This is a genomic window from Methylogaea oryzae (assembly GCF_019669985.1).
GTDB lineage: Bacteria > Pseudomonadota > Gammaproteobacteria > Methylococcales > Methylococcaceae > Methylogaea > Methylogaea oryzae.
In genome coordinates this window covers 3,389,597-3,446,249 of the sequence record NZ_AP019782.1, presented here as the reverse complement: position 1 = coordinate 3,446,249, position 56,653 = coordinate 3,389,597, and the positions used below count along the sequence as shown (strand labels likewise).

The 56,653-nt window shown below is 61.5% G+C and carries 51 protein-coding genes, 1 tRNA gene and 1 riboswitch (2 of these 53 cut by a window edge); of the genes, 27 read left to right on the top strand and 25 right to left on the bottom strand.

What is annotated here, in order from left to right; translation table 11 throughout:
• On the bottom strand, positions 1–652 hold the 5' portion of the coding sequence (locus K5607_RS15200; RefSeq protein ID WP_054775023.1) for an HDOD domain-containing protein. 233 nt of this gene lie to the left of the window's left edge; the window shows 652 of its 885 coding nt (coding positions 1–652); it begins with the start codon at positions 650–652; its stop codon lies beyond the left edge, outside the window.
• 47 nt (positions 653–699) lie between these two features.
• The gene (locus tag K5607_RS15195) at positions 700–1,431 is read right to left on the bottom strand and encodes a 16S rRNA (uracil(1498)-N(3))-methyltransferase (protein WP_221047516.1); all 732 of its coding nucleotides are present in this window, start codon (positions 1,429–1,431) and stop codon (positions 700–702) included.
• A 159-nt stretch (positions 1,432–1,590) separates the two neighbouring features.
• Here K5607_RS15195 and hemC point away from each other — a divergent pair, with 159 nt between their 5' ends.
• From hemC to K5607_RS15180, 3 genes are read left to right on the top strand one after another with little or no spacing between them, the layout of a single operon-like run.
• The gene (hemC, locus tag K5607_RS15190; RefSeq protein WP_221047515.1) at positions 1,591–2,523 is read left to right on the top strand and encodes a hydroxymethylbilane synthase; all 933 of its coding nucleotides are present in this window, start codon (positions 1,591–1,593) and stop codon (positions 2,521–2,523) included.
• Positions 2,520–4,652, top strand: coding sequence for a fused uroporphyrinogen-III synthase HemD/membrane protein HemX (gene hemDX, locus K5607_RS15185; RefSeq protein WP_221047514.1), 2,133 nt, complete (start codon positions 2,520–2,522; stop codon positions 4,650–4,652). Before hemC ends, hemDX begins: the two co-directional genes overlap by 4 nt.
• Before the next feature lie 2 nt (positions 4,653–4,654).
• On the top strand, positions 4,655–5,983 hold the full coding sequence (locus K5607_RS15180) for a heme biosynthesis protein HemY (RefSeq protein ID WP_082411630.1): 1,329 nt from the start codon (positions 4,655–4,657) through the stop codon (positions 5,981–5,983).
• A gap of 53 nt (positions 5,984–6,036) precedes the next feature.
• Here the strand turns inward: K5607_RS15180 and K5607_RS15175 are convergent, their stop codons facing one another.
• The 3 genes from K5607_RS15175 to slyD all read right to left on the bottom strand — a co-directional run bounded on the left by K5607_RS15175 (position 6,037) and on the right by slyD (position 8,167).
• Complete coding sequence (locus tag K5607_RS15175) at positions 6,037–6,891, bottom strand: SPFH domain-containing protein (protein WP_054774109.1); 855 nt, start codon at positions 6,889–6,891, stop codon at positions 6,037–6,039.
• 9 nt (positions 6,892–6,900) lie between these two features.
• A complete protein-coding gene (locus K5607_RS15170) occupies positions 6,901–7,350 on the bottom strand; it encodes an NfeD family protein (protein WP_221047513.1) in 450 nt (149 codons plus the stop codon).
• Positions 7,351–7,684: 334 nt separating this feature from the next.
• A complete protein-coding gene (slyD, locus tag K5607_RS15165; RefSeq protein WP_054774108.1) occupies positions 7,685–8,167 on the bottom strand; it encodes a peptidylprolyl isomerase in 483 nt (160 codons plus the stop codon).
• 424 nt (positions 8,168–8,591) lie between these two features.
• On the opposite strand from slyD, the gene K5607_RS15160 reads away from it, so the two are divergent.
• Entirely contained in the window at positions 8,592–10,430 is a 1,839-nt protein-coding gene (locus tag K5607_RS15160; RefSeq protein WP_221047512.1) for an ATP-binding response regulator, read from the top strand.
• 213 nt (positions 10,431–10,643) lie between these two features.
• On the opposite strand, the gene K5607_RS15155 is transcribed toward K5607_RS15160, so the two are convergent.
• Positions 10,644–11,306, bottom strand: coding sequence for a LuxR C-terminal-related transcriptional regulator (locus K5607_RS15155; RefSeq protein ID WP_221047511.1), 663 nt, complete (start codon positions 11,304–11,306; stop codon positions 10,644–10,646).
• 551 nt (positions 11,307–11,857) lie between these two features.
• On the opposite strand from K5607_RS15155, the gene K5607_RS15150 reads away from it, so the two are divergent.
• The 3 genes from K5607_RS15150 (at position 11,858) to K5607_RS15140 (ending at position 15,136) form a co-directional block, all read left to right on the top strand.
• Entirely contained in the window at positions 11,858–12,763 is a 906-nt protein-coding gene (locus K5607_RS15150; RefSeq protein WP_156302625.1) for an HlyD family secretion protein, read from the top strand.
• Positions 12,764–13,216: 453 nt separating this feature from the next.
• Complete coding sequence (locus K5607_RS15145; RefSeq protein ID WP_156302628.1) at positions 13,217–14,347, top strand: hypothetical protein; 1,131 nt, start codon at positions 13,217–13,219, stop codon at positions 14,345–14,347.
• 156 nt (positions 14,348–14,503) lie between these two features.
• Positions 14,504–15,136, top strand: a complete 633-nt coding sequence (locus tag K5607_RS15140) for an SH3 domain-containing C40 family peptidase (RefSeq protein WP_082411595.1) — start codon at positions 14,504–14,506, stop codon at positions 15,134–15,136.
• Positions 15,137–15,271: 135 nt separating this feature from the next.
• Here the strand turns inward: K5607_RS15140 and thiC are convergent, their stop codons facing one another.
• Complete coding sequence (gene thiC / locus K5607_RS15135) at positions 15,272–17,146, bottom strand: phosphomethylpyrimidine synthase ThiC (protein ID WP_221047510.1); 1,875 nt, start codon at positions 17,144–17,146, stop codon at positions 15,272–15,274.
• An 88-nt stretch (positions 17,147–17,234) separates the two neighbouring features.
• A riboswitch (TPP riboswitch) is annotated at positions 17,235–17,338 on the bottom strand.
• Positions 17,339–17,445: 107 nt separating this feature from the next.
• Positions 17,446–18,690, bottom strand: a complete 1,245-nt coding sequence (gene nhaD / locus K5607_RS15130; protein ID WP_221047509.1) for a sodium:proton antiporter NhaD — start codon at positions 18,688–18,690, stop codon at positions 17,446–17,448.
• A gap of 324 nt (positions 18,691–19,014) precedes the next feature.
• On the opposite strand from nhaD (K5607_RS15130), the gene nhaD (K5607_RS15125) reads away from it, so the two are divergent.
• From nhaD (K5607_RS15125) to minE, 10 genes are all read left to right on the top strand, one after another.
• Positions 19,015–20,364, top strand: a complete 1,350-nt coding sequence (gene nhaD / locus K5607_RS15125; protein WP_054774063.1) for a sodium:proton antiporter NhaD — start codon at positions 19,015–19,017, stop codon at positions 20,362–20,364.
• 158 nt (positions 20,365–20,522) lie between these two features.
• The gene (gene nhaD / locus K5607_RS15120) at positions 20,523–22,103 is read left to right on the top strand and encodes a sodium:proton antiporter NhaD (protein ID WP_221047508.1); all 1,581 of its coding nucleotides are present in this window, start codon (positions 20,523–20,525) and stop codon (positions 22,101–22,103) included.
• Between the two features lie 18 nt (positions 22,104–22,121).
• Positions 22,122–24,005: a potassium transporter Kup gene (locus K5607_RS15115; protein WP_054774732.1), complete on the top strand. Its 1,884-nt coding sequence runs from the start codon at positions 22,122–22,124 to the stop codon at positions 24,003–24,005.
• Positions 24,006–24,130: 125 nt separating this feature from the next.
• Positions 24,131–24,784: an energy transducer TonB gene (locus K5607_RS15110; protein ID WP_246598883.1), complete on the top strand. Its 654-nt coding sequence runs from the start codon at positions 24,131–24,133 to the stop codon at positions 24,782–24,784.
• A 10-nt stretch (positions 24,785–24,794) separates the two neighbouring features.
• Positions 24,795–25,457, top strand: coding sequence for a MotA/TolQ/ExbB proton channel family protein (locus tag K5607_RS15105; protein ID WP_221047507.1), 663 nt, complete (start codon positions 24,795–24,797; stop codon positions 25,455–25,457).
• Positions 25,458–25,459: 2 nt separating this feature from the next.
• On the top strand, positions 25,460–25,864 hold the full coding sequence (locus K5607_RS15100) for an ExbD/TolR family protein (RefSeq protein WP_054773981.1): 405 nt from the start codon (positions 25,460–25,462) through the stop codon (positions 25,862–25,864).
• Positions 25,865–26,047: 183 nt separating this feature from the next.
• Positions 26,048–26,668 (top strand): class I SAM-dependent methyltransferase, encoded by a 621-nt coding sequence (locus K5607_RS15095; protein WP_054773982.1) that lies wholly within the window; start codon positions 26,048–26,050, stop codon positions 26,666–26,668.
• 168 nt (positions 26,669–26,836) lie between these two features.
• On the top strand, positions 26,837–27,592 hold the full coding sequence (gene minC / locus K5607_RS15090; protein WP_221047506.1) for a septum site-determining protein MinC: 756 nt from the start codon (positions 26,837–26,839) through the stop codon (positions 27,590–27,592).
• A 36-nt stretch (positions 27,593–27,628) separates the two neighbouring features.
• A complete protein-coding gene (gene minD / locus K5607_RS15085) occupies positions 27,629–28,441 on the top strand; it encodes a septum site-determining protein MinD (RefSeq protein WP_221047505.1) in 813 nt (270 codons plus the stop codon).
• A 3-nt stretch (positions 28,442–28,444) separates the two neighbouring features.
• Positions 28,445–28,711 (top strand): cell division topological specificity factor MinE, encoded by a 267-nt coding sequence (minE, locus tag K5607_RS15080; protein ID WP_221047504.1) that lies wholly within the window; start codon positions 28,445–28,447, stop codon positions 28,709–28,711.
• Between the two features lie 42 nt (positions 28,712–28,753).
• Here minE and K5607_RS15075 read toward each other — a convergent pair whose 3' ends face one another.
• From K5607_RS15075 to K5607_RS15060, 4 genes are all read right to left on the bottom strand, one after another.
• A complete protein-coding gene (locus K5607_RS15075) occupies positions 28,754–29,269 on the bottom strand; it encodes a SixA phosphatase family protein (RefSeq protein WP_054773985.1) in 516 nt (171 codons plus the stop codon).
• Positions 29,270–29,275: 6 nt separating this feature from the next.
• Positions 29,276–29,719 (bottom strand): universal stress protein, encoded by a 444-nt coding sequence (locus K5607_RS15070; protein WP_054773986.1) that lies wholly within the window; start codon positions 29,717–29,719, stop codon positions 29,276–29,278.
• A gap of 47 nt (positions 29,720–29,766) precedes the next feature.
• Positions 29,767–30,264: a hypothetical protein gene (locus tag K5607_RS15065; protein ID WP_221047503.1), complete on the bottom strand. Its 498-nt coding sequence runs from the start codon at positions 30,262–30,264 to the stop codon at positions 29,767–29,769.
• 95 nt (positions 30,265–30,359) lie between these two features.
• Positions 30,360–31,592: a multifunctional CCA addition/repair protein gene (locus tag K5607_RS15060; RefSeq protein ID WP_221047502.1), complete on the bottom strand. Its 1,233-nt coding sequence runs from the start codon at positions 31,590–31,592 to the stop codon at positions 30,360–30,362.
• 74 nt (positions 31,593–31,666) lie between these two features.
• Here K5607_RS15060 and K5607_RS15055 point away from each other — a divergent pair, with 74 nt between their 5' ends.
• Complete coding sequence (locus tag K5607_RS15055; RefSeq protein WP_221047501.1) at positions 31,667–32,473, top strand: sulfite exporter TauE/SafE family protein; 807 nt, start codon at positions 31,667–31,669, stop codon at positions 32,471–32,473.
• 9 nt (positions 32,474–32,482) lie between these two features.
• A complete protein-coding gene (locus tag K5607_RS15050; protein WP_221047500.1) occupies positions 32,483–32,767 on the top strand; it encodes an Rdx family protein in 285 nt (94 codons plus the stop codon).
• Between the two features lie 70 nt (positions 32,768–32,837).
• On the opposite strand, the gene K5607_RS15045 is transcribed toward K5607_RS15050, so the two are convergent.
• Together K5607_RS15045 and K5607_RS15040 are read right to left on the bottom strand one after the other, a co-directional pair.
• Complete coding sequence (locus K5607_RS15045; protein WP_221047499.1) at positions 32,838–35,771, bottom strand: bifunctional diguanylate cyclase/phosphodiesterase; 2,934 nt, start codon at positions 35,769–35,771, stop codon at positions 32,838–32,840.
• Between the two features lie 295 nt (positions 35,772–36,066).
• Entirely contained in the window at positions 36,067–36,336 is a 270-nt protein-coding gene (locus K5607_RS15040; RefSeq protein ID WP_156302666.1) for a hypothetical protein, read from the bottom strand.
• 417 nt (positions 36,337–36,753) lie between these two features.
• Here K5607_RS15040 and K5607_RS15035 point away from each other — a divergent pair, with 417 nt between their 5' ends.
• Both K5607_RS15035 and K5607_RS15030 read left to right on the top strand, forming a co-directional pair.
• Positions 36,754–36,948: a hypothetical protein gene (locus K5607_RS15035; protein ID WP_156302668.1), complete on the top strand. Its 195-nt coding sequence runs from the start codon at positions 36,754–36,756 to the stop codon at positions 36,946–36,948.
• Positions 36,949–37,093: 145 nt separating this feature from the next.
• A tRNA-Arg gene (locus K5607_RS15030) sits at positions 37,094–37,170 on the top strand.
• Positions 37,171–37,270: 100 nt separating this feature from the next.
• On the opposite strand, the gene K5607_RS15025 is transcribed toward K5607_RS15030, so the two are convergent.
• On the bottom strand, positions 37,271–37,759 hold the full coding sequence (locus K5607_RS15025) for a cytidylyltransferase family protein (protein ID WP_221047498.1): 489 nt from the start codon (positions 37,757–37,759) through the stop codon (positions 37,271–37,273).
• A 15-nt stretch (positions 37,760–37,774) separates the two neighbouring features.
• A complete protein-coding gene (locus K5607_RS15020) occupies positions 37,775–38,842 on the bottom strand; it encodes an AI-2E family transporter (protein WP_221047497.1) in 1,068 nt (355 codons plus the stop codon).
• 213 nt (positions 38,843–39,055) lie between these two features.
• Here K5607_RS15020 and K5607_RS15015 point away from each other — a divergent pair, with 213 nt between their 5' ends.
• The 6 genes from K5607_RS15015 (at position 39,056) to K5607_RS14990 (ending at position 47,520) form a co-directional block, all read left to right on the top strand.
• Positions 39,056–41,932, top strand: coding sequence for a ribonucleoside-diphosphate reductase subunit alpha (locus tag K5607_RS15015; protein ID WP_221047496.1), 2,877 nt, complete (start codon positions 39,056–39,058; stop codon positions 41,930–41,932).
• Positions 41,933–42,525: 593 nt separating this feature from the next.
• Positions 42,526–44,316 carry a cytidine/deoxycytidylate deaminase family protein gene (locus K5607_RS15010; RefSeq protein ID WP_221047495.1) on the top strand — a complete coding sequence of 597 codons (1,791 nt, stop codon included), beginning with the start codon at positions 42,526–42,528 and terminating at the stop codon, positions 44,314–44,316.
• A gap of 512 nt (positions 44,317–44,828) precedes the next feature.
• Complete coding sequence (locus K5607_RS15005) at positions 44,829–45,002, top strand: rubredoxin (protein WP_054773687.1); 174 nt, start codon at positions 44,829–44,831, stop codon at positions 45,000–45,002.
• Between the two features lie 104 nt (positions 45,003–45,106).
• Positions 45,107–45,397, top strand: coding sequence for an HNH endonuclease signature motif containing protein (locus K5607_RS15000; RefSeq protein ID WP_054773686.1), 291 nt, complete (start codon positions 45,107–45,109; stop codon positions 45,395–45,397).
• A 69-nt stretch (positions 45,398–45,466) separates the two neighbouring features.
• Positions 45,467–46,699 carry a ribonucleotide-diphosphate reductase subunit beta gene (locus K5607_RS14995; RefSeq protein ID WP_221047494.1) on the top strand — a complete coding sequence of 411 codons (1,233 nt, stop codon included), beginning with the start codon at positions 45,467–45,469 and terminating at the stop codon, positions 46,697–46,699.
• A gap of 14 nt (positions 46,700–46,713) precedes the next feature.
• The gene (locus K5607_RS14990; protein WP_221047493.1) at positions 46,714–47,520 is read left to right on the top strand and encodes a tetratricopeptide repeat protein; all 807 of its coding nucleotides are present in this window, start codon (positions 46,714–46,716) and stop codon (positions 47,518–47,520) included.
• A gap of 27 nt (positions 47,521–47,547) precedes the next feature.
• On the opposite strand, the gene K5607_RS14985 is transcribed toward K5607_RS14990, so the two are convergent.
• The 9 genes from K5607_RS14985 to K5607_RS14945 form a co-directional block, all read right to left on the bottom strand.
• Positions 47,548–49,353: an adenosylcobalamin-dependent ribonucleoside-diphosphate reductase gene (locus tag K5607_RS14985; RefSeq protein ID WP_221047492.1), complete on the bottom strand. Its 1,806-nt coding sequence runs from the start codon at positions 49,351–49,353 to the stop codon at positions 47,548–47,550.
• Positions 49,354–49,469: 116 nt separating this feature from the next.
• Positions 49,470–50,495, bottom strand: coding sequence for a DUF2333 family protein (locus K5607_RS14980; protein WP_221047491.1), 1,026 nt, complete (start codon positions 50,493–50,495; stop codon positions 49,470–49,472).
• 71 nt (positions 50,496–50,566) lie between these two features.
• Positions 50,567–51,472, bottom strand: coding sequence for a tyrosine recombinase XerC (xerC, locus tag K5607_RS14975; protein WP_221047490.1), 906 nt, complete (start codon positions 51,470–51,472; stop codon positions 50,567–50,569).
• Between the two features lie 5 nt (positions 51,473–51,477).
• Entirely contained in the window at positions 51,478–52,170 is a 693-nt protein-coding gene (locus tag K5607_RS14970; protein WP_221047489.1) for a DUF484 family protein, read from the bottom strand.
• Positions 52,167–52,994 carry a diaminopimelate epimerase gene (gene dapF / locus K5607_RS14965; RefSeq protein ID WP_221047488.1) on the bottom strand — a complete coding sequence of 276 codons (828 nt, stop codon included), beginning with the start codon at positions 52,992–52,994 and terminating at the stop codon, positions 52,167–52,169. The genes K5607_RS14970 and dapF overlap by 4 nt, the downstream gene beginning before the upstream one ends.
• A 3-nt stretch (positions 52,995–52,997) precedes the next feature.
• Positions 52,998–54,248: a diaminopimelate decarboxylase gene (gene lysA / locus K5607_RS14960; RefSeq protein ID WP_221047487.1), complete on the bottom strand. Its 1,251-nt coding sequence runs from the start codon at positions 54,246–54,248 to the stop codon at positions 52,998–53,000.
• Positions 54,249–54,425: an LPS translocon maturation chaperone LptM gene (gene lptM, locus K5607_RS14955; RefSeq protein ID WP_221047486.1), complete on the bottom strand. Its 177-nt coding sequence runs from the start codon at positions 54,423–54,425 to the stop codon at positions 54,249–54,251. It abuts the gene before it with no gap.
• Between the two features lie 79 nt (positions 54,426–54,504).
• Complete coding sequence (locus K5607_RS14950) at positions 54,505–55,302, bottom strand: hypothetical protein (RefSeq protein WP_156302638.1); 798 nt, start codon at positions 55,300–55,302, stop codon at positions 54,505–54,507.
• A 46-nt stretch (positions 55,303–55,348) separates the two neighbouring features.
• On the bottom strand, positions 55,349–56,653 hold the 3' portion of the coding sequence (locus tag K5607_RS14945; RefSeq protein WP_221047485.1) for a methyl-accepting chemotaxis protein. Its footprint extends 270 nt past the window's final position; the window shows 1,305 of its 1,575 coding nt (coding positions 271–1,575); its start codon lies beyond the right edge, outside the window; its stop codon occupies positions 55,349–55,351.

Below are 56,653 nucleotides of genomic sequence, written 5' to 3'. Positions count from 1 at the left end.
CGGCGAACGGCCGGTGATGGCTCGCCACCACGTGGCAGAGGGTCGGCGGCAAATACCAGGACACGCTGATGAGAAAACCCAGATCGGTGTGGTTGAGCCCGTAGCGTTCGTCCTCCCAGGCGGTGACCGGCCGGTCGGGAGTGTTATTGGCTTGGGAAAGCAGGGTTTTGTAGTCGGGAAAATGCTGCATCATCAGCAGCATGCCGCAGTCGTGGAACAGGCCGATGGTGTAGAGCTCTTCCTTTTCCACCAGTTTGAGCCGTTCCGCCAGCATCAAGCTGATTTGGGCCATGATGTTGGCGCTGTCCCAGAAGCGGTTGCATTCGGCGCTGCGGCCGAAGCCGCTGCGCAGGGCCACGGCGCGCACCACCAGCAGCACCTTGCGCAGCCCCAGCAGGCCGATGGCCTGGGGGATGGCTGTTACCGTGTGGCGCAAGCCGAACAGGGGCGAATTGACCGCTTGCAGCACGGAACCGCTCAGGGCCACGTCGCTGCCGATCAAGGTGGCGATGCGTTGCAGGTCCGGCGTGGGGTTTCGGTACTCGTCCAACACCTTGCGCAGCACTTCCGGTTGCGGCGGCAGGGGGATACTGCGGAGTAGCGGCTTGGCCCGCAATAGCGGGTGGTGTTCGTCGAGGACGATGGGTTGCATGGGCGGCTACCCGAAAAAGTGTGACACGATTCTCAATTTTATCTTATTTATCCCAAGTCGCCCCACAATAGTTGCGCCGCCGCCAGGATCGACAGGGCCGCCGTTTCGGTGCGCAGCACTCGTGGCCCCAGCCGCACCGGCAGGAAGCCGGCGTCGCGGGCGAGTTGCCGTTCCTCTGCCGAAAAGCCGCCTTCCGGGCCGGCCAACAGGCAGACGCGGCCATCGTCCGGCGGGGCGAGTTGCGGCAGGCCTTGCTCGGCGCGGGGGTCGCAAAACAACCGCAGGCCGCTTTGGGCTTTCAGCCAGGTTTCCAACTCGGCCGGCTCGGCCACTTCCGGTACGCGGCAGCGGCCGCTTTGTTCGCAGGCGCTGACGGCGATTTTTTGCCAGTGGGCGCGCCGTTGCTCGCTCCGTTCGCCGGACAGTTTCACCACGGTGTGCTCGGTCAACAGGGGCGTGATGCGCGACACGCCCAGTTCCACCGCTTTTTGCACGGCGTAATCCATGCGTTCGCCGCGGGAGACGCCCAGTCCCAGCTCGGTGTGCAGCGGCGATTCGCTGTCGCGTTCGCGCCAGGCGCCCACGGCCAGCGTCAGGCCGTGGCGGTGGGCTTCCTGCACGGTGGCGTCGTATTCGCCGCCGCTGCCGTCGAACAGCACGACGGCATGGCCTTTGCGCAACCGCAGCACGTCGCGCGCATAGTGGGCCACGGCGTCGTCGGCGGTGATTTCGCTGTGGGCGGAGATCGGTTGCGAAAGAAAAAGTCGGGACAAGCGCATGGCGGTGGATCGGTCGGCGCCACCTTTTATATGCCGCGTCTGCCGGCAGGGGGAGGCGGTTGAACGTTAGGGCTGGTAGGATAGCACGAGCCAGGCCCGCGCTAGGCACCCGCGCCGGCTCTGGTAAAATCCGCCGATCATTTTATTTGGAATCGTCCCGTGCCCCCCGAAATCGTCCGTATCGCCACCCGCAAAAGCCCCTTGGCCCTGTGGCAGGCCCGTCACGTGGCGGAACGCTTGGAACAAGCTTTTCCCGGATTGCGCACCGAGCTGGTGACCATGACCACCCGCGGCGACAAACTGCTGGACTCGCCCTTGTCCAAAGTGGGCGGCAAGGGGTTGTTCGTCAAGGAGTTGGAACAGGGGTTGCTGGACGGGGAAGCCGATATCGCCGTGCATTCCATGAAAGACGTGCCGGTGGAGTTTCCCGAGGGACTGCATTTAAGCGCCATCCTGGAGCGGGAGAATCCGCTGGACGCTTTCGTTTCCAACCGCTACGCCAGCTGGCGCGACCTGCCCCAGGGGGCGCGCATCGGCACGTCCAGCTTGCGCCGCCAGAGCCAGATCAGCGCCCAGCGGCCCGATTGCCAAATCCTCATGCTGCGCGGCAACGTCAACACCCGTCTGGCCAAGCTGGACGCGGGCGAGTTCGACGCCATCCTGCTGGCGGTGGCCGGCCTCAAGCGGCTGGGGTTCGACGAACGCATCGCCGAAGCCTTGCCGGCGGAAGTCAGCCTGCCGGCGATGGGCCAGGGCGCCATCGGCATCGAATGCCGCGCCGACGATGCCGAGATCAACCGATTGCTGGCGGAGTTGCATCACGCCGACACCGCCGTATGCGTTTCCGCCGAACGGGCGCTGAACGCTCGGTTGCAAGGCGGCTGCCAGGTGCCCATCGCCGGTTATGCGGAGCTGGACGGCGATCGCTTGCGCATGCGCGCCTTGGTGGGCGCGCCCGACGGCAGCGCCATCGTGCGCGGCGAAACGGCCGGTCCGCGGGCATCGGCGGAAGCCTTGGGGCGGGCTTTGGCGGAGGATCTGCTCAGCCGGGGCGCGGACGGAATCCTGCGAGCGGTGTACGGAACGCCATGAGTCGAACCCCTGCTTTAGCGGGCTGCACCATCCTGGTGACCCGCCCCCAGGAACAGGCGAGCGGCCTTTGCGAGGCCATCGCCGCCGCTGGCGGCCAGCCGCTGCTGTTTCCCGCCTTGGCCATAGAAGCCGCCGCCGGACAGGCCGCCGTCGAGCGGCTGACCCACATCGACGATTACGACTGGGCCATCTTCGTCAGCGCCAACGCCGTGCGTTATGCGCAAAAGGCCTTCGACAATGGCATAATTCCGCCGACATCGACCGTCCGCGTCGCCGCAGTCGGCGCGGCCACGGCGCAAGCGCTGCGCGAGGCCGGCGTGGGAGCGGTGTTGACGCCGCCGGAGCCGGGCGACAGCGAGGCCTTGGCGGCCTTGGCCGAATTGCAGGAGGTCGCCGGCCGCCGCTGCTTGATCGTGCGCGGCGCCGGCGGGCGCGAATTGTTGGCCGACACCCTGCGCCAGCGCGGCGCCCTGGTGGAGTACGCGGAGGTATACCGTCGCGTCCGTCCCAAAACCGATGCGGGGCCGTTGCTGGACCGTTGGCGGCAGGGCGAGGTCCACGGCGTGGTTGTCACCAGCGGCGAAGCGCTGAGCAATTTGACGGCGATGGTCGGTTTCGAGGGCGTGGCGCTGCTGCGCAAGACGCCCTTGGTCACGGTCAGCGAGCGGGTGCGCCAGCAGGCGCTGGTATTGGGCGTGCGCCAGGTGGCAAGCGCCGAGGGAGCCGCCGACGCGGCTTTGGTGCAAGCCTTGGCGGAGCTGTTATCCGACAGGGTCAACGAACAATTACAAGCACGGGGACCAGGCACTGTGACAGACCAGGACAAGCAACCCAAGCCGGCGGAACTTTCCGCGGGCGTCAGCCTTGGCTCGGCCGCGCCGGTCGCCGAAAACTCCCCCCCCGCCGCAAAAATCAAACCGGTCAAAACCAAGCCCGCGCGCCGCGCTTGGATCGGTTACGTGATTCTGCTGCTGGTCGTCGGCATCGTCGTCGGCGGTTATTTCCTCATGCAACAAATCCGCAGCACCCAGGAGGGCCTGGGCGGCGAGTTGAGCAAGGAGGACCGCGAAATCGCCGAATTGAACACCCAGGTCGCCGATTTGCAGGCGGTCTTTAAAACCTTGCACGGCCAAATGGCAACGTTGGAGACGCGTTTGTCCACCGAGGACAACAAGGTCGAACGGGTGCTGGGAGAGCAAAGCGCGCAATTCAGCGAGAAGCTGGAACAGTTCCGCGGCGAAGTCCGCGACGATTTGCAAGTCCTGCATCGCATGCTGGGAAAGACCCGCAGCGATTGGCTGGTGGCCGACGCCGAATACCTGTTGGGCGCGGCGCTGCAGCGCCTGCACCTGGTGGGCGACGTGAAAACCGCCATTGCGGCCTTGGAAGGGGCCGACGAAAGGCTGCGCGAATCCGGTGAACCGGCCGTGTTCAAAGTGCGCGAGCAGTTGGCCAACGAAATCCGCATCCTCAAAAGCTTCACCCCGCCGGACTTGATCGGGGCTTCGTCCCGTTTGCTGGCGCTGGAAGCCAAGGTGAGGGAGCTGCCCCTGCTGTTGCCCCATGCCGGCAAGGGCGTGAGTTCCGCCGGTTCCCCGGATGGTGCCCACGGCGCGCCGAAAACTGCGGCGCCCGGCGAAGCCGATTCGATTACCGACAGCCTCATGGGCGAGCTGGGCAAATACGTTTCCATTCGCCGCTTGGATAAGCCGGTGGCTTCGGTGCTTACGCCGGAGGAAACCCTGGTGCTGCGCCAAATCCTGTTGCTCAAGCTGGAAACTGCGCGCATGGCGCTGGTGCGGGGCGACGACGCGCTCTATAAAGCCAGCCTGGAGACCGCCCGGCTTTGGCTGGCGGAGAACTTCGACGACGGCCAGGCGGCGGTGCGTTCCGTGGACGGCGATATTCGCGCTTTGATGGAGCAGCCCATCCAGGTGGCCTACCCGGAAATCGGCAAGGCCCTCGCCATGCTGCGCGATATCACCAAACTGCGGGTGGAGGCCGACGGCGTCGTGGCGGACAAGGAAAAAAGCCGCGACAAGGGCGAGAAAAAGGCCGCGCCGGCGTCGGCTTCGGGTGAGGCTCCGCCGCCCGCCGCAGCGCCCGCCGCCCCGCAGGGAGCGCAGTAATCGTGAGAACCTTCGTCGTTTACGTGCTGATTCTGTCGACGCTGCTGGCCGGCGCGGTGGCGCTGGTTTACGTCAACCTGGTGGAAAGCGGCGATCCCGGATATGCCATCATCGGCCACGGCCAGTGGGCGGTGGAAAGCACCCTGTTGACCTTGCTGGGCATCCTGCTGGGGCTGTTCCTGCTGCTGCATGTGACGTTGCGCCTGCTGGGCACCATGGTGAGCCTGCCCAAGTCCCTCAAGCGGCGCAGCGAGCAGAAAAGGAACCAGCGCTCCCAGGAGGCCTTGCTGGTGGGCTTGTACGAGTCTGCCCAGGGCAATTGGGAAAAAGCGGAAAAAACCCTGGTGCGCCACGCCGCCAACAGCGGCGCTCCGCTGATCCATTACCTGACCGCCGCCCGCGCCGCCCAGTCCCGCGGCGCGCGGGAGTTGCGCGACGAATATTTGCGGGTGGCGGCGGAAACCATGCCCGAAGCGGAACTGGCCATCGGCCTGACCCGCGCCGAACTGCAGCTGTCCGAGCGCCAGTTCGACCATGCTTTGGAAAACCTCAGCCAGCTCAACAAAATCGCGCCCACCCACGCGGCGGTGTTGAAAATGCTGCATCGCACCTACGCCCATTTGGAAGACTGGGAGGCGCTGCACGCCCTGTTGCCCAAGTTGAGCGCCAACAAAGTGATGATGGAGGCCGAAATCAAGCTGCTGGAAACGGAGACCTACAGCGCTTTGCTCAAACAGAAGGCCCAGCTGAAGGACGCCGCCGTTCTCAAGGAGCTATGGAAACACGTGCCCAAGCACATCCGCGCCGTGAGCGGAGTGCAGGCGCTGTATTTTGCGGCAATGATCGAGGCCGGCGCGGGCGCCGACATCGAGGGCGATGTGCGCGAAGCCTTGGGCAAGGCGTGGGACCAGACCTTGCTGGTGCTGTACGGTTGCATCGAACAGCGCGGCGACGCCGCCAGCGCCCAAGTGCGCTTCCTGGAGGGATTGCTGTCCAAGTATCCCGAGGACGCCGTGTTGCTGCGGGTGCTGGGGCGCATTTGCTACCGCAGCCGCTTGCTGGACTTGGCCGAGCAATACCTGGCCCGTAGCCTGGCGGTGGAAGCCAGCGTGGAGGCCTACCACTTGATGGGCGAGTTGTTGGCGCAGCGCGGGGACAAGGCCGCCGCCAGCGATTATTACCGCAAGGGTTTGCTGTTGGCGTCCAGCGAGGTGGTGCAGCAAGTGGAGGAGCACGCCGAAGAGGCGAGTCCGGTTGCGGAAGAGCCTTCCTCGGAAAGCGGCGCCGCGGCAAGCCCGGCGGATACCAGCGAGCCGCCGGCGGAGGGTTAAGCCGCCACCGTAAAAAAAGCCCCTCCTGCGAGGGGCTTTTTTGTGGGGAGCCGTCAGCTCCGCCTTTGGAACAGCGCTTTCAAGCTTTCGTGCAAATCGCCCGGCAGCACCACCAGTTTGGCGTTGTCCGACTGGCCCAGGCGATTGAGGGCGGCGATATATTTCTCGCCCAGCAGGTACATGACCGGCGTGTCTTTGTCCGGTATGGCTTCCGCCACCCGGCGGATGGCCTCGGCGGAGGCCTGGGCCAGCATGATCTGCGCTTGGGCGTCCTGCTTGGCGGATTCCTGGCGCGCCTCGGCCGCCAGGATGGCGGCTTGTTTTTCCCCTTCCGCCTTGGTCACCGTGGCTTTCCTTTCCCTTTCCGCCGCCGCTTGCAGTTCCATGGCTTTTTGCATGGAGGGCGAGGGCTTGATGTCCTGGATTTCCACCGATTTCACCGTCAAGCCCCAGTCCACCGCCTCGTCGGCGATGCTTTCGCGCAAACGCAGCTTGATCTTGTCCCGCGAAGACAGCGCCTCGTCCAGCTCCATTTCGCCGGTGATGGAGCGCAGCGTGGTCATGATCATGTTGCGGATGGCTTCGGAGTAGTTCTCCACGCCGTACACCGCTTTCACCGGGTCAGTCACCTTGATGAAGGCGATGGCGTTGACCAGGATCACGGCGTTGTCCCGGGTGATGACTTCCTGCTCCTGCACGTCGAGGATGATGTCCTTGGTGACCAGCTTGTAGGCCACCCGGTCCACGTAGGGAATGATCCAGCCCAGGCCGGGCAACAAGGTGCGGCTGTATTTTCCCAGGCTTTCCACCACCCATTCCTCGCCTTGGGGGACGATATAAACCATTTTGGCGATGGTGACCGCCAGGAAAACAACGATCAGTACAGTGACAAAAGTGCCGCCGCTCATATTCACCTCCTAGGCTTTCTTGACTTTAACCAGCGTGCCTTCCACGCTGACCACCCGAACCCGCTCGCCCGCCGCGATAGCTTCGTCGGCGATGCATCCCCAGCGATCCGCGCCCATCATGGGCTTCTGGAAGCGCACCTCGCCCCGCTGGAATTGATCCACGTCGCGCAGCATCAGGCCCACTTCGCCGATCAAGGTGGCATTGTCGGACATGCCGACGCGGGTTTTGTGCAAATGCGGTTTGAACAGGCGGAACCACAGCACCACCATGGCGCAGGAAGCCACCGACCAGATCAGCATTTGCGTGGCGAGGCTCAGGTCGGGCATGGTCAGCAGCAGCAGTCCGACGATCAATGCGCCCAGGCCGAACCAGAACACCACGAAGGCGGGAACGATCAGTTCCGCCATGACCAGGACCAAGCCCGCGACGATCCAATGCCACCACTCCAGGGATTCCATGGCGCCCTCCGCGCTCAGTTGCAATCGGCTTTCAGTGTAGACCCAGCCGATGGGGCCGTCGAGGCGCGATCCTTCCTGTCCGCGTTGGATCAGGCAGCGCCGCCTAAGCCGGTGCCGAGCGGATGGCCGCAATGAGCGGGGAATTGCGCCGTCCGGGCGGCGCGTTGCAAGCGATGCTCGACTCGTTCCGCGTGTAGGGATCGGGCGCGGCGACGTGTTTTAGCCGGTTTCTGCGGCGCTTAAAAACAAAAAGAGCGGCGGAAGTATCCGCCGCTCTTTTATGGTCCGCTACGCCGAGCGAGCGCCGCGGCTTAAGTCGCCGGCGCTTGCGGGCTCAATGGTGGTGGCCGCCTTCGCCGTGCACGTGGCCGTGATCCAGTTCTTCTTCCGTCGCGTCGCGGATGTGCGCCACTTCCACTTCGAAGTTCAGGGTCTGGCCGGCCAGGGGATGGTTGCCGTCCAGCACCACCTCGTCGTTTTCCACCGCCACCACCGTTACCAGTTGCATGCCGTATTCGGTCTGCGCCTGGAACTGCATGCCCGGCTCGATGTGGTCAACGCCGTGGAAGGCGCTGCGCGGCGCTACCTGAACCTGCTCGTCGTCGCGCACGCCGTAGCCGTCTTCCGGCGCCACGGATACGGTCAGCTTGTCGCCGGCCGACTTGCCTTCCAGGGCCTTTTCCAGGCCGGGAATGATGCTGCCTGTGCCGTGAATGTAGGCAAACGGTTCGTCCGGGGTCGCCTGGTCGATGAGGTCGCCGTCCTCGCCGCGCAGGGTGTAGTGGAGGGAAACGACTTTGCTGGCCGCGATTTGCATGGGGCTGCCTCAGAATGGATGGTAAAGCGCCCATGATAAAGCTTTTTGCCGGCGGTTGGGGGGATTGCAGCTCAAGGAGGCGGGCGCTGGCCTGATGCCTTTGTTGGCGTCGTTGAGCACGGCCGCGGCGCTTGCCCGATGCAACCGGTGCTTTTCCGGGGGCGACGCTGGGTTTTTTCGCTCCGCGCGGCGCGGCACGGTCTCATCTTGTTGAAAATAGGTGGATTTATTCTATCCGCCGCAGGCGATACGAATAAAAGGCGCGCCATTCGCATCAAAATTGCCGCTGAAATAGCCCTGGGGTAGCATGGTTTTACGGCAGTCTTGCGATTACTGAGACCCAGGGCACGGTTTTGTTGCTGGGGTAGTGTTCCGAGGCGAAAGATGGGATTCAATTTCTCTGGGATTAAGGACCGATCGGCTCGTGAATACGCAAGCGCTTTCCTTGAATTTGCGGCAGTCATCCGCACGGCTGTGGGCACTGGCCCGGTTGCCGGCTTTACGCTCCTGGGTTCGCGGCGCCATGGTCGCCGGGCGGCCTGGGTTGGCGAAGTTCGATGCCGAAGCGGAAGGCCGATTCCGGCAGGAATGTATCGACGAAACGCGCAAACCTTTGCAAGCGGCTTTGCTGCTGGGCGCCCTCGGCTTTTTCCTGTTTATCCTGCTGGACGCCGCCGCTCTCGGCTTATCCCTGGCGGCGATATTGGCCCGCTCCGTGGTGGTGTTCGGCCTGCTGGGGTTGTATCTTCGCTCGCGCAGGGCGGCGGCTAGGCAAGACAGCGGCAGGATCGCCGCCGCTGCCGTGATCCTGGCGGTGCTGGATCTGGCCGTTACCCTGTTGCTGGAGAACGATCCCGCCGGCTACGCCACCGCTTGGCCGGGGCTGTTGCCGGTGTACTTCTTCCTCTACGGCCAGCTGTTGCTGCCCCTGGCGTTCAGCTTGCTGATCGGCTGGACCGGCATGGCCGCGCTGTTGTGGACCGGTGCCTACGTGGGGGTGGACGGCGCCGGGCTGCTGCCTTCGTTCCTGATCCTCGCCATCGTTAACCTGTTCGGCCTGTGCACCCGCCGCCAGCTGGAGCGGTATTCCCGCAGGGCGTTTCGCCAACGGCACGCCGCCGAGTGCGCGGCGGAAGACAAAGCGGCGTTTTTGCGCCAGACCAGTCACAACCTGCGCCAGCCGCTGCAAGCCCTGGGCTGCTACGCCACTGCGCTGGAAGCGGCCCTGGCCGACGGCAAGACGGACCCTTTGGCGCCGGTGGTGGCCAAGCTGGGCGCCGTCGTCGACGAATTGCAGGAAGCCTGCAACCGCATCCTGGACATGGCGGCGTTGCAGACCGGCGGGATGGCCGTGAACCTGGCCGACGTGGAGCTCAACCCGCTGCTGGCCGCGTTGCAGGACCAGTTCGCGCCCAAAGCCGCCCAGCGCGGCCTGACGTTGAAAGTCCTGCCGCGCAACCGGCCGCCGTTCCGCGTGCGCTCCGACGCCGCCATGCTGCGGCAAGTGCTGGGCAATCTACTCGACAACGCCATCAAATACACCCCGCAAGGCTGCGTGGTGTTGGCCACCCAGCGGGTCGGCAACACCCGCTTGGAGTTGCAGGTGCGCGACAGCGGCTTAGGCATTGCGGCGGAAGAAAGGGAAGCGGTGTTCCGCGAGTTTTACCGCAGCCCGCGACAGGAGCAAGCTTGCGTCCACGGCCTGGGCATAGGCTTGGCCTACGTGGCGCAAGCCCTGCGCTGCCTGCCCCAACACCAGCTGGATTTGGCGTCCCGACCCGGCCACGGTTCGGTATTCAGCCTGGTGCTGCCCAACGGCGAGGAGACGAAAAACCGCCCCTCAAGCGCTACGCAGTTTTCCGTTGCCGGCAGCTACGTCTTGCTGGCCTACGGCGATGCAGCGGTGCGCGGTGTCTTGGCAGAACGGTTGACGCGCTGGGGATGCCTGGTGGAACCGGTAGCCGACCTGGTGCAACTGCGCCGCGCCCTGGCCGACAACCTGCGCCCGCCGGATTTGCTGCTCGCCGATTACCACTGGAACCGGCAGGAAACCGCCGCCGACGCCCTGGCCGCAGCTCAAGCCGACAGCGGCCCCGTGCCCGCCGTGGTGTTCAGCGCCGATGTCGCCCTGCCGCTCGACGCCAACCGCTGGTCCGGTTCCATCCAATTCCTCGACAAATCCGCCGGGGAAAAAGCCCTGCTGGCCGCCATGGCCAAGGCCTTGGACGCATCGCTGACGGCCAAGAGCCGGGACGTTTCTTAAGCGGCGCGGCCGTCTTTGTCCCCCGAGGGGAGCGTCGTCTCAAGTTCAAATCGGGATCCGCGTTCCCTCTCCCTACGGGAGAGGGTTAGGGTGAGGGAATAAAACGGCCGTGGCTTTTTAACCCAATTTTCTTCCTGGGTGGAAGGACGGTTTCCTTGGAGTCCCACGCCCGAACGCGCCATAGCGACGCCCCCAGCCGCCGTTCCTACATCCTCAATTCCCCACCTCCGGCGCCCCCAGCACGATCCCCCGCTCGAACACCTTCACCACCAGTTCCGCCCGCCGCGCCACACCAAACTTGTGGAATATCGGCCGCAGGTGATTCTTCACCGTCTGCTCGCTCACCCCCAAGCGCTTGGCGATGTCCTTATTGCCCTTGCCTTGCACCAGCCAGCGCAACACCTCGAACTCCCGCGGCGTCAGCCCCAACTCGCGCGGATCGGCCACCCACCGCGCCCCCGGCACCGGCAGCCCCGACGATCCGCCCGCCACCGCCGACGCCGGCAAATAAGGCCGCCCGGCCAGCACATCCTGCAACGCCGCCGCGAACTCCTGCCGGGAAAGGCTCTTGGGAATAAACCCCATGGCCCCCAGCCGCAACGCCTCAAACACCAGTTCGCGATCCTCCAGACCCGAAAACATCACCACGCACAGATCGGGAAATGCAGCTTTCAATTCCGCTAAGCCCTCCAGCCCGTTCTTGCCGGGTAGTTGCACGTCCAGCAATGCCAGATTGAGTCGCGTGGTGCCGCCAATCGCCAAGCCGGTTTCCACTGAATGAGCTTCGAACACCTGCGCGTCAGGCAGCATCTGTTGAAGCAGCAAGGCGACGCCCTCGCGGGCGCAGAAGTGGTCATCGATGAGGAGGATGTTCAAGGGGTGAGCGATTGTGAGTAATGGACGCACGGTGGGATTTTACGGCTTCAGTAGAGTTGGAGCGGTACTTTCGTACCGTTACAGATGGGGGATGGTTAACTGTTAAAAATTGCCGAAGAATTCGGTACGAGATGGGGGAGTGACTGCGTACGAACAAATGTCTTTGGACAAAACTTTAGATCAAACGCAAGACCTGACCCTGCGCCCCCAAGCTTTAGTCACACAATGCAATGCCACATCGACTTAGACGTTTTTTTGAGTATACATGCATTTCTTTGACCCTATCTAGTTGCACAGTGATTACTATCAAAGATGCAAATTCGGTAAGTACGCAACTATACCCTGGTTTAGCAATCATACAAGTCATTGGGGGAACAAGAAATGTAACCGCCAATTCCAGTGGGGTCGGTATGTATTTGGCCGAAGAAGGAATGTCAATTGGTTATTTTGATGATCATAAGGTTTATCTAAATGACTCCTCCCAATGTATAGCTGTATTTTTTAATACAGAGACGGAACCGCTCACTTGCAAGCAATAAACCAAAGGAAACATGATGAAAAAAATAACACTGCTTGCCATCTTGCTTCTTGCTACAGGATGCGCGCCTCTAAGCCAAGCCCCTCTTGTTTACAACTCAAAAACCATTTTTGGCGGACGCATTAGTGTCACCAACCCACAAACGCCAGGAGCTGACATTAATGTAGGTCTAACAACGGAAGATTCGGCCTTCGTTCCCGTTGCAGTAGCGAAACTTCCTGCGAAATTAGGCGGTGATGGCGGCGAATCAAAAATTGAGCTTATCAAAGGTACTTATGCGGGCTCGATGAATCCAGCCACTGTTGATGCAGCAGTAAAGGCTTTGCAAGATGCTGAAGCAACACTAACTCAGAAATCAGCTACGCTCACAGAAAAGCAAAAACAAAGTGATACTAATAAAGCCGAGAAAGCCGCTTATGAGGATCTCAAGAACAAGCAGGAGGCCCTTAAGAAAGAGATAAACAACTCCGCATCCATTTCTCCAATTCAGCTGGAACAGAAAAGAACTGATACCGAATCAATTCAACGCCAGTTAGATTCGATTTGGAAGAAACATGGCAGCACCGCATTGGAAGCGGAAAATGTCATGAGTGATCAGACAGCGCAGCTAAGTGCAGATTTAACTCAGGCGCAAACAGAAAAAGATAGCGCTGAAGCAAATGTAAAGAAAGCCGCTGCGGAACTTGCCAAAGTAGAGGGAAAAACGGATGCGTACTCCGTTTTTGGAAGTTTTGATTCATGGACGAGTGTTGTGAACGGCGGCAACAACGGCGTCACTCTTGGCAAAATGTTTTCGACAGGTGTCGCCGCACAAAATATTTCTCAAGGACTTCAACAAAGCCGTTGCTTGGCCACCTTGAAAACCATCGTCTCTGGAACAATAACCGCCGAAAACGCAGAGAAAATATGCGGCAAATAGCTCTGTAGGTGAAAATCATTGCGTTCTCAATCCATTACGCCTGTCGATTGCGTCCAGCCAATGCAACCCATTCGATCACCCCGAACAGATAGATAACCACCGCAACCCGCAGAAACCCACAAAATAGCGGTATAACAAATCAAAGCCCGCCCTATGAAAACACAGCAATCTGAGACGGCGACGCGCCCTCCGAGTACACATATAAATGATTAGTTCAAGAAACAACTTGCTCTTACTTAGGGTCAAACCTTACTTTTTATCATTGCTTCATACTTTAGAATCTTCGATTCAGCACGTGGGGTGCGGTGAGGTAAGAACCGCACGTTTGTGTTCCTCGATTCATGCGATTCACTATGTTCGCCTCATCCCACGACTCTGCGAACAGGCACTAAGTGAGGCTACTGACAAGTAGGAAAGACATTGCGGCCAAAGACAATAAGTAAGGAAACAGCCATGTTTAACACATTATTAGCAAACGTAAAATCTCTTTATGATTCCATAACAGGCGCCATTAAAGACGACGCCTCACCTAAGTGCATGGATAGGGGGGGCGATCTTCATTCGATTGTATATTCGGACTTCTTGGCTTTGCCATCGGATACTAGAGGAATTATTTTAAAACGAGCATCGTTCCGCTCACCGCCTGGCAGTGATGAAAAAGCCATCATAGAAACGCGCGATATACCAGAGCTATGGGCTCTTGAGCTTTTGGTAATCGAATACTTACCAAAAGAAGCACTGATCCGCAGAGCTTGGATAACAAGAGAAAAATTCAGGATCCTAGCTGGACAGCAAGCTTACGACTCATATGTTAACAAACTCCCGAAGACAATCGCAGATGATACAATGAAGGAGTCCTGCGACCTTAGCGCCAACGCAGAAGCGCTTCTACGTCAAGACCTTGCTAATCTTGTTCGACAACTTCAGCGAATAACATATTACAGGAACCAAAGAAATAGCCAGATAAACGAAAAGAAAGGCTATGCAATGATCACCATGGCCTTGGCGTTATTGGGTGGCACCTTGCTATATAACATTGGTTCTATTATCAGCTTTTTTGCCTCTATAAATTTCCTATGGTCATCCGACTTTTTCCAAAAGCTAAGTGTGGCTCTGCCCGGCGATGACTTGCGAACAGCTCGCTTATTATTATTAGTTGTATATTCCGGCATGGCCGGCGCTTTTATTAGCATAATTCAACGCATCGAAACAGCTGCCAATGCGCCGACAAGCTTCGCGGAAAGCGTTCTTGAATCAACGGACGCCATAAGCAACATAACACGCAAGTATATGATAACGCTGATCGTTAGCGGTGCGGTTTTTGCCTTTTTAATATTGCTCCTCTCCGTATCAGAAATCATAAAAATTGATAGCATAATCCCCCAAACCAATGGTGATTCCTGCAAAACGCTGGGTGACAATGGAAGAATACTGGACACCTTAGCATGCCTGAAGTATGACACCCCTAATTTGGCGAAACTGCTAGTATTGTGTTTTGTGTCCGGCTTTTCGGAGCGACTAGTTCCAGACGTACTTGATCGCATCGCGTCGCGAGTAAAAGACCAGGGCAAGCCAGAAAAGTAAATAACAAAATAGATTCGACCTCTGAAATTGATGTCATCGTTGGCCGCCGGATCAAACAAGGGAAATATGGTCAGCTACGTAAAAATTGTTATTCATGAAAAAATCTGTCGCCTTTTTTGATACCGCAAAAACCACCTAACAACAGGAGACGCCCCCATGTCGCAATTAGTCGTAACCGCGTCCGCATTGAACCTGCGGGACGCACCAAGCGTGCAGGGCAATGTTGTCGCAATATTGGATCGCGGCGATGTGGTCGCTTCCATTGGGGCTTCACCTGACGGCCATTGGCAAAAGGTGAGTCACGGTGCCGATACGGGCTGGGCCTCGTTCAAGTATCTCCAGCCGGTCATGGCCGAAGCGCCCGTCGCTGCCTTTCCCTGGTTCGACATCGCCGTGCAGGAGGCAGGCACTGCCGAAATTTCCGGTTCCGGCGCCAACCCGCGTATCGTCGAGTATCTGCGCTCCACTACTTTGGGAGCGGATATGGCCGCCAGCGACGAGACGCCTTGGTGTTCCGCTTTCGTCAATTTCTGCGTCGAAAAATCCGGTTTCGCCGGGACGGATTCCGCCATGGCCCGCTCTTGGTTAAATTGGGGGCGTAGGACGGACGCGCCCGTCACCGGTTGCATTGTGGTCTTCGAACGCAGCACCTCGCCGAGCGGCCATGTGGCTTTTTACGTCGCGGATAGCGGAAACGAAATCAAGGTCTTGGGTGGAAATCAAGGGAACAAGGTTTGTTTCGCGGATTACCCAAAAAGCCGTATATTGGGGTATCGCGTGCCGAAATAGCGCGGCGGGGTGGACTTACGAAAGGAAGCCCAATATTGTTTGGTGGTAATAACTTCGGCGCCGATTAGTGATGGCCCCATAAAACAAAAAGGCCGGCATAACGCCGGCCTTTTCTGCAAGCGACATGGGCACCGCTTACACCTTGCGGTAAACCTCCGCCCCCTGCTTGACGAACTCCTCCGACATTTCCTCCATGCCTTCGTTGAGGGCTTCCTGATCGCTCAAGCCCTTGGACGCGGCATAGTCACGCACGTCCTGGGTGATCTTCATGGAGCAGAAGTGCGGGCCGCACATGGAGCAGAAGTGGGCGACTTTCGCTGATTCCTTCGGCAGGGTTTCGTCGTGGAATTCCAGGGCTTTTTCCGGGTCCAGGGACAGGTTGAACTGGTCCTGCCAGCGGAATTCGAAGCGGGCTTTGGACAGGGCGTTGTCGCGGGACTGGGCGCCGGGGTGGCCTTTGGCCAGGTCGGCGGCGTGGGCGGCGATTTTGTAGGTGACGATGCCGTCGCGCACGTCCTGCTTGTTGGGCAGACCCAGGTGCTCTTTCGGGGTCACGTAGCAGAGCATGGCGGTGCCGTACCAGCCGATCATGGCGGCGCCGATGGCGGAGGTGATGTGGTCGTAGCCGGGGGCGATGTCGGTGGTCAAGGGGCCCAGGGTGTAGAACGGCGCCTCGTGGCAGTGCTCCAGCTGCAGGTCCATGTTTTCCTTGATCATGTGCATGGGCACATGGCCGGGGCCTTCGATCATGGTCTGCACGTCGTGCTTCCAGGCGATCTGGGTCAGTTCGCCCAGGGTCTTTAGCTCGGCGAACTGGGCTTCGTCGTTGGCGTCATGGATGGAGCCGGGGCGCAGGCCGTCGCCCAAGGAGAAGCTCACGTCGTACGCCTTCATGATTTCGCAGATGTCTTCGAAGTGGGTGTAGAGGAAGCTTTCTTTGTGGTGCGCCAGGCACCACTTGGCCATGATGGAGCCGCCGCGGGAAACGATACCGGTGAGGCGCTTGGCGGTGAGCGGGATGAAGGGCAGGCGGATGCCGGCGTGGATGGTGAAGTAGTCCACGCCCTGCTCGGCTTGCTCGATGAGGGTGTCGCGGAAGATTTCCCAGGTCAGTTCCTCGGCCTTGCCGTCGACTTTTTCCAGGGCCTGGTAGATGGGCACGGTGCCGATGGGGACCGGGGAGTTCCTGATGATCCATTCCCGCGTTTCGTGGATGTTCTTGCCGGTGGAGAGGTCCATCACCGTGTCGCCGCCCCAACGGATCGACCAGAGCATTTTTTCCACTTCTTCCTCGATGGAGGAGGACAAGGCGGAATTGCCCAGGTTGCAGTTGATCTTCACCAGGAAGTTGCGGCCGATGATCATCGGCTCCAGTTCCGGGTGGTTGATGTTGGCCGGGATGATGGCGCGGCCTTTAGCCACTTCGTCGCGGACGAATTCCGGGGTGATGATTTTGGGGATGCCGGCGCCGTAGGACTGGCCGGGATGCTGGCGGGCGTAGAGCTCCGTCAGGCTTTCCATGCGCTGGTTTTCGCGGATGGCGATGTATTCCATTTCCGGCGTGATGATGCCCTTGCGCGCGTAGTGCATCTGGCTGACGTTGGCGCCGGCCTTGGCGCGGCGCGGAGCGCGGATGTGTTCGAAGCGCAAATGGGCCAGGGCCGGGTCGTGCTGGCGGGCCTGGCCGTAGTCGGAGCTGGGGCCGGCCAGCTGTTCGGTGTCGCCGCGTTCCTGAATCCAGGCGTCGCGCAGGGCGGGCAGGCCTTGCAGCAAATCGATTTCCACCGCCGGGTCGGTGTAGGGGCCGGAGGTGTCGTAGACGTACACCGGCGGGTTTTGCTCGGCGGTGCCCGTGGTGTGGGTCGATTCCTGGCTGATTTTGCGGAAAGGCACGCGCAGGTCGGCACGGCTGCCCTGGACGTAGACTTTTTCCGAGGCCGGGAAGGGGGCGATGGAGGCTTTTTTGGCGGTGACCGCCGGATGGACGATTTCTTGTAACACTGCGCTCATTTCTCTACTCCCGGGCACGGGGGACAAAAGGCGGCGCAGGTGCCTATGCTGGGCTTCACGGACGCTTAAGCCATACCGCTATGGCTTTGCAGCGAAGCTGCGGCTTTCCTACGCCGGTATTAACCGGATCAGGTTCAAAGGGTGCATTCTCAGCCCGCGCCGATGTTCGGCGGGGCGCCCCTAGCCTTGCTGATATCGCGCAAAACTAAAGCATGGGCGGCCAATTTGCAAGGCCGGCTTGCGTGGGGCGGAACCGTCTCGTCTCGAATCGGGCCTTTCGCTTAGCCTGTGTCGTCTCGTCAAACCAAGGGGCCAAGCATCATGACCACGCCGAACCCGACACTGTAGGCAAGCACCAGATAAGCGAAGTTGCGGAAATACGTCATCATGGTTACCTCCCGTATTTTCCCCATGGTGACGATCCCCGCCGCAGACCCCGTTATTATCAGAGTTCCTCCCATGACGACCGCGTAAATCAGCAGCAGCCACTGGTGTTCCGGCATGTCGATATCGGCCTTGAGCACGGCAGCGGTAAGCGGCACGTTGCCGATTATCCCGGCGAGAATGCCGATGACGTAGGTGGTTAAGCTGGCCGGTAGTATCGCGTAAATATCCGCAATGGCATCCAGGGCGTGTATACGGGCCAGCATGCCGACCAATAGCAGCACGCCTAAAAAAAACAGCAGGGAATCGAACTCGATTTCCCGAATGTAGTCGAGCATGTGCAGGATTTTGTCGCCGCCCCGGTAGCTCCCGACAATCAGCATAATGGACAACCCAAACAAGAATGTGAGAACCGGCGGAATAGTGAAATACAGGTTGAGGAATATGGCTGTCAGAATGGTGAGGATGAACAGGACGGCGATCAGGATGTCTACCGGGTTATAAACAAAATCGCGTTTATAGGTCAGCGATAAATCGATGTCGCCATCCATGTCTCTAGCCAGCAGCAGGGCGAGGACTCCCACCGCGACAAACGCGGCGACGCCAAGCAGCAGCAAATTGGTGATATGCACTTTCCCTGCGAGGAATATCATGATGGTTGTTACGTCGCCGGTTATGAGGGCGACGCCGCCAGCGGTTACGGCGAATATGATCGCCGTCGCGAAGTGAATACGCTGGGATTTGTCCAAATCCAAAGGCACGACAATGGACGATACGACTAAAGCGGTGGTGGCATTGTCGCAAAGCAGGGAGAACAGAAACGAGAACAGGGTGACGGAGTAGAAGAGGTTTTTCACCGTCATCTTCGCCGGCAATACCGATCGCATTAAAGCGTCAATCAAGCCCCGGCGATTGATGTACGCCACAAACGTCATGGACGAGAATAGAAAAAGCCACAAGCTGGCGATTTCAAGAATATTGCTGTTGAAGCCGGCGGTGATTTCCGGCCTCTCCGATTGGGCCGCTTCAATATACATGCCGATCCAGGCCATGCAGCCGAAAAACAGCGTGCTTTTGGCTTTGCTTATCTTGGACTGTTCTTCGAACAAAATGCAAAGAAACGCCATGGCTGCGCAGGTGTAGAGGAAAAGCGTTGGCATGAGGCTGTTCGTTAATGCGTTGGTCGTCGTTGCGGCAAAAAACTCTGTACGAAAGTCGAACGGCGAACGTCGCCGGCGCGAGTCTTGCCGCTGCGGCCGTTTAGCTCAGTTCGGTCTGGCGGGCGGCCCTGGGGCATCGCTCGGCTTTTTGCGGTTAAGCGGACGATCCGCCCGCCGTCTGCATGCCGGGCTTGGTTGACAAATTGTTTCCCAGACTCGGTTCCTTCAGGGGAAGGGGGGGCGGTAGAATTCCCCGCGGACGCGGTTTAGCGGCCGGCTGCCGGCCTCCGATCCTGAACCCTCTACCTTCCGCAGAGACTTATCATGCCCATTGTGCCTTTTTCGCCCATCGGTTTCATCGTACTCGCCATCTTCGTCGTGGGGATCGCGCTCATCATCCTGGAAGTCCAGTTGGCGATGGACAAGTTCAAGCCGGCGCTGCTGATGATGTCTTCGGTGGCGGTGCTGGGTGTGTACTATCTGATGACCGGCGAAGGGCCGGAGCGCTTCCATGCGCTGAAGGTCATGCAGGCGGAAACCAAGGAGAGTCTGTTCGCCCTGATTACCTTCATGGCCTTCATGTGGATGATGGTGGAAATTCTCAACGAACGGAATGTTTTTGGTGCGTTGACGGACTTTCTGATGAGGCAAGGCGCGGGGCCTCGGGGCATGTTCTGGGCTACCGGCTTTTTCTGCGCGGTATTGAGTCCATTCATCAGCAGCTTGACCACGTCTATCGTGTTCAGCAACGCCGTGCGTAATATTTCCGTCAATCAGAAATACACCCACGTGGCGTTGTGCAACGTCATCGTCGCCTCCAATTCGGGCGTTTGGTTCGTCGGCACTTCCACCAGCCTGATGGTGATCCTGGCCGACCGATTAACGCTGAGCGATCTTTTATTGCTGTTCCCCGCCAGTTTTTTCGGCTGGGTGCTCAGCGCGCTGGTTTTGCATGGGTTGTACCTGCGTCGCTTGGATGGGACGCCGCTGATTCGTTCCGTCGCAGGCCTAGTGGAACTGGAGTCTGTCCCGCGTAGACGCAGGGAGGACGAGACGGGCGCGCCCTCGGTCGCCGGCATCAAGCCTGGCGGCGTGGGGCTGACCATCATCAGCTTGGCCGCCATCATCGGCGCGGTATTGCTCAATATGTACCTGAAGGTGGACATAGAATTCGCTATCGGCACCGGCTTGGGTTTCGAGATGCTCTACATCTGGTATCTGAAGAAGAAGGGGATCGAAATGCCGCTGGTAATCCAGTTGCAGAAAGTTGAGTGGAGCACGCTGATGTATTACATCGGCATCATCACCGGCATGGCGGCGCTCAACCATGTAGGGTGGCTGTCCTATATCGCCTGGCTGTACGACCACGAGTCGCCCACTTTCGTCAACGTGCTGCTCGGCTTGGTTTCCAGCTTTATCGACAACAACTTGCTGGAGGCGGCGGCGATCATGTCGAGTCCGACCTTGGGGCTGGACCAATGGACCCTCAATACGCTCATGGTGGGCGTGGGCGGCAGTCTGACCGTGGTGGGCTCCGCCGCCGGCGTCGTGGCCATGTCCATTGAGCGCAGTTATACCTTCGCGGCGCACTTGCGTTTTCTGCCGGCGGTGTTGGCGAATTTTTTTGGCTCCTTCGCAATCTGGTATATGCAATTCGAATGGCTGCATTCGTGAGAGCCGTGCTCGCCGAATGTGATTGATATCACTGGCCCGCATCCGCATGTAGAATGGCTCTCCCGCGTGTTTTGCTTCAAGGCGCGCCGCGCAACGCGGCGGCGCTGGCGAGAACCCACGGTTTTTGACCTGATTTTTCCACTTCCGATCATCGCAAAATGCCCCTGCTGAAGTATTTGCCGATCCCGTTTGCTTTGCTTATCCCTTCCTTGTCCGTAGCGGCCGAAGATGCGGGCGCCTCGACGCGGCCCCTCGACTTGACCGGTCATTGGGCCGGCTATCTGGCTTTGGCGCTATTCACCGTCGCTTACCTGTTCGCCACGACCGAAGAACTGACCACTCTGCGCAAGTCCAAACCCATGGTGCTGGCGGCCAGCCTGATTTGGATGGTGATCGCCGCCGTCTATGCCGCCGGCGGCATGGGCGAACTGGTGGGAGCGGCGTTCCGCTCGGCGCTGGAAGGTTATGCGGAGCTGTTCCTGTTCGTGATGGTGTCCATGACTTACCTCAACGCCATGGAGGATCGGGGCGTCTTCGACAGCTTGCGGGTCTGGCTGCTGAGCAAGAATTTCAGTTATCGCCAGCTTTTTTGGATCACCGGTATTCTGGCTTTCTGGATTTCTTCGGTCTGCAATAACCTGACCACGGCGTTGCTGATGGGGGCGGTGATCTTGGCCATGGGCAAGGACTGTCCCACGTTCGTCGCCTTGTCCTGCATCAATGTGGTGGTGGCGGCCAACGCCGGCGGTTCCTTCAGCCCGTTCGGCGACATCACCACCCTGTTGGTATGGCAAAAAGGCGTGGTGCCTTTCGGCGATTTCTACGCCTTGCTGCTTCCGTCCATCGTCAACTTCGCCGTGCCGGCCGCCATCATGCATTTCTGGATACCCAAGGAAAAGCCGGCGGCGGTGCTGGAGGCGCCGGCCTTGAAGCGCGGCGGTATGACCATCATCGTGCTGTTCGCCTTGACCATCGTGACGGCCGCTTGCTTCGAAAACTTCCTCAAGCTGCCGCCGGTGGCCGGCATGTTGATGGGGCTGACTTACTTGAAGTTCTTCAGTTTTTACCTGCAAGTCACGGCGCAACGCGAGGCCGACGCCCAGCCGGTGGCCGACCCGGACGATCTGGAATTGCAGCAAATGGAGATCACCGCGAAAAGCGCTCCGGCCGTCGCCGGCCCCCGTTTGGGCGAGTTGCTGCTGACCGAACACATCATCACCGAACAGCAATTGCGCCAGGTGCTGGACGCCCAGGAGCGGAGCCGGATCAAGGCCCTGGCCGAGGCGGAGCGTAGCCAGCCGTTCGATATTTTCCAAAAGGTTGCCCAGCTGGAATGGGACACGCTGCTGTTTTTCTACGGCGTGATGGTCGGCGTCGGCGGCTTGAGCTTCCTCGGTTACCTGACCGTGGCGTCCCATTACCTGTACGGCGAAATCGACCCCACCGTGGCCAATATCCTGGTGGGTATCGCCTCGGCCTTCATCGACAACGGCACCATCATGCTGGCGGTGCTGACCATGGCGCCGGACATTTCCCAGGGCCAATGGCTGTTGGTGACCCTGGCCGCCGGGGTGGGCGGCAGCTTGTTGGCGGTGGGGTCGGCGGCCGGCGTGGGGCTGCTGGGCCAGGCCAAGGGCGCCTACAGCTTCGTGATCCATTTGAAGTGGACGCCGGCCATCGCCTTGGGGTATTTCGCCAGCATCGGCGCGCACTTTTTGCTCAACGGCCGTTATTTCTGATTACCGGATAGCCGCATCATGACCCATGCCCACGACGAACCCAAAGGCTCCGGCTTCCTGACGCTCTCCCTGGCTTCGGTGGGCGTGGTATATGGCGACGTGGGCACCAGCCCGCTTTATACGCTGAAGGAGGTATTCAACGGCCCCCATGCGATGGCGGTGGACCAGGCCAACGTATTCGGCATCCTGTCGCTGATTTTCTGGTCGCTGACGTTGGTCATTTCCATCAAGTACGTGATCTTCATCATGCGCGCCGACAACCAAGGCGAGGGCGGCATCATGGCCTTGACCACGCTGGCGTTGCAGCGTCGCCATATTCCCTGGCAGCGAGCGTGGATCATGGGGGTTGGGCTGTTCGGGACAGCCCTTTTTTATGGCGATGGCTTTATTACGCCGGCGATTTCCGTGCTGAGCGCCGTGGAAGGGTTGGAGGTGGCGGCGCCCGGTTTGCATGCCTTCATTCTCCCCATCGCCATCGTCGTGCTGGTGGGGTTGTTCGCCATCCAGCGCCTGGGCACCGGCAAGGTGGGCCTGGCCTTCGGCCCGATCATGTGCCTGTGGTTTTTTGCGCTGGGGTATTGGGGCGTGCTGAGCATCCAGCAAAGCCCGGAAATCGTGCAGGCGCTGAATCCGGCCCATGCCCTGCACTTTTTCGCGGAGCACCGCTGGCACGGCTTCCTGGTGCTGGGCGCCGTGGTGCTGGCCTTGACCGGCGGCGAGGCGCTGTACGCCGATATGGGCCATTTCGGTCCCAATCCGATCCGCGTGTCCTGGTTCCTGTTGGTGCTGCCGCCGCTGATGCTCAACTATCTGGGCCAGGGCGCGTTGATCCTGCGCGATCCGCAAGCCATCCAGAATCCGTTTTACCTGCTGGCGCCGTCCTGGGCGCTGCTGCCCATGATCGGCCTGGCGACCCTGGCCACGGTGATCGCCTCCCAGGCGGTGATTTCCGGCGCGTTTTCCATCACCCGCCAGGCCATGCAGCTGGACTACCTGCCGCGCCAGAAAACCGTGCACACCTCGGAAGCGGAAATCGGCCAGATCTACGTGCCCGGCATCAACCGCATGCTGCTGTTCGGCGTGATCGGCCTGGTGCTGTATTTCCATACCTCCTCCAACCTGGCTGCCGCCTACGGCATCGCCGTGACCGGGGCCATGGCGATCGACACCCTGCTGGCGTTTATCGTGGCCATGGATTTCTGGCGTTGGCGGCCGTTGTACGCGGCGCCGTTGTTCGGCGTCTTCCTCTCGGTGGATTTGGCCTTCTTCAGCGCCAACGTGCCCAAAGTTCCCCAGGGCGGCTGGTTCCCCTTGGTGTTGGGCATCACGATATTCTTCATCATGTGGACTTGGCAGAAGGGCCGCACGGTGCTGCGTCATCGCATCCAGAACATGGCCATGTCGCTGAAGACCTTCCTGGAGGACATCGGTCGGCTGGCGCCGCAGCGGGTGTCCGGCACGGCGGTTTTCCTCACCGCCCGGCATCTGAGCATGCCGGTGACGTTGTTGCAGAACTTCGAGCACAACAAGGTCGTCCACGAGCGGGTGGTGTTGCTGACGGTGGATATCGAGGACGTGCCGCACATCGCCGATAGCGGCCGCGTTCAAGTGGAGCGGCTGGAGCACGGCTTCTACCGCGTCACCGCCCGCTACGGTTTCATGGAGTCGCCCAACGTGCCCAAGATCTTGCGCTTGTGCCGCGGCGCCGGGCTGGACATCGAGCTGGCCGACACCACCTTCTTCCTCGGCCGGGAAACGCTGATGCCGTCGGATCGTCCCGACTTGAATCCCTGGCAGGAAAAGCTGTTCATTTCCATGTTCCGCAACGCTTCCAGTCCTATCGCGTTTTTCCAGTTGCCGGTGGATCGAGTGCTGGAGCTGGGCTGCGTGGTGGAGGTCTGACGGATGCGGCCCACCTATTGCTGCGGTCCTTGCTTAAAACTGGATTACAATGACGCGGCCGGCGCGGCCTCGCGCCGGGGCTTTTCAGGCTATTCGGTTCTTTGCGAGCGGCAGCGCTAAACCTCTTGAACATCTTACGATCCGACCCGCAAAATCGCTGGGCGGCCAGGACTTTGGCCGTTATTGTCGCCACCGCGCTGCACTTGGCCGCATGGCAGGCTTGGCGCAACCAGCCGGCCGCCGTGCCGGCGCGCCTGGAACGGGCGGTGGAAGTGGCGTTGGTCAGCCAACCCAGGCTGGTGGCCCAGCCGCAACCCGAGCCGCCTAAACCGCCCCCGCCCAAGCCGCCGGAAAAACCGCTGCCGAAAAAGCCCAAGCCTTTGCCGCGGCCTGTGCCGCTCAAACAGGCGGAGCCCGCGCCTACGCCGGAGCCGGTAGCGGAAGCGCCGCCCCCGCCGGCCGCCGCAGCGCCTGCTGCGCCCGCTCCGGCGCCGTTTCAAGAGGCCAATTACAAGGCGAATTATTTGCAGAATCCGCCGCCCCGCTATCCATCCATGGCGCGGGAGCGCCACTGGCAGGGCGAGGTGCTGGTTCGCACCCGCATCCTGGCGGACGGCACCGCGGGCGAGGTGCGGCTGGAGCGCAGCAGCGGCCACGACGTTCTGGACGAAGCGGCGTTGGAGGCTGTGCGGCAGTGGCGTTTCGTCGCGGCCAAGGAAGGGGACAAAGCGGTGGACAGTTGGGTCATCATCCCCATCGATTTCAAACTAAAAAACTGAGGGCAAGGCTATGGTAGAAATGTCGTCGGCGGGCATCGTCCAGATTACGCTCTGGGTGTTGATCGGCTTTTCCGTGGTCACTTGGGCGATCATTTTTCTCAAGAGTTACGAGCAGTGGCGCGTGAACCGCGGCAACCGCGCCTACGCCCAGGCTTTTTGGAGCGCCGCCGACCTGAGCGAAGCGGTGCGCTTGGATCAGTCTTCCAGCGCCATCGGCCGCATCGCCGGCGCCGGTTTCGCCTTGCTGGCGGATTGGCAGGGCAACACGTCGCGCATGTTGCAACTGAGCGGCGACGTGCAGGAAATCCTGGAGCGCTGCCTGCGCCAGCAGATCAGCAAGGAACGCAAGGCCTTGGAGCAGGGCTTGTCGATCCTCGCCAGCGTCGGCAGCACCTCGCCCTTCGTCGGCCTGTTCGGCACGGTGTGGGGCATCATGCACGCCTTGCAGGACATCAGCCACGCCGGTTCCGCCAGCCTGGACGTGGTGGCGGGTCCCATCGGCGAAGCCTTGATCGCCACAGCCATCGGCATCGCGGCGGCCATCCCAGCGGTGCTGGCCTACAATTTTTTCCTGCGCCAAGTTAAGCTGTGCGAGGCGGAACTGGAATATTTCGCCACCGATTTTCTCCACCTGGCCGTCAAGGCCAATCTGCAAGCCAACGAGGGTAAATAAGCATGGCGTTCAAGACCGAGTCCTCCGACGAAGCGATGGCCGAAATCAACGTCACGCCGCTGGTGGACGTGATGCTGGTGCTGCTGGTGGTGTTCATCGTCACAGCGCCTTTGCTGACCCAGGCGGTGCACGTCAACCTGCCGAAAACCGAACAGGCCGCGCCGGCGCCGGAAAAACACCTGCTGACGGTCAGCATCGACGCCCAGGGCGGCATCACGGTCAACGAGCAGGCCACGGCGCTGGAAGCCCTGGGGCAACGCTTCAGCGACCAATTGAAAGGCGATCCCGAGACCACCGTGCAGTTCCACGCCGACACCGCCGTGCCTTACGGCAAGGTCGCCCAGGTGATGGCCCTGGCTCAGCACGCCGGCATCACCAAGCTGGCTTTCATCACCCAGGAACAATAGTTCTCGGGCGGTGCGTTCCGGCCCCGGGGGCCGGTTGTAATTCCGCATCCAGCCTATACCATATCCCCATCATCGAACGGTGCGGCGGCCTGCCGGGTTGCTGCGCCGTTTTCTGCGTCCGCCGGGCGCGCAACCCATAACCACAACCACCAGGCGGTCCGCCTTGGCCGGCAGGGGAGAGAGATGCAAATCGAGTCCATTTTGAAGTCGTATGCCCGTTATGCGCCGGTGTACGACCACACGTTCGGCTGGCTTTTGAGCTTCCACGGCCGGGCGCTGGCGGCGGAAATTTCCAACCACCGCCCCGGCGCCGTGCTGGAAGTGGGCGTCGGCACCGGCATCGGCCTGCGCCATTACCGCCACGATCACAAGATCTACGGCATCGACGTGTCGCCCCACATGTTGGAACGCGCCCATCAGCGTATCGCCCGCAAGCGGCTGGCCCACGTGCAGAGCCTGGAAATCATGGATGCGCGGCAAATGACTTTCGCCGATAACAGTTTCGACACGGTGGTGGCGGCCTACGTCATGTCGGTGGTGCCGGAGCCGGCCAAGGTGATGCGGGAAATCGAGCGGGTGTGCAAGCCCGGCGGCAGCGTGGTCATCGTCAACCATTTCGCCTCGGAAAGCGGTTTTCGCCGCCGTTTCGAAGGCATGCTGGCGCCTTTGTCGGAGCGCCTGGGCTGGCGTCCCGACATGCCGGTGCAGGAAATCCTGTCCCATACCTCGCTCAAGGAAGTGAGCCGCCATACCCTGCCGCCCATGGGATTGTTCACCTTGCTGCATTTGCGCAAGGACGCTTAATCCCGCCGAGCCGCCTTGGCCTTGCGTCTCGTGGCGGCCTGGGAAACCGGTCGCTTCCGGCGGTTTTCGGCGCGCGCCGGCGCCGGTCCCGTGGCGTTTACCATGCGGTGGCGGTAATGCTAAACTGCCGTACATTATTGCCGATGGCCCAACTTTCAAGCGAATAGGATGAGCGCCCCTCCCCGTCCCCAAAAAATCAGGCCGGCCATTGAGCTGCGCAGCGGTTCGGTTACCGTGCCGGTATTGCGTTTATTGACCGCCGATATCGATCTGGTCGCCGAGCAGTTCGCCGAGAAAATCGATCAGGCGCCGGAGTTTTTCCGCAACGCGCCGGTGATGGTCGAGCTGAGCGGCTTGGTCGCCAGCGACGTAGACTTTTCTGCTTTGTTGAGCAAGCTGCGCGCGTTGGGCGTGCAGCCCATCGGCGTGCGCGGCGGCAGCGAAGACTTGCACCAGACCGCGCAGGCGGCCGGGCTGGTGGTGTTCGAGGGGCGCTCCGAACCGCAAGCGGTATATAGCGGCAGCGGCGAGACGGCCGCTCCGGTGGAAGCCGCGCCTAGGTCGGAGCAACCCCAGATCGATGCGCAATCGGCGGAAAAGCGCACGCGGACGATCACCCAGCCGATACGCTCGGGACAGCGGGTCTATGCTCAGAAGGGCGATTTGATCGTGATGGCCACCGTCAGCGCCGGGGCGGAAATCATCGCCGACGGCAATATCCATGTTTACGGCACTTTGCGCGGACGCGCCCTGGCCGGCGTCAACGGCGACACCAGTTGCCGCATTTTCTGCCAGGACTTGCAGGCCGAGCTGGTGTCGGTGGCGGGCAATTACCGCATCAGCGAAAACCTGGACGACAGCGTACGCGGCAAGGCCGTGCAGATTTACCTGCAGGGCGAATCGCTCATCATCGAACCGCTGTAACCCTGCAATCCCAGTTTACTGTCGGAGGAAAGGAAGTTGGCAAGAATCATTGTTGTGACATCGGGCAAAGGCGGTGTGGGTAAGACCACCACCAGCGCCGCGTTTTCCATGGGCTTGGCGCTGAAGGGCCACCGCACCGTCGTGATCGACTTCGACGTGGGCCTGCGCAACCTGGACTTGATCATGGGGTGCGAGCGGCGCGTGGTGTACGACCTCATCAACGTCATCAACGAAGAGGCCAGCCTCAATCAGGCGTTGATCAAGGACAAGCGCTGCGAGAACCTTTCCATCCTGCCCGCATCCCAGACCCGCGACAAGGACGCGCTCACCATGGAAGGGGTGGGGCGGATTTTGGAAGAGTTGTCCAAGACTTTCGAATACATCGTCTGCGATTCGCCGGCGGGCATCGAGTGGGGCGCCCATCTGGCCATGTATTTCGCCGACGACGCCATCGTGGTGACCAACCCGGAGGTGTCCTCGGTGCGCGACTCGGACCGCATGCTGGGCCTGTTGGCCAGCAAATCGCGCCGGGCCGAGCAAAACATGGAGCCCATCAAGGAATACCTGCTGTTGACGCGTTATTCGCCGAAGCGGGTCAAACTGGGCGAAATGCTCAGCGTGAAAGACGTGCAAGACATTCTCGCCCTGCATCTTTTGGGCGTGATCCCTGAATCCGCCGCCGTGTTGGGCGCCTCCAACTCGGGCAATCCGGTCATTCTGGACGACAAGAGCGACGCCGGCCAAGCCTATATGGACGTGGTGCGGCGCTATCTGGGCGACAACGTGCCCTATCGCTTCATCGACGAAGAAAAGAAGGGGATGTTCGGGCGCTTATTTGGTGGGGGCTAGGTCATGGGGTTGATCGACTATTTTCGCAAGCAACCCTCCTCGGCGGCCGTCGCCAAGGAACGGCTGCAAATCCTGGTGTCCCACGAACGCTCGGAACGCAATCGGCCGGACTACTTACCCAAGCTGCAAGCGGAGTTGCTGGAAGTGATCCGCAAATACGTGTCGGTAGAGCAGGACGCCATCAGCGTCCACATGGAGCAGGACGACAACCGGGAGGTTCTCGAGTTGAACATCGTTCTGCCGGAGAACGAAGGCAGGCGCCGCCGCTAGAGAACTCTCGGCGCTCCTAACAGCGCCGGACGGCTTCGTTCCCTAGGAAGGGGCGTTGGCCGGCGAGTGTTTTTTCGGGTAGTCGAACCACAGCGTCCCGCCCCCGAATCGGGCCAGTTCGCGCCAGCTTGTCCCCTCCACACGGATGACCACCGCGCCCGCGGTGGGAATCTCGCTAAAGTCATCCCCCGTCAGTCGTTCGGCCAGTTCGGTGATGTCCGGGTTGTGGCCGACCAGCATCACTTCGTCAAAGCGGTCGTCGGTTTCCGTCAGCGCTGCCAATAGCGCCTGCACGCCTTGCAGGTAAAGCCGTTCGTCGCAACGAATGGCCTTGCCGGGATAGCCTAATGCCTCTGCGACGATTTTGGCGGTTTTGCGCGCCCGCTTGGCCGGGCTGGATAGGATCAGGTCGGGGCAAGCGCCCCACGCTTTCAGGCGCAAGCCCATGGCGGGCGCGTCGCGCTTGCCGCGGCCGCTCAAGGGCCGATCGAAGTCCGCCAGTTCCAATCGTTTCCAGCTGCTTTTGGCGTGGCGCAACAGAATCAAGCGTTTCGCCATGGCGGCTCAGTCTTTCTTCAGGCGAACGGCCAGCACGTCGCAGCGGGTGTAGTGCAGCAAGCTGGACGACGTGGAGCCCAGCAACAGCTGCAGGCCGTGCTTACCGTGAGTGCCGACCACGATCAGGTCCACGCCGTTTTCCTCGGCGATCCGGATCACTTCCACCTTGGGGCTGCCGATTTCCACCACGCAGTCGGACTCCGCCACGCCCAGATCTTGCGCCATGCTTAGCAAGCGGCGCTTGGCTGTTTGCACCAGTTCGTCGCTCAGCTCCACGTCGAAGGGCACGGCCGGGCCGTAGGCCGAGTCGGCGATGGGCATGTAGTCCACCACGTGTAGCAGCGTCAGCTTGGCTTGATTGCGCTGCGCCAGGTCGTGGGCGCGGCGGGCGACGATTTCGCTGCCTGCGCCGAAGTCGGTGGCCATGAGAATGTGGCGGTAGGCTTGCATGGGTCGTTTCTCCGGCGGATTGCGGGTGGTGGTTTTATGCTAAGGCATTAAGGGGCGGGAAACAAAAACGCCATCAATTGGAACGACACCACGGTGTACAGTACGGCCACGACAAAGCCGATGGGCAGCGGCTGGGACAGCGCATGGCGGACGATATGGGCCATGATGGCCACGTGCCAGCCCACCAGGCCCAGCCATAAAATGCCCAGCAACTCGCCGGCGCCGAAGCCGGCCAGCAGTTGCAGCGGCGGGATGCCCAGGGCGCTGATGAGGGCGTCGGTGCCCAGCCAGGCGATGGCCATCTGCAGGAAGCGCTTGGGCCGGTTGACGGTGTAGAGCAGCGCCGCCACCACCGCCAGGCTCATGACGGTTTCCGTGGCGGTTTGCAGGGCGGCTTGCGGCCAGCCCACGTCCGGCGCCAGCAACAGCGTGCCCAGGGCCAGGTAGGCAGCCAGCACCAAGCGGAACAAAAAGCCGGAAGCCGGCAAATCCTGCGGTCCTTTGCGGTAAAGACAAATGTCCAGGAACAGTTTCAACAGCGGCATGATCGAACCTCGCAAACGAAGGCGGGAAACTTAGCACACATCGTTGCCGGGACAAATGCGCGGCTTGCGCAAACGGGGCCTGGTTCTAAAGCGCTTTATCGGTCGGCGGCGTCCGGCCGTAACGCCCGCACCGCCAGGATGCGTCGCCGCCGTTGTTCCTCGCCCAAGGCGGCTCCGGTGTAGCCTTCCTCCAACAGGGGTTTGGCCGATACGGCCTGCGCCGCCGCATGGGCCGCACGCAAATAGCCGGCTTGCGGGTAGTCGATGTCTTCCAGGCCGGCGCGTCCCCTGGCGTCGGCTTCGCAGGCCAACAGAAATTTCTCCAGCCGTTGCGGCTGGCGGAACACGTCCAAGGACTGGAACAGGTCCACTACGGTGGCCGGGCGCAGTTCCAAGGCGCGGTGGCAGCGGCCGTGGAAGCGCATGACTTTTTCCGCCAGGATTTTGTAGTCGTTGGGCGCTTTGACGCGGCGGCACAGGGCGTCCAGGGGCGCCAGTCCCAGTTCCTCGTGGCCGTGGTGGCTGGGCCAGGCTTCCGGCGGCGTCAGCGCCTTGCCCAGGTCGTGGGTGAGGGCGGCGAAGCGCACCTGCCGGTCCGGGCAGAGGCGGGCCGCCTGGTCCAGGACCAGCAAGGTGTGGACGCCGGTATCGACTTCCGGGTGATAGCGGGGCGGCTGGGGCACGCCGAACAGGGCGTGGATTTCCGGGAAAAGCCGCTGCAGCGCGCCGCAGTCGGCCAGCACGCGGAAGAAAGCGGAAGGGGCGGGCTCGGCCAACGCTTTTTCCAACTCGGCCCACACCCGCTCCGCCACCAGGGCGTCCACTTCTCCCGCCTGAGCCATGGCAGCCATGAGACTGTTGGTTTCCGCGGCGATGCGAAAGCCCAGATGGGCGTAACGGGCCATGAAGCGCGCCGCCCGCAGGATGCGCACGGGATCCTCCTGGAACGCCGGGGAGACGTGGCGTAGCGTTCGCGCTGCCAGGTCGCTGCGCCCGCCGAAAGGATCGATGAGGTTGCCTTCTTCGTCCTCGGCCATGGCGTTGACGGTGAAATCGCGCCGCCGCAAATCCTCCTCCAGGGTCACGTCCGGTTCGGCGTGCACTACGAAGCCGCGGTAGCCGGGGGCGGTTTTCCGCTCGGTGCGCGCCAGGGCGTATTCCTCGTGGGTTTGCGGGTGGAGGAAGACGGGGAAGTCGCGCCCCACCGGGCGAAAGCCGCGCGCCGCCATCGACTCGGGCGTTTCGCCCACCACCACCCAATCCCGTTCTTTCACCGGCTGGCCCAGCAATTTATCCCGCACCGCGCCGCCCACGAGGTATTTCTTCATGCTTTCGTTTGCTGTTTATCCGCTGTTTGTTGCTAGCATAAGCCGCTCTTAGCCAACTGGTAAACAGGCGTTCCGTGTCCGACGTTTTTCTGCTTTATGGCGCCGTGGGCGCCGTGGCCGGGGTGCTCTCCGGTTTGTTTGGCGTGGGCGGCGGCGTGGTGATCGTGCCGCTGTTGGCCATGGTCTTTCCGTCCCAGGGCATCGCCGACGAGCTGGTGATGGTGATGTCCGTGGCCACTTCGCTGGCCAGCATCATCGCCACCTCCGTTTCCGCCGTGGCCGCCCACCAGCGCCGTGGGGCGGTGCAATGGCCTTGGGTATGGCGCCTGGCGCCGGGGATATTGTCGGGCGCGGCGGTCGGGGCGGTGCTGGCGGAGCACTTGCCCGGGCGTACGTTGAAACTGGCGTTTGCGTTGTTTTTGTTGTTCGTGGCGGGGCGATTGCTGTTTGCCAAGCGCGCCGCCGGCGGAAGCGGCCGCGTTTCCTGTTGGCGCAACGGCGCGGCGGGGGCCGGCATCGGCTTGTTGTCGGCCATTGTCGGCATCGGCGGCGGCACTTTGACCGTGCCTTACTTGGTGAAGCGCGGCGTTGTCATGGCCCAGGCGGTGGCGACATCCAGCGCCTGCGGTTTGCCCATCGCTTTGGCCGGGGCGCTGACCTATCTGTATTTGGGCTGGCATCGTTCCGGCTTGCCGCCGCTGAGCTGCGGTTATATTTACCTGCCGGCTCTCGCCGGTATCGCCTTGTGCAGCATGTTTTTCGCGCCGCTGGGCGCCCGGCTGGCGCATCGCTTGCCCGCCGCTGGTTTGAAGCGCTGTTTCGCCGCCTTGCTGGTGCTGGTGGCCGGGCGTCTGTTGCAGCAATCTTGGCCGATATTTTGAGCTTCCACTATGACCCGCAAACCCCGCATCGAAATCGAATTCTGCACCCAATGCCGCTGGCTGCTGCGCGCCGCCTGGCTGGCCCAGGAGTTGTTGACCACCTTCGAGCAGGAGATCGGCGAGGTGGCGTTGATTCCCGGCACCGGCGGCGTCTTCGAAGTGCGCGGAGAGGGGGCGTTGCTTTGGTCGCGCAAGCAGGAGGGGCGGTTTCCGGAGGCCAAGGAGTTGAAGCAGCGACTGCGCGACTTGGTCGCCCCGGATAAGCCCTTGGGCCATTCCGAGCCCAAAGCCTAGTGTTATCGCCGGCGCGCGAGTGCGCGTAGGCCCTGTCCCGCGACAGGCGGCGGGCGTCGTTTAGGCTTGGTCAACGGTCCAGCCATGCGGCCAGTTGTTCGACCGCCATGGGCTTGGCGATGTGGTATCCCTGCGCCATGTCGCAGCCCAGCGAGGCTAGCCGATCGAGGATCACCTGGCTTTCCACGCCTTCGGCGACAACCTTGAGGTTGAGGCTATGGGCCAGTTCGATGGTGGAGTGCACGATGGTGGCGGAGTTGGGATTGCTGTCCATATCCCGGACGAACGACTGGTCGATCTTGATGATGCTGACCGGCAGCTTCTGCAAATAGCTGAGGGACGAGTAGCCGGTGCCGAAGTCGTCCACGTGCAATTCGAAGCCCCGCCGGCTCAGTTGGCACAGCGTTTTCAACGCGCTGTCCGGGTCGTCCATCAAGGCGCTTTCCGTCAGTTCCAGCTGGATTTTTTCGGCGGCCACGCCCCAGGTTTGGCAGAGCTCGTCGATCCGTTCCAGCAGCTTGGGATCGTGCAGGTTGCAGACGGAAAGATTGACCGCGAGCGCCACGTCCAAACCCTTTTGCAGCAAGGCGTGGGCGTGGCTCATGCCGGCCTCCAGGGCCCAGTAGGTCAGCGGCTTGATCAATCCGGTGCGTTCCGCGAGCGGTATGAATTCGCCCGGCGCTATCATGCCCCGCACCGGATGCTGCCAGCGCATCAGCAGTTCGGCGCTGCTGGCCTTGCCGGTGCGGAGATCGATCTTGGGTTGCCCGTACAGCAACAGCTGCGGCGGACTCTCCACCGCCCGCCGCAGCTCGCCCACCAGCATGAGGCGGCGGGCGCAGTCCTGGTCTTCGCCGCCGTCGAACAACAAGTAATCGGCGCCTTTCTGTTTCGCCTCGTACATCGCCTTATTGGCGCGGCGGAACAGCAAATCGACGCTATCCCCGTGTTCGGGAAACAGGGCGATGCCGGTGGTGGTGCGTACGTCAATGACCAAGTTGTTGATTTCGAAAGGCTCTTCCAGGTATTGGAGGATGCGGTTTTCCACCTCCTGGGCGCGGGAAGCGTCGCAGCCGGGAAGGAGAATGCCGAATTCGTCCTCGCCGATGCGCGCGACCATGTCGCCGTCCGCGACGGCACTGCGCAGGCGCTGGGCCAGCTTGTGCAACAGCAGGTCTCCTTCGCCGTAGCCGAACGCTTCGTTGAAGTCGCGCAGCCGGTTGACGTCCAGTTCCAGCAGGGCGAACGGCAGGTTGCGGTCGCGCGACCGGGCCAACAGCTCGCTGAGGCGCTGGTTGAGGGCGGCGCGGTTGGGCAGGTCCGTCAACGTGTCGTGGAAAGCCAGCTTCACCAGGGAGGCTTGGGCTTTTTCGTGGTCGGCGCGCAGACGGATGGTGGCGATTCCGTATGCCAGGTCCGCCGCCGTTTCGCTGAGCAGTTCCAGCTGTTGGGCGCCGAACACATCGGGTTCGCGCGCATAAATCGCCAACACCCCCAGCGCTTTGCCGTCCACCCGCAACGGCAATGCGATCACCGAGCGATAGCCGTTTTTCTCCGCCGCCTCGCGCCAGGGCGAGAACGCGGGATCGGTGAGCGTGTCGTTCACCGCGAAAGGGCTGCCGGAGCGGATGGCTCGTCCTATGGGGCCTTGCCCGAATTCGTTATCCCCCCAGCTGACGCGGATCCGTTGCAGGTAATCGAGGGCGACGCCGGCGTGCGCCATGGGAAGAATGGCTTGGCTTTCGTCGTCCGCGCAATAGCCGACCCACGCCATGAGGTAATGGCCTTTTTCCACGGCCACCCGGCACATGGCTTGGAGCAGCGCCGTTTCTTCCTTGGCGTGCAGCAAGGTGCGATTGCCGGCGCTGAGCAGGTGCAGGGCGCGGTTCACGTTGCCCAGCTCGGTGATGGCCTGTTGTAGCTTTTCTTCCTGCTGTTGCAGCCTGTGCGCCATGTGGTCGAACGATTTCGCCAGTGTGCCCAGCTCGTCGGCGGCCGGAGCCAGTCCGGTGCGCGCGCTGAGATCGCCTTGGCCGAAGTCGAGGATCGCGGCGTTAAGCCGCCGCAATTTGCGCAGAATCAACACGTCACTGCCCAACCACGCCGCGGCCAGCACCGACGCCAGGGCCAGGCCGAGCCATGCGAGGCGCTGGCCGAGCATGCGGTTGGCTTCCGCGTACAGCCGCCGCTTGGGGGTGCTCAGGGTGAGAAAGGTGGACCCCCTGGAGGTGGAGTCCAACGCATGGAGTAGCGTTGCCCGCTCGATCTGCGCTTCGTCGATCCATTCGGTGACGCTGCTGGGTCCGAGGGCCATGGCCGCCCTGAGCCGGGGAAAATCCGGCAGGCTTTGGCCGATGTTAAACGTGTCGGGGGGGTAAGCCGCCAACACCGTGCCTTCGTTGTCGATGAGCGCCACGTTGGAGTCGGGCGGCAGCTGAATGTGGCTCAGCAGCGTGTTTAGCCAGGATAAATCGATGGCAAGATAGGCGACGTAGACCAAGCGGCCTTCGCTTACCAACGGATAGGCGGCATTTACCGTGGGTTTTCCGGTGATGCGGCCGGTTTGGTAGCGGCCGATGGCGAAGTCGCGGCTGTCCCGGGCTTGGCGAAAATAATCGCGGTCGGCCAAATTGACCGCGCCTTTGAAAGGCACCACGCTGCACAACACCGTGCCGTCGGGAGCGATCAGTCCGAAGTTGATGTAATAGGGGAAGCGGCGCAGCCATTCGGTGCCCAGTTCCGCGCATTTCCCTTGTATTTTGCCGGTATAAAGTTCGCCGGTTTTAGCCAGCGAGGACAGTATCTGTTGGGTGTGTCCAAAAATCAGTTGCTGCTGCAGCGCCGCCGTTTCCGCCAGTTCCTGCGCTTGGCGCTGGGCGGCGGCGAGGGATTCCTGGCGTTGCCGCAGGCTGTCGTAAACAACCACGGCAAATAACGGCAAGACGGCGAGCCCAACCAATAGCAGCAACCTGGCTCGAAGGCTGAAAAAGCGAGTCTGTGCCATGGCGCAACGCTCCTTGTGGTTTTTCGTTCGGCCGACCCGACGGCACTGAAAGCGAGACTCGCCGTCAAACTTTTAAATGCCCGGTAAGCGGCGGGATGCGCCATATCTGGCTATGGCGTTATCCCATGCGCTTTTGTTGGTCACGCAAAAAACCGATCTTCGTACAAGATAGGCAATTTCCCTCGTCGCGCGGGTCTGCCGGTGTTCGGTTTGCCCGGCGAGCATTAAACCGGTATTTCGCGGTACCGTTTTGCGTTCGCTCAAACGGCGTCGTTCCCCGGCCCGCAGCGTCATACTAATACCTGATGCCGGCATGCGTTGGAAAATCTTCTCCAGGGTAGACGCCGCCGACCAGAAACCAAGGGCGGTCCTGCACGGAGCCGGGGCGCCGATTATTAACCCCGCCGATTGTCCATCCAATATGTGCGGTCATTCGGCGTTGCGAGACTTTTCCCGGCCAGCCGGTGCTGGCCGTCGCCGCTGCGTTTTTATGCAGGTTGTCGGCTGTTATGCGTTCAACGAATATCGTCGTATCGCAGGCGGTGCCCGCTTTTGCAATACGCAAAAATACCCCAGCGATTTGCGCTAACCCGATTTACCGTTGCCACGGTATGTGTATAAAAAATACGGTATTCGATCGCTGCTGATTATTATGAATCATGGATTGGCGGGCTTTCGATGATATAGGGCACGATTTATGGTTAAAGGGATATTAAGGTCTGCGGTGTAGTATTTTTGTGATAACAGTCACGACCTCGGCGGGTGCTCGCCTGCAAAAGGCAACGGGGTTCTCGACTAAGAGTATGTTTGGTGTCGTGTCCGGTTGGGCGGCATCTCTATGGGGCGGAGGCGGGCGCACCATCGGCGGCATGGGAAACGTGGGAGCCATGAACGAATTAGCGCCAAGGGCGCGCCATTGCCCGGCCTTGTCGATGCGCTCTAGGCATGAGCCACCGTCGACGTTAGGGCAGGAGGGGGACGGATGACTATGAACCGCAAGCAACGCCAAGCAATCGAGCAGCTTGAAAAAGCGGCGAAAGCGCTGGGCTTGGACGCCGTCCAGGAAACCATCAGCGAGTCCGTCGATGGGGTCAACTTGGACATGGACATCCCCGCGGGGAAACACCACAAAATACACGTCCATATCCATGTGGACGAGGATGGCGAACTTTCCTAGCCTTTAAGCAAGGCGCTGATCCGGCATGATCCGCTCGCCGCGGCCTCCGCGCTTCCCTGGGCGGCAAAACCGGCCGTTCCGGCTTGTTTCGGAAGCGGTGACGATTTCGTCACGGTGCCGTCTGATATAATGCGCAAACACATACGCCCCGGTAGCTCAGATGGATAGAGCGTCCCCCTCCTAAGGGGAAGGTCACACGTTCGAATCGTGTTCGGGGCACCAGTCAAATCGAAGGCCCTAGCGTAACGCGCTAGGGCCTTTTTTGTCGCTTTGGGGGCGCCAAAGCCAATCAGGCGCATCGAGGGCGGCTTGTTGTCTAGGGCTAGTAAGGCCGGCGGCGTATTCCCAGCCGGTACAGCAACGGCGACAGCAGGATTTCCGCGGCAAAAAACACCGTCAAGACGGCGAGGGTTTCGGTTATGCCGAGCGGCAGCCACGGCGTTAGGGCCAGGGCCGGCAGCAGGGCTTCGGGGATTTGGTCCAAGCCGGTGGCGCGCGAGCTGGCCGGTAGGCCGCGACGGCGCTTGAGGAAGCTGGAGAACAGGTCGCCCGCCATGCTCCAGGACGCCGCCCAGGCGCCCAGCCACCAGGGCCAGCCCAGCCAGGGCGCGGTGGCGGAGGCCAGCAGCAACGCGGCGATCAGGCCGCGCCAGGTTTTCGAGGCTCCGAAGAGGGGCTGGCCGTCCGCCAGTCGCCGCCCCCCGTCCACGGGGGCGGCGCAACGGCCGCCCAAGAGGTTGCGCGCGAATACCGGCCCGCCGTTGGCGGCGGCCAGGATCACCAGCACTTGCGCCGTCAAACCCAGGTTCATAGGCGCCGCGCGGCATCAGTAACTGAGGTGGGTTTCTCTTCCGGTACGGGGCCAGGCGCTGAGCACCGCCCGCACCAGCGTCGCCAGGGGAATGGCGAAGAATACGCCCCAAAAGCCCCACAGCCCGCCGAAAAACAGGATGGCGACGATGATGGCCACGGGGTGCAAATTGACCGCTTCCGAGAACAGCAACGGCACGAGCAGCACGCCGTCCAGCGTTTGGATGACGCCGTAGGCCAGCAGCAGGTAATAGAAGTCGTGGCTGAGTCCCCATTGGAAAAACGCCACCAGCAGCACCGGCACGGTCACCAAGGTGGCGCCGATGTAGGGAATGATGACCGACAAGCCGTTGGCCACCGCCAGCAGGGCCGGGTAATTGAGGCCCATCAGGCTAAAGGTGACGTAGCTGACGCAGCCCAGGATGAGGATTTCGAAAAACTTGCCGCGGATGTAGTTGCCGATTTGCATGTCCACTTCCCGCCACACGGTGGTGGACAGGTTGCGCTCGCGGGGCAGGTATTGGCCGAACCACGCCATGATTTTGGCTTTGTCCTTGAGAAAGAAAAAAATCAGCAAGGGCATCAGTATGAGGTACACGATCAACGTCGCCACGCCGAGCAGCTTGGTGTAGGAGTAGCTCAGCATGTCCTGCCCATAGCTGAGCAGGTCGCGGCGCACGGCGGCGATGATTTCCTGGATTTGGTCCTGGGTGATGAAGCTGGGATAGCGTTCCGGCATCTGCAGGACGACTTTCTGCGCCTCGTTGATCATGTAGGGCAGTTGCAGGAACAGCTGCATGGCCTGCTGGTACAGCAGCGGCAGCAGGGCGATGAGCACGTAGGTGACGAAAGTCAGGAAGCCGCAGTACACCACCAGCACCGCCGGGGTGCGCGGCATGCGCTTGCGTTCGCCGTAGGCGACGATGCCTTCCAAGAGGTAAGCCAGCACGGCGGCGGCGAACACCGGCAGCATGATATCCGACAGGGTGACGATGATGGCGAAGCCGATCACCAGTAGGATGGTGAGGGACATGGCTTGGGCGTTGGGCAGGACTCGCTTGAGCCAGTCGCGAAAAATTTCCATGGAGGGTGCCGTTGTTGTTTTCGGTGTTATAGAGGCGTCCGCGGCGCCATGTTACACCATGGCCGGCATGGCGGCACAGCCTGCCATGCACAAATTATCCACAGCTTGTTCACCGGTTAAAGCACACGATATTGTGCTTTGGTTCCGGTTGACACACACTTTATTGTGTATAAACATAGCGGTCATCCCACCTTACAACGCGAGATCCAGACCATGGAAACGGAAACCCTTGTACGCAGCACCCCCTCCAACGTCATCCCCGAAGCCGCTGTGCCCACGTCGGAACTGCAAGCGGTGATGCCGGGCGAAATGCGGGTGATTCGTCGCAACGGCAAGGTCACCGCCTTCGACGCCAATAAGATCAGCGTCGCCATCACGAAAGCTTTCCTGGCAGTGGAAGGCGGCAACGCCGCCGCCAGCCGGCGCATCCACGACACCGTCGCCGAGTTGACCGCGCAAGTGGCGAAAGCCCTGCAACGCCGTTTTTCCGGCGGCGGCACCATGCACATCGAGGACATCCAGGACCAGGTGGAACTGGCCCTCATGCGCGGCGAGCATCACCGTATCGCCCGCTCCTACGTGCTCTACCGGGAGGAGCACGCCCGCCTGCGCGCCGAAAAGGCTAAGCAGGAGCCGAAAGCGGAAGCCGGCGAGGCCTGCCTGCACGTCACCCTGCCCGACGGCAGCCGCAAGCCCCTGGACGAAGCCCGTTTGCAGAAAGTGGTGGCGGAAGCCTGCAGCGGCCTGTCCGACGTGGACGGCGCCTGGATCATCGACGAGGCGCGCCGCGGCCTGTTCGACGGCGTGCCGGAAAAAGACGTGGCCGCCACCCTGGTCATGGCCGCCCGCACCCGCATCGAGCAGGAACCCAACTATTCCCAGGTGGCCGCGCGCCTGCTGCTGGACAGCATGCGCCACGAAGCCCTGGGCTTCCTCGGCAACGTCGGCGTCAACGCCACCCAGGACGACATGGCCGAGCAGTACCCGGAGTATTTCGCCGCCTACGTCAAACGCGGCGCCGAGCTGGAGCTGTTGTCGCCGGAACTGACCCGCTACGACCTGGATCGCCTGGGCGCGGCCCTCAAGCCGGAGCGCGACCTGCTGTTCACCTACCTGGGCCTGCAAACCCTTTACGACCGCTACTTCATCCACAGCAACAACGTGCGCTTCGAGTTGCCGCAGGCGTTCTTCATGCGCGTCGCCATGGGCCTGGCCATGAACGAAATCGACCGCGAATCCCGCGCCATCGAGTTCTACAACCTGCTGTCCAACTTCGACTTCATGTCGTCCACCCCCACCCTATTCAACGCCGGCACCCTGCGGCCGCAGTTGTCCAGCTGCTACCTCACCACCGTGCCCGACCACCTGGACGGCATCTACAGCGCCATCAAGGACAACGCCCTGCTGTCCAAATACGCCGGCGGCCTGGGTAACGACTGGACCCCGGTGCGCGGCATGGGCGCCCACATCAAAGGCACCAACGGCAAGAGCCAGGGCGTGGTGCCGTTCCTGAAAGTGGCCAACGACACCGCCGTGGCGGTGAACCAGGGCGGCAAGCGCAAGGGCGCGGTGTGCGCCTATTTGGAAAGCTGGCACATCGACATCGAGGAGTTCCTCGACCTGCGCAAGAACACCGGCGACGACCGCCGCCGCACCCACGACATGAACACCGCCAACTGGGTGCCGGACCTGTTCATGAAGCGCGTCGCCGAGGAAGGCCAGTGGACGCTGTTCTCCCCCAACGACGTGCCGGATTTGCACGACCTCACCGGCGCCGCTTTCGACGCGCGCTACCAGGAATACGAAGCCAAGGTGGACCGGGGCGAACTGACCCTGTTCAAGCGCATGCCCGCCAGCCAGCTGTGGCGCAAGATGCTGTCCATGCTGTTCGAAACCGGCCACCCCTGGATCGCCTTCAAGGACCCGTGCAACGTGCGCTACACCAACCAGCACGCCGGCACGGTGCACAGCTCCAACCTGTGCACGGAAATCACCCTGCACACCAACGAAAGCGAAATCGCCGTGTGCAACCTGGGTTCGGTGAACTTGGTCAACCACGTCAGCGACGACGGCGTGCTGGACGCGCAAAAGCTGGAGAAAACCGTCTCCACCGCCATGCGCATGCTGGACAACGTCATCGACATCAACTACTACAGCGTGCCCCAGGCGCGCCGCTCCAACCTGCGCCACCGCCCGGTGGGGCTGGGCATCATGGGCTTCCAGGACGCGCTTTATAAGCTGCGCATTCCCTACACCTCCGATGCGGCAGTGGCTTTCGCCGACCAGAGCATGGAGCAGGTCAGCTACTACGCCATCAAGGCCAGCACCGACCTGGCCGAAGAGCGCGGCCGCTATTCCAGCTTCGACGGCTCGCTGTGGAGCAAGGGGATATTGCCGCTAGACTCCATGGCCCTGCTGGAACAGAACCGCGGCGGCTATCTGCAGGTGGACGGCTCGGCCACCCTGGATTGGGACAGCCTGCGCCAGCGGGTGATGAGCGTCGGCATGCGCAACAGCAACACCATGGCGATCGCCCCCACGGCCACCATCTCCAACATCTGCGGCGTGTCCCAGTCCATCGAACCGACGTACCAGAACCTGTTCGTCAAATCGAACCTGTCGGGCGAATTCACCGTGGTCAACCCCTACCTGGTGCGCGACCTGAAGAGCCGCGGCCTGTGGGACTCGGTGATGATCAACGACCTCAAGTACTACGACGGCAGCGTGCTGCCCATCGAACGCATCCCCGCCGACCTGAAAGCGCTGTACGCCACCGCTTTCGAGCTGGACGCCCGCTGGCTGGTGGAAGCCGCCTCGCGCCGGCAGAAATGGCTGGACCAGGCGCAGTCCTTGAACCTGTACATGTCGGAACCCAACGGCAAGAAGCTGGACGCTTTGTACAAGCTGGCCTGGGTGCGCGGCTTGAAGACCACCTACTACCTGCGCTCCATGGGCGCCACCCACGTGGAAAAGAGCACCCTGGCGGACGGCAAGCTCAACGCCGTGAAGATGGCGGGACCCATCGCCGAGGATATGGAGTCGGTGAAGGTTTGCTCGATCCTGGATCCGGAATGCGAAGCGTGCCAGTAAGGCTTTAACTCGCGCCAGTAGGTAGGGTGGGTTAGGCCGGTAGGCCGTAACCCACCGGAGGGCGGCGACGAATCGGTCGCGCTTCGGAACTGGCCCAGAACGTTGGGATGGGCGCGGCTTCCGGCTCCCTCTCCCTTCGGGAGAGGGTTGGGGTGAGGGAGGTTGATAGCCGTGGCAAAACCGGTTCTTGGCTAGGGCTGGAGTGGTGCTGAGGGAGTGGATGTTTAAGGTGCGCCTGACGGCGCGGTGTTTTTGAATGCGGGGTCTCGTCCCCGCGGACGAGATTCTTTTCTTTGCTTGTCCAAAGAAAAGAATCCAAAAGAAAGGACACCCGACTGCCGCGCCGCTACGCGGTGCCCTGCGCTTTTCACTCGGCACATCCATGTGCCGAGCCCTGCGGGCGCTGCGCGTGCAAATCGGCTTTCCTGCCGATTTGTCGCTTGGACTGGGAGTCGGCCGACAGGCCATCCCTGGCCTGACGCCCGACCCGCCGCCTCCATGCGGCGGTCCTTTGGGTTATTCCCGGCCAAGCTGCGGTGCTCGGCGCGGCAGACGGGGCTTTTAGTTAAAGGATAACAAGGAGTTGCAATCTGATGGTTCCAAGTGCGACTAACTCAACGGCTCTATCGAAACTCTTCGATGAGCGTAGCCGTTTTGTTCTCATTGGTCTGACAGGGAGAACAGGTTCTGGGTGCACAACTGCTTCTGATATCTTAGAGAAGAAAAGCCCTGTGTTTCCTGAGTTTGAGAAGTTGGTTGATAAGGATGGGACGCCCTTTTTTAAAGGGCTTGACGCGAATAGGTACGGTATCCTGAAAAACTATGCAGAAAATAATTGGGAGCATTTTTTCTCGATAAAAGTTAGCGATGTAATATCGGCTTATTTGTTGCGGTTGTCTCAGAAGGATTTGGTTGAGTTTGTGTATAGTGCTAAGGGTGAGGGTATAAAGGCGCCGAAGGCTTCGATTGAGAGCGCAATCAGGGGCACTGCTTTCTCTAATGCTATTGTGCAAAAAGAGCTGCGTCGTTTTGGTGACTTGCTTTTTGATCACACCGCCTCTGTTGATCTTGATAAGGCAGATGATGCTGCCTTTGTGCGGTTTTTACGACGAATAAGAAAGTTCACGAAGAATTTTAAGCGTCAGCTTCAAGAGCTAGACAAAGGGCTGTATGTTGCGGTTTATCAGGCTGCAGGGAGCTCAATTAGAAAGCTTGGTAAGGTTGATATTAATTATAGGGAAAGTGTATTTGATACGATCCAGCTTTTTCATTTGCCAGAGACTATTAATCGCATAATTAAGGTTTTTCGGAGGACTAGGGATAACGCCTACGTTGTTATTGATGCAATAAAGAATCCCTACGAGGCCAGGTTTTTTAAAGAAAGGTATGCGGCCTTTTATCTGGTTTCTGTTAATGCGCCTGATGATGATAGGAAGGAGTACCTTCAGCAGGTTCATAAGTTTAATGTTGACCAGCTTGCGGTTATTGATAGAAAAGAGTCAGGGAAAGACGATGATCCTGCGGGGCACTTTATTTCTCCCAATGTGAAGAAGTGTATCGAGATGTCGGATATACATATGTATAATCCGCGTAGAGAAATTGGGAACAATAATATTTTGTCGGCGCAGTTGGCGTGGTATTTTGCGTTAATGCATCATCCAGGGCTTGTGTCGCCAACCTCCATGGAAAGGACTATGGAATTTGCGTATAGCGTAAAACGAAGTTCAGGCTGTATCTCCCGTCAGGTAGGTGCTGTTATTACAGATACGGAGAATTCAGTAAAGGCCATCGGATGGAATGATGTGCCTAAAGGTCAGGTGCCTTGTGTTTTTCGAAGTGTTGAAGGTGCATTATTTGATTTTGATGCGAAAGTCTATAGCTCCTATGAGCGTACTAATGAGCAATTTCGGGTGGCGTTAGGGCGAGGCTATAAGGGGGTGTTGGGTTGCGAAGCATTGGGTGGAAGGAATTTGTCTTATTGCTTTAAAGATGTAAAGAACTCAATAAACAAAGAGGAAAATCAGGTTCATACTCGCTCCATTCATGCGGAAGAAAATGCATTCTTGCAGTTGGCAAAATATGGCGGACAGAGTATTCGGGGCGGTCGATTATATACAACAGCAAGTCCTTGTGAGCTGTGTTCAAAAAAGGCATATCAGCTCGGTATTGCGGAAATTATTTATATTGATCCATACCCTGGTATTGCGAATACACATGTTTTGGATGTTGGAGAGACCGCTCCAAAGCTAATTCAGTTTCGTGGGGCAGTGGGACGCGGTTTTCACCAACTATATGAAATGACCTTGCCTTATAAGGATGAGTTGGAGTTGCTACTATCAGCTCCTGGAGACTGCGAGAAAAAAGGAGGGCGCGGGTTGGGGTAAGTCGGCGAACCCCAACGAGTCGCGTAGGTCGTTTGTTGGGCTTCCTGTCGTCAGCCCAACCTACAAGGAACGGCGCAGCGGTTAATCCCCTGCGACGCGCCGAGCACCGCAGCTTGGGGCGGGAATAACCCGTAGGGCCGCCGCATGAATGCGGCGGGTCGGGCGTCAGGCCAGGGATGGCCTGTCGGCCGACTCCCGGCCCAAGCGAGGAGCGCAGGGCACCGCGAAGCGGCGCGACGCCGGGGTGCACTTTCTTTTGGGTACTTTTCTTTGGGCAAGCAAAGAAAAGTACCTCGCCCGTGGGTGCGAGAACCCACATAAAAAACCCGCGCCGTAGGCGCACAAAATGGCACGGGTGTGAGGGTAACGCGCGGGCCATTTGATCGCCCTCCCCCCAACCCTCTCCCGTGGGGAGAGGGCGCTTGGCCGGTGCTCGTGTCGGGGTAGCAAAACGGTGTGGGCGCGGCCCGTCGCGGTCGTAATGTGCAATCGCCAGCAACGGAGAACAAACCATGTCGGACTACAAAAAATACCACTGCCAAGAATGCGAACACCTCTACGACGAAGAGAAAGGCGACCCCGATAGCGGCATCGCTCCCGGCACCCGCTGGGCGGATATCCCCGACGATTGGGTTTGCCCGGTATGCGGCGCGCCGAAGAGCTTTTTCAAGCCGGTGGACTGGTAAACCGTAGCGATACGGCAACCGGCGGGCAGGACAACGGCGGCGCCGGCTGGGTAGGGCGGCCCCGGGATTGGGCTAGGAAAAACGCGGCAAACGAGGAGGCCGTCATGCAGACCGGCAAACCGGCGCAAACATACAGTCCGCAAACCGTTCTGGCGGTTTGGAATCGCGCCACCGTAGTGGCGGGGCGCGACCCCAAGGAATATCGTAAGGATTGCCACGGCAATACGATCCGCTTCGGCGACCATGGCAACGCCAACTCGCCGTTCGGTTGGGAAATCGACCGCATCGTGCCGTCGGCACGGGGCGGCGGCGACGAATTGAGCAACTTGCAGGCTCTGCAATGGCGCAGCAGCCGCATCAAGAACGAATTTTGGCCCTGGGATTTGGCCAGTTGAGGGCGACACGCCGTTCGACAAAATCCATTCGCAATTGACCTTAAACGAAACTTTCAGGAGACCGCCATCATGTTGAACTGGGACGATCCTTTGGCCGCTTTCGGCGGCGCGAAAAAACCTTTCCAGCCGTTGGACATGGAGCCGGGCGAGGTGCCCGCCGCGACGGCGGACGAGGCGTCGGTCGCCGCCAAGGCCGCCGCCGCCATGCCGGCGCGCGCCGCCGATAAAGTGGCCGCCGACCACCACGCCGGCGCCACCGGCCTGGAAAACATCGAGATGGGCGCGCGCCGCATCCAGGTGGACGACAAGAAAATCATCAACTGCCGCGCCGACTTGAACCAGCTGGTGCCGTTCAAGTACACCTGGGCCTGGCAGAAATACCTGGACGCCTGCGCCAACCATTGGATGCCGCAGGAAATCAACATGAGCGCCGACGTGGCGCTGTGGAAGAGCCAGGACGGCCTGACGGAAGACGAGCGCACCATCATCAAGCGCAACCTGGGCTTTTTCTCCACCGCGGATTCCCTGGTGGCGAACAACCTGGTGCTGGCCGTTTACCGCCACATCACCAATCCGGAATGCCGCCAATACCTGCTGCGCCAGGCCTTCGAAGAGGCGCTGCACACCCACGCCTACCAGTACGTGGTGGAATCTCTGGCCATGGACGAGGGCGAAGTATTCAACATGTACCGCGAGGTGCCGGCGGTGGCGCGCAAGGCGGAATGGGCGCTGCCCTATACCCAGTCTCTGGGCGACCCCACTTTTCAGACCGGCACCGAGGAAGACGACCAGCGCTTGTTGCGCGACTTGATCGCTTTCTACGTGATCTTCGAAGGCATCTTCTTCTACGTGGGCTTCACCCAGATCCTGTCCATGGGCCGCCGCAACAAGATGACCGGCACCGCCGAGCAGTTCCAGTACATCATGCGCGACGAGTCCATGCACATGAACTTCGGCATCGACGTGATCAACCAGATCAAGATCGAGAACCCGCACTTGTGGGGCGCCAAGTTCCAGCAGGAGATCATCCGCATGATCCGCGAAGCGGTGGAGATCGAGACCCAGTACGCCCACGACACCATGCCGCGCGGCATCCTCGGCCTCAACGTCGGCATGTTCAAGGAGTACATGGAGTTCATCGCCAACCGCCGCTGCGCCCAGATCGGCCTGCCCGAGCAATATCCCGGCGTCGGCAATCCGTTCCCCTGGATGAGCGAAGTACTGGACCTGAAGAAGGAAAAGAACTTCTTCGAAACCCGCGTCACCGAATACCAGACCGGCGGCGCGCTGACCTGGGACTGATGGGCGTGCATCCCATGGGTGGGATGTTATGGCCGGCGGGTTTGTTGCTGGCTTGGCTGGCGTTGGCTGGGCCGGGGGGCGCACAGGCGGCGGAGTCCGGTAATGGCGCGGCTTATGCCGCCATCGCCAAGGGCGATTACGCCGCCGCCCGCTCCATCTGGTCGACCTTGGCCGGCCAGGGCGACGCCGAGGCCCAGTACAACCTGGGGGTGATGTATTCGCGCGGCGACGGCGGCGGCCAGGATTTGGCCAAGGCCGTCAAGTGGTTCCAGGCGTCGGCCACGGCGGGCAACGCCAAGGCCCAGTACAACCTAGGCGTCATGTACGCCAACGGCGAAGGCGTGGCGGCGAACGACGGCGAAGCTTTGAAGTGGCTGAAGCTGGCCGCCAAGCAGGGCTTGGCCAAGGCCCAGTACAGCCTGGGGCTGATGTACGCGGAGGGCCATGGCGTCGCCGCCAATTTGTCCGCGGCGGAGAAGTGGTACCGGCTCGCCGCCAAGCAAGGCGACCTGGAGGCCAAGCGCGCTTTGGAGGCTTTGCGCGTGCGCGGCGGCGAAAGCGGCGAGCCGGCCGCCGCGCCGCGCAGCGAGGCGCCGCCTTCGGCTCCGCCGGCGGCGCCTCCGGCCCATCGCGACAAGCTCGTGACCGTGGTGGTGCCGGCCAAGTCGCCGCCAGCCAAGAAGGCGGCGGTGGTTGCCAAGATCAAGCCCACTGCCCTGCCGAAACCGCCGCCGAAGCAAGCGGCCAAGCCCAAAATCCCCCTTCCCAAACCGCCCGCCAAACCCGCGCCGAAGATTCCCCCCAAGGCCGCCAAGCGCTGACCTGTGGCGTTTGCCAAGGTCGCCGCGTCAATCGCCTTCCCGCTCCAGTCCGCAGCACCCCGCCGTGGCGTCGCCGTCCGCGCTGAGTATCGCGCCCCGCAGGGCGTTGGGGCGATAAGTGGTGCAGCCTTTCAATCCCAGCCGGTAGGCCTGCCGGTACAAGTCCTCGAAGTCCGCGTAGGGGTACTCCGCCGGCACGTTGATGGTTTTGGAAATGGCGTTGTCGACGTGCCGCTGCAGGGCGGCCTGCATGGCCATATGCTCCGGTGGAGCGATGTCGTCGGCGGTGACCAGCGCCGGCGGCGAGCCGGTGCGGCCTAGGCTTTGCCAGAGCCGCAGGCTGTAGGGCGTCAGCGGGTAATCCCGGCAGCCGGTGGCGGTGAGGAGGCGGCGCCGGTAGCGCGTGGCGAAAACCGGTTCCAGGCCGTTGGAGACGTTGCCGGCCAGCAGGCTGATGGATCCGGTGGGGGCGATGGCCAGCAGGTGGCTGTTGCGGATGCCCTGCGCGGCGATGGCTTGACGCAGCGAATCCGGCAGCGATCGGACGAAAGGCGATGCCAGGTACGGCTCCCGTTCCAGCGCCGGAAACGAGCCTTTTTCCCCTGCCAGTTCGATGGAGGTTCTGTAAGCCGCCAGCTTGATGGTTTCCATGGCCTGCGCCGCGGCTTGGCGCGCGGCCTCCTCGCCGTAAGGCAGTCCCAGCATCACCAAGGCGTCGGCCAGGCCGGTGATGCCCAGTCCCAGCCGGCGGCAGTTCAGCGATTGGCGGCGTTGCCGTTCCAGCGGGTAATGGGAAATGTCCACCACGCCGTCCAGCAGGCGCACGGCCAGGGCGGCGGTGGCGGCGATGCCGTCCCGGTCCCAGCGCGCGTCCGGGGTGTAGGGCTCCCGTACGAAGGCGGTCAGGTTGATGGAGCCGAGGTCGCAGGCGCCATAAGGCGGCAGGGGGATTTCGCCGCAGGGGTTGGTGGTGTGGATGGTTTCCCGGTAGCGGAGGTTGTTGTCGCGGTTGATGCGGTCGATGAACAGTACGCCGGGTTCGGCCGTGTCGTAGGTGGCCCGCATCAGGCGTTGCCACAGCGTCCGGGCCGGCACGCGGCGATGGACGCGGCAGGGGACGGGGGCGGCTTGGCCGGGCCAATCGCGCGGCAGCGTCTCGCCGGCCTCGTCGCGAAGGGCCGGAAACAGCAGGGGCCAGTCGTCGTCCCTTTCCAGCGCCGCCATGAAGGCGTCGCTCACCAGTACCGACAGGTTGAAGTTGCGCAGCTTGCCGGCTTGGCGTTTGGCGCCGATGAAGGTTTCGATGTCCGGGTGGTCGATGCGCAGGGTCGCCATCATGGCGCCGCGGCGGGAGCCGGTGGACAGCAGGGTGGCGCACAGGCTGTCCCAGAGCTCCATGAAGGACACCGGCCCGGATGCGATGCCGCCCGCGCGCCGGGCGGGGCTGCCGGCCGGGCGCAGGGTGGAGAAGTCGTAGCCGATCCCGCCGCCTTCCCGCATGGTCAGCGCGCCTTCCCGGAGGGCGTCGAGGATGCCTTCCAGGGAGTCTTCGACGAGCCCCATGGCGAAGCAGTTGAACAGCGTCACCTGGCGGCCGGTGCCGGCGCCCGCCAGGATGCGGCCGCCCGGGAGGAAACGGCCTTGCTCCAGCATGTCGAAGTAGCGTTGCTCCCACGCCGGCCGTTCGGCCGGTTCCGCCGCGGCGACGGCGCGCGCCACCCGTCGCCAGGTGTCGGCGGGAGTCGGATCGTGGACATCGTCGCCGGTGCGGTAACGGTATTTGCTGTCCCAGATCAGGCGGGCGATGTCTTCGGTGTGGTGTGCCGGTTGCATGGCTCAAGCATAACACCGGGCACAAAAAAGCCCGCCAACCTTGCCGGTGGCGGGCTTCCCCTCACCCCAGCCCTCTCCCCAAAGGGGCGAGGGGGGCAAGGTCGTTGCGATTGTTTTTAGCCGCGCAGCAACACGTCGCGCAAGTCGAGGATGGCGGCGCCGGCGCGGGCCACGTAGTTGGCCAGGGTCACCGAGTAGTTGGAGAACAGGCCGAAACCGCTGCCGTTCAGCACCACCGGGCTGAGGGTGGGGGTTTGGGCGTATTCCAGCTCGTGGATGATCTGCAGGAAGGTGGAATAGGCGTTCTTGCCTTCCAGGGTTTCCTTGAAGTCCACTTCCGCCGCCCGCAGGATGTGCAGCAGAGCCCAGGTGTGGCCGCGCGCTTCGTAGAAAATGTCGTCCACCGCCAGCCAGGGGGTTTTCGGCAGGGTGGTGACGCCCTGCTGTTCCAGGGTGAATTCGTGCACGTCGGTGCTGGCGCTGAGGCGCAGGGACAAGCTGCCGAGGCGCTTGTCGAGCACTTCCAGGTATTGGCGCAGGTTGTCGGCGCGGGCGTGGAACACGGCGTCGCCGCCGCCCCTGCCGACCCGTTCCAGGTATTTGTAGAGCGACTCGATGCCCTTCTGGTATTCCGATTCGGAGGATGGCAGGCCCCAGGACATGTGGTCGTAGTAAAGCTGCGGCTCGCCGGCCGCCAGGTCCGGGTCTTCCTTGGACTGGGACTGGGCGCGGGCGAAGTGGTTGCGCAGGGCGGTGACGGCGTCGCGCAGGGCCACCAGGGCGCCGAATTCCCAGTTGGGCATGTTGTCCAGCAGCACGCTGGGCACGGTGACGTCGTTGGACAAATAGCCGCCCCGCTTGTACATCAGGGTTTCGGCGATGCTGATGGCGGTGGCGGTGTAGGTATATCCCACCGGCAGCTGGGATTTGTCGGTGACGTTGGCCTTTTTCATGGCCGATTCCACCACGTCGAAGGGGGTGGGTTCGATGCTCCAGTACTGGCCCAGTATGGTGATGGCGCCGATGACGATGGCGAAGAATACGCCGATGGTCCAATAGATGCCCCGGTCGTTGGACGATGGATTCAGGGCGCTGCTCAGCGACGCGTTTTCATTTGAACGCTTGGGGTTGGGCAGTGACATGATCGTTTCCTTGGGGCTGACTCGGGGTCCGCATAGCTTATCAGATTGGGCCGGTCTTGGAAAAAGCGGCCCTACGGGCGCTTCTTGGCGCGGGGATGGGCTTGGTCGTAGACCGCCGCCAGGCGCTGGAAGTCCACGTGGGTGTAAATCTGGGTGGTGCTGATGTCGCTGTGGCCCAGTAGCTCCTGCACGGCGCGCAGGTCGCCGCTGGATTCCAGCAAGTGGCTGGCGAAAGAGTGGCGCAGCATGTGGGGGTGCAAGTGCTTGTCGAAGCCGCAGCGCTTGCGCCAACGCTCCAGTCGGGCCTGCACGGTGCGGGGCGACAGGCGTTGGCCTTTGTCGCCGACGAACAGCGCGGCTTCCGCCGCGACGGGCAGGGCGGCGCGCGCTTCCAGCCAGCGCTCCAGGGCGCTACGGGCGTGGCGTCCGACCGGCACCACCCTTGCTTTGTCGCCTTTGCCGTGGCGGATGCGTACCGATTGGGCGCTCCAATCGATGTCTTCCAGGTCCAGCGCCACCAGTTCGCTCAGGCGCAGGCCGGAGGAATAAAACAGTTCCCACATGGCCAAGTCGCGGACTTCCAGCGTGTTGGCGGCGGGCGTGTCCAGCAGGCTGGCCAACTCGTCCACGTCCAGGGTGTGGGGCAGCGATCGGCCGGTTTTCGGCGCGCGGATGCCTTTGGCCGGGTTCCGCTCGACCGCTTGGCGGCGCAGCAGAAAGTCGTAGAAGCTGCGCAAGGCGGAGAGTTCCCGCGCCAAGGTGCGTCCGCTGAGTTCCAGCCGATGGCGGTCGGCCATATGCTGGCGGATTTGGTAGGGTTCGGCCTCGGCCCAGCGGGCGATGTGCTCAGCGGCGCAGAACCGGCGGAACTGCTCCAGGTCGCGCGCGTAATTGTCGACGGTGTGTGGCGAGGCGCGTTTTTCGTAGCGCAGATGGTCGAGAAACTCGGCCAGCTGCCGGCTCGCTTCCTCTTCCAAGGCGGTCAGCCGGCCGCCGGCAGCAGCGGCGCGAGCCGCGCCGCGACGATGTCGCCCATGCGGCCCAGCACCAAGCCGCCCATGGCCGGGTGGAAGCGCTGCTCGTCGCGGCTGCCGATGCCCAGCAGGCCCTGCCAATCGCCGCGCAGCAAAGGCACCACGGCGCTGGAGGCGACTTGGTCGGCGTCGGCGCCGAACAATAATTTGCCTTGCTCGATGTTGAGCCGGCCGAACAGGGGTTTTTGCTGCGCCAACATGGCGCCGAAAGGATTGATGCCCAGGGGGGCGAGAAACACGTCGGACAGCGGCGCGTCCGGGCGATCCAGGAAAATGCGCACGGCGACGAAGTCCGCGTCGAAACACTGGTACAAGGTGTCGGCGAGGGAGGCCAGCGCGGTTTCCAGATCGTCCGCGTCCAGCATGGCCAGGGTAAGCTGGTGCAGGCGCTGGAACAGCTTGTCGTTGTCCCGGGCGATGTCCAGCAGCTCGTCCAACTGGTGCTGCAAGCGGCGATTTTTGTCGCGCAACAGGTCCAATTGCTTTTCCACCAGGGATACGGCCGCGCCGCGGGCGTGGGGGATGTAGAGCTTTTCCAGCAGTTCCGGGTGGGCGGTGAAAAAGTCCGGATGCGCTTGCAGGTGGGCGATGATCACCGCTTCGTTGTCGTTCGAGTCGGCGGCGCCGGTGCTGTCGTTCATAGTTCGAGGGTTCCTTCGAAAACCGTGGTGGCCGGGCCGCTCATCAGTACCGGCGCGCCTCGCCCTTGCCATTCGATGTACAGGCTGCCGCCGGGCAGGTCGACCCGCACCGGCGTTTGCAGCAAACCTTGCTCTATACCGACCACCGCTGCCGCGCAGGCGCCGCTGCCGCAGGCCAGGGTTTCGCCCGAGCCCCGTTCGTAGACGCGCAGGCGAATGTGGTGGGCGTCGATTTTCTGCATGAAGCCGATATTGGCCCGCTCGGGAAACGATGCGTGGCTTTCCAGCAGCGGCCCCACGGTATCCACCGGGGCGGTGTCGACGTCGTCCGTCGGCAGGACGGCGTGGGGGTTGCCCATGGATACGGCGCCGAAGCGGTGTATGGCGCTTCCCGCCGCGGCCGTGTAATGGACGCTTTCTTGCTCCGCTTTTAAAGGGATATCGGCGGGCGCGAAGCGCGGCACGCCCATGTCCACCGTGATTTGCCCGTCCGGCCGGTGGCGCAGCAGCAGGCGTCCTGCGCGGGTGTCGACGCGGATTTCGTCTTCCAGGCACAGGCCCTTTTCCCGCACGAAGCGGGCGAAGCAGCGGGCGCCGTTGCCGCACTGGGAGACTTCGCTGCCGTCGGCGTTGAAAATGCGGTAGTGAAAGTGGGCGTCGGGTTGGATTGGCGCTTGCACCAGCAGGATTTGGTCGCAGCCGATGCCGAAGTGCCGGTCGGCCAGTTGGCGCAGCTGATCCGGCGTCAGCGCTACCGTTTGGTTGACGGCGTCGAAAACGACGAAGTCGTTGCCGAGGCCATGCATTTTGGTGAAACGCAGCATGGCTTAGCCCAGCACCAAGTGCTCGCCCTGCCACAGTTGGGCCAGGGTTTCGCGCTCGCGGATCAGGTGGGTTTTATCGCCGTCCACCAGCACCTCCGCCGGGCGCGGCCGCGAATTGTAGTTGGAGCTCATGCTGAAGCCATAGGCGCCGGCCGAGCACACCGCCAGCAAATCCCCCGGCTTGATGCGGAGTTTGCGTTCTTTGCCGAGGAAGTCGCCGGTTTCGCAGACCGGACCGACCACGTCGTACACCGCTTCCGGCGTGGCGTCGTCCTGTTGTACGGCGACGATGTCTTGCCAGGCGTTGTAGAGTGCTGGCCGCAGCAAATCGTTCATGGCGGCGTCGACGATGGCGAAGCGTTTGGCCGGCGTATCCTTGATATATTCCACCCGGGTCAACAGCAGCCCGGCGTTGCCGACGATGGCGCGGCCCGGTTCCAACAGGATTTCGTAGGGGGTATCGCCCAGCTTTTCCCGTAGCGCCGCGGCGTATTCGGCCGGCGTGGGCGGCGTTTCGTCGCGGTAGCGTATGCCCAGGCCGCCGCCCAGGTCCAAGTGCTTGATGGCGATGCCGGCTTGCTCCAGGCGTTGCGCCAGGTTCAGCACCCGCTGCAGTGCGTCCTGGAAGGGGGCGGTGTTGGTGATTTGCGAGCCGATGTGGCAATCGATGCCGGTGACGGCCAGATTGGGCAAGGCGGCTGCTTTTTGGTAGAAGTCCAGCGCGTCGTCGATGGCGATGCCGAATTTGTTTTCCCGGAGGCCGGTGGAGATATAAGGATGGGTCTGTGCGTCCACGTCGGGATTGACGCGCAGCGATATGGGCGCCTTGCGGCCCAGTTCGCCGGCGATGCGATCCAGCCGGTTCAACTCGTCCGGCGTTTCCACGTTGAAGCAGCGGATGCCGACTTCCAGGGCGCGGCGCAGTTCTTCTTCGCGCTTGCCGACGCCGGAAAACACCACTTTGCCGGGGTCGCCGCCAGCGGCCAAAACCCTTTCCAATTCGCCCACGGAAACGATGTCGAAGCCGGAGCCCAGTCGCGCCAACAGGTTAAGCAGCGCCAAGTTGGAGTTGGCCTTGACTGCGTAGCAAATCAGATGGGGACGGTCGGCGAAAGCGTCGTCGTAGGCGCGCCAGTGGTTTTCCAAGGCGGCGCGGGAATAGACGTAGCAAGGGGTGCCGTAGCGCGCCGCGACGGCGTTCAAGGGCTGGTTCTCCGCTTGGAACAGCGCGCCCTGATAGTGGAAAACCTTCATTTAGCGCGCGCCCTTTTGGGATTGGCTTTGCTGCTTCGCGGCCTTGTTGCCTTGTTCTGCGTCCGCTCCGTTTTGCGAATCGCCGGCGGCCTCGGGGGGCGGCAGATAGAGCGGACCTTTTTGACCGCAGCCGGCGCTTAGCAGCGCCAAGAGGGCGAGTATCAAGCTGTATTTCATGGGAGTTCCGTTGCTGGGGCAGGTTGCCGGCCAATTGTAATGCAAGGCGGCAAGCGGCCCAAGCAGCGGAGGGACTCCGTTAGGTGCCCGCTTCGTGTTCGTCCTTGGTGAAACGACGGTAATTGATGGTGAGTTTCAAACCGGCGAAGCGCCCGGACATCTTGCTCAAGCGATCCGTCTGTTTATCGAAATAGAGCTTGGCAACGGCGATGCGGTTTTTTTCGTGGTCTTCGTCGACGGCGCGGCCGTCTAAGCGGAATTTGTACGTGTAACGTAAGCTGCCGCCTTTCTCGACGATCTCCAAAGGTTCGCCCAAGGCTGCGACGACCTTGCTGCGCGGGGGGAGCTTGTCGGCGATTTTTTCCAAATGGGCCGGGTCGGCGCTCACTTTTTGATTGGCCTGGTCGATGTTGGCGCTGCCCAGGGAGCGCAGTGAGGCTTCCAGGAAGGCGGGCGGCGCTATGGCGAGGAATACCGGCGAGAAATCCCAGCTGACCAGGCGGTCCTGGTTGTCGAAGCTCAACTCGAACACTAGGTCGCCGGCCGGCGCGCGGGTGACGTCGCCGGTGCCGTTCAGCTTCTGGAACACATAGTTGTTGCGCTTGCCGTTGGGCAAAGGCTGCCGGGCGGTGGGTTCGATCCCGGACAAATAGGTGAAGTCCTCGCTGAGCAGGGTGGGGCGGTGAAAGTGCAGGATGAAATGTTCGCCGGAATCGACATGGAAGTTTTGGTCGAATTCGGCGATTTGGTTTTTGGTTTCCAGCAGGCGCAGCCAGACGCAGCCGCTGAGCAATAACGCCAAGCAACAAATACCGGCGGCCTTCAGCCAGCTTGGAAGGAGAGGGCGCAGTGAAGCGCCGAAGGGTTGGGTGCGCAAGTGTGTCTCGATTTCGTTGGTGTTGAGCTGGTCGCCTTGGGATGCGTTATTTCAGCGCAAAGCGCTTTACCATGTTCTTCAAGTTGATGGCCAAGCTTAGAAGTTCTTGGCTGGTGCGCGTGGTGCGCTCCGCTTCCTCTGAGACGCGGTGGCTGGCTCCGCTGATATTGCTGATATTGCGCTTGATTTCTTCGGTGACGCAGGTTTGCTCCTCGACGGCGCTGGCGACCTGAATGCTCATATCCTTGATCCTGTTCACCGCCTGGGATATCTCCGACAAGGTGCTGTCTGCCAGGCCCGCTTGCTGTACGCTGTGATTGGCTTGCTCGCGCCCTTTTTCCATAGCGGCCGCCGCTTGGCGCGCGCCGATTTGCAAAACCTCCACGATTTTTTGGATTTCGTGGGTGGAGTTTTGCGTGCTGGACGCCAGTTTGCGCACCTCGTCCGCCACCACGGCGAATCCGCGACCCTGTTCGCCGGCGCGGGCTGCTTCGATGGCGGCGTTGAGTGCCAATAGATTGGTTTGATCGGCGATATCGCGGATAACGCTGACCACCACGTCGATGTTTTTGCTTTCCTGCTCCAGCTGGTGGATGGCAGTGGCGGCGTTGGCGACGGCCTGGGCAAGATGGCCTATGGCGCCGGTGGTGTTGGTGACCGCGTCCCGGCCATTATTGGCCATGTTGGTGGAGGTCTCCGCGGCGGAAGCCGCGTCGGCGGCGTTTTGCGCGACGCTCTGCACAGCCAGCGTCATTTCGTCTATGGCTGCCGCCATCATGTCGACGGACGCTTGCTGGTGGTCGAGGTCGTGGCTGGTGACAGCGGCGATGTCCGCCGTGTTTTGCGCCATATTGGCCAGTTGTTGCGCCGTTTCGTCGAAGCGCCGCATCACGGTGCGGAGTCGTGCTTGTAACGCCAGCGTGGCCGTTTCGAGCTGCCCGACATCGTCGTTGCGGCCGGTATAAACCAGCCGGGTGACCGTGTTGTCGATGATTTGCTTGGATCGCTGCGCCGCTTGGGCGAGCGGCCGGCTAAGTTGCCATGCCAGCGCCCAAGCGAGAACCATGGAGGCTGCGCCGACGCCGAGAAAAGCGGCGTTAGCGAACAAGTCGCCAACCCATCCTATGGCGCCCAGCGTCGGTAGCAGCAAGGCTACGATCGCTTTGTAATAGTGAAGCGCGGTGCTCCCGTAGGCCGGCAGCTTGGTGATCTTCTTATCGAGTATGGCTTTGTATAGGGGGGCGGCCCGGTCGACGTATTCCTTGTTCGGCTTCACCCGCACCGATTCGTAGCCGACGACCTTATCGTCTTCGATCATGGGGGTGACGAATGCGTCGACCCAATAATAATC

What these genes read in the sequence shown, in the direction of transcription:
- K5607_RS15195 (WP_221047516.1), bottom strand. Translation starts at nt 1,431, where the DNA reads ATGCGCTTGTCCCGACTTTTTCTTTCGCAACCGATCTCCGCCCACAGC.
- hemDX (WP_221047514.1), top strand. Translation starts at nt 2,520, where the DNA reads ATGAGTCGAACCCCTGCTTTAGCGGGCTGCACCATCCTGGTGACCCGC.
- K5607_RS15175 (WP_054774109.1), bottom strand. Translation starts at nt 6,891, where the DNA reads ATGAGCGGCGGCACTTTTGTCACTGTACTGATCGTTGTTTTCCTGGCG.
- K5607_RS15170 (WP_221047513.1), bottom strand. Translation starts at nt 7,350, where the DNA reads ATGGAATCCCTGGAGTGGTGGCATTGGATCGTCGCGGGCTTGGTCCTG.
- slyD (WP_054774108.1), bottom strand. Translation starts at nt 8,167, where the DNA reads ATGCAAATCGCGGCCAGCAAAGTCGTTTCCCTCCACTACACCCTGCGC.
- K5607_RS15150 (WP_156302625.1), top strand. Translation starts at nt 11,858, where the DNA reads ATGATGAAAAAAATAACACTGCTTGCCATCTTGCTTCTTGCTACAGGA.
- K5607_RS15145 (WP_156302628.1), top strand. Translation starts at nt 13,217, where the DNA reads ATGTTTAACACATTATTAGCAAACGTAAAATCTCTTTATGATTCCATA.
- K5607_RS15140 (WP_082411595.1), top strand. Translation starts at nt 14,504, where the DNA reads ATGTCGCAATTAGTCGTAACCGCGTCCGCATTGAACCTGCGGGACGCA.
- thiC (WP_221047510.1), bottom strand. Translation starts at nt 17,146, where the DNA reads ATGAGCGCAGTGTTACAAGAAATCGTCCATCCGGCGGTCACCGCCAAA.
- nhaD (WP_221047509.1), bottom strand. Translation starts at nt 18,690, where the DNA reads ATGCCAACGCTTTTCCTCTACACCTGCGCAGCCATGGCGTTTCTTTGC.
- nhaD (WP_054774063.1), top strand. Translation starts at nt 19,015, where the DNA reads ATGCCCATTGTGCCTTTTTCGCCCATCGGTTTCATCGTACTCGCCATC.
- nhaD (WP_221047508.1), top strand. Translation starts at nt 20,523, where the DNA reads ATGCCCCTGCTGAAGTATTTGCCGATCCCGTTTGCTTTGCTTATCCCT.
- K5607_RS15115 (WP_054774732.1), top strand. Translation starts at nt 22,122, where the DNA reads ATGACCCATGCCCACGACGAACCCAAAGGCTCCGGCTTCCTGACGCTC.
- K5607_RS15105 (WP_221047507.1), top strand. Translation starts at nt 24,795, where the DNA reads ATGGTAGAAATGTCGTCGGCGGGCATCGTCCAGATTACGCTCTGGGTG.
- K5607_RS15100 (WP_054773981.1), top strand. Translation starts at nt 25,460, where the DNA reads ATGGCGTTCAAGACCGAGTCCTCCGACGAAGCGATGGCCGAAATCAAC.
- K5607_RS15095 (WP_054773982.1), top strand. Translation starts at nt 26,048, where the DNA reads ATGCAAATCGAGTCCATTTTGAAGTCGTATGCCCGTTATGCGCCGGTG.
- minC (WP_221047506.1), top strand. Translation starts at nt 26,837, where the DNA reads ATGAGCGCCCCTCCCCGTCCCCAAAAAATCAGGCCGGCCATTGAGCTG.
- minE (WP_221047504.1), top strand. Translation starts at nt 28,445, where the DNA reads ATGGGGTTGATCGACTATTTTCGCAAGCAACCCTCCTCGGCGGCCGTC.
- K5607_RS15075 (WP_054773985.1), bottom strand. Translation starts at nt 29,269, where the DNA reads ATGGCGAAACGCTTGATTCTGTTGCGCCACGCCAAAAGCAGCTGGAAA.
- K5607_RS15070 (WP_054773986.1), bottom strand. Translation starts at nt 29,719, where the DNA reads ATGCAAGCCTACCGCCACATTCTCATGGCCACCGACTTCGGCGCAGGC.
- K5607_RS15065 (WP_221047503.1), bottom strand. Translation starts at nt 30,264, where the DNA reads ATGCCGCTGTTGAAACTGTTCCTGGACATTTGTCTTTACCGCAAAGGA.
- K5607_RS15060 (WP_221047502.1), bottom strand. Translation starts at nt 31,592, where the DNA reads ATGAAGAAATACCTCGTGGGCGGCGCGGTGCGGGATAAATTGCTGGGC.
- K5607_RS15050 (WP_221047500.1), top strand. Translation starts at nt 32,483, where the DNA reads ATGACCCGCAAACCCCGCATCGAAATCGAATTCTGCACCCAATGCCGC.
- K5607_RS15045 (WP_221047499.1), bottom strand. Translation starts at nt 35,771, where the DNA reads ATGGCACAGACTCGCTTTTTCAGCCTTCGAGCCAGGTTGCTGCTATTG.
- K5607_RS15035 (WP_156302668.1), top strand. Translation starts at nt 36,754, where the DNA reads ATGACTATGAACCGCAAGCAACGCCAAGCAATCGAGCAGCTTGAAAAA.
- K5607_RS15025 (WP_221047498.1), bottom strand. Translation starts at nt 37,759, where the DNA reads ATGAACCTGGGTTTGACGGCGCAAGTGCTGGTGATCCTGGCCGCCGCC.
- K5607_RS15020 (WP_221047497.1), bottom strand. Translation starts at nt 38,842, where the DNA reads ATGGAAATTTTTCGCGACTGGCTCAAGCGAGTCCTGCCCAACGCCCAA.
- K5607_RS15015 (WP_221047496.1), top strand. Translation starts at nt 39,056, where the DNA reads ATGGAAACGGAAACCCTTGTACGCAGCACCCCCTCCAACGTCATCCCC.
- K5607_RS15010 (WP_221047495.1), top strand. Translation starts at nt 42,526, where the DNA reads ATGGTTCCAAGTGCGACTAACTCAACGGCTCTATCGAAACTCTTCGAT.
- K5607_RS15005 (WP_054773687.1), top strand. Translation starts at nt 44,829, where the DNA reads ATGTCGGACTACAAAAAATACCACTGCCAAGAATGCGAACACCTCTAC.
- K5607_RS15000 (WP_054773686.1), top strand. Translation starts at nt 45,107, where the DNA reads ATGCAGACCGGCAAACCGGCGCAAACATACAGTCCGCAAACCGTTCTG.
- K5607_RS14995 (WP_221047494.1), top strand. Translation starts at nt 45,467, where the DNA reads ATGTTGAACTGGGACGATCCTTTGGCCGCTTTCGGCGGCGCGAAAAAA.
- K5607_RS14990 (WP_221047493.1), top strand. Translation starts at nt 46,714, where the DNA reads ATGGGTGGGATGTTATGGCCGGCGGGTTTGTTGCTGGCTTGGCTGGCG.
- K5607_RS14985 (WP_221047492.1), bottom strand. Translation starts at nt 49,353, where the DNA reads ATGCAACCGGCACACCACACCGAAGACATCGCCCGCCTGATCTGGGAC.
- K5607_RS14980 (WP_221047491.1), bottom strand. Translation starts at nt 50,495, where the DNA reads ATGTCACTGCCCAACCCCAAGCGTTCAAATGAAAACGCGTCGCTGAGC.
- K5607_RS14970 (WP_221047489.1), bottom strand. Translation starts at nt 52,170, where the DNA reads ATGAACGACAGCACCGGCGCCGCCGACTCGAACGACAACGAAGCGGTG.
- dapF (WP_221047488.1), bottom strand. Translation starts at nt 52,994, where the DNA reads ATGCTGCGTTTCACCAAAATGCATGGCCTCGGCAACGACTTCGTCGTT.
- lysA (WP_221047487.1), bottom strand. Translation starts at nt 54,248, where the DNA reads ATGAAGGTTTTCCACTATCAGGGCGCGCTGTTCCAAGCGGAGAACCAG.
- lptM (WP_221047486.1), bottom strand. Translation starts at nt 54,425, where the DNA reads ATGAAATACAGCTTGATACTCGCCCTCTTGGCGCTGCTAAGCGCCGGC.